The sequence below is a fragment of the Ectothiorhodospira shaposhnikovii genome (assembly GCF_047222355.1).
In the GTDB taxonomy this organism is placed as follows: domain Bacteria; phylum Pseudomonadota; class Gammaproteobacteria; order Ectothiorhodospirales; family Ectothiorhodospiraceae; genus Ectothiorhodospira.
Genome location: NZ_CP178333.1, coordinates 2,945,088 through 3,002,218 on the forward strand (window position 1 = coordinate 2,945,088; position 57,131 = coordinate 3,002,218).

Sequence of the window (57,131 nt, forward strand, 5' to 3'; positions counted from 1 at the left end):
ATCATCAAGGCCTCCGGCGGCGGCGGCGGCCGCGGCATGCGGGTGGTCCACTCCGACGGCGCCCTCATCAACGCCATCTCCCTGACCCGCAGCGAGGCGGCCTCCGCCTTCAACAACCCCACCGTCTACATGGAGAAGTATCTGGAGCGCCCCCGGCACGTGGAGATCCAGGTGATCGCCGACGAGCACGGCCATGCGGTCAGCCTGGGGGAGCGGGACTGCTCCATGCAACGCCGCCACCAGAAGGTGATCGAGGAGGCCCCGGCCCCCGGCATCACCGAAGAACAGCGCCACACCATCGGCGAACGCTGCGCCGACGCCTGTCGCCGGATCGGTTACCGGGGCGCGGGCACCTTCGAATTCCTTTACGAGGACGGGGAGTTCTACTTCATCGAGATGAACACCCGCGTGCAGGTGGAACATCCGGTGACCGAGATGGTGACCGGCATCGACATCGTGCGGGAACAGATCCGGGTGGCCGCCGGCGAACCGCTCAGCTTCACCCAGGAGCAGGTGAGACTGCAGGGCCACGCCATCGAATGCCGCATCAATGCGGAAGATCCGGCCACCTTCATGCCCTCCCCGGGGACCATCGGCCAGTACCACGCCCCCGGCGGGCCGGGCATCCGCGTGGATACCCACATCTATAACGGCTACAAGGTGCCACCCTACTACGACTCCATGATCGGCAAGCTCATCAGTTACGGGGCCACCCGGGAGATTGCCCTGGCACGCATGCGCGGGGCACTGTCGGAGATCGTGATCGAGGGGATCAAGACCAACATCCCCCTGCACCGGGATCTGATCAATGACGTGGCCTTCCAGAACGGCGGCACGGACATCCACTACCTGGAAAAGAAACTCAAGGCACAGAGCTGATGATCCAGATCACCATTCCGGCCACGGCCGAGCAGACCGAAACCGTGGAAGACGCCCTGCTGGACCTGGGGGCCATTTCGGTCATGCTGCGGGACGCCGGGGACTACCCCCTTCTGGAACCCCTGCCGGGGGAAACCCCCCTGTGGCCGGACACCCTGGTGACCGGACTGTTTGGCCCCGACGCGGACATCCCCGGCCTCACTGCCGCCCTGGCCCGGGCGCTGGGCCTGGAGCCGGCCCGCATCCATCACGAGATCCTGCCGGACCAGGACTGGGTGCGGGCCTGCATGGATGACTTCAAGCCCATCCGCTTCGGGGAGCGCCTGTGGATCGTTCCCACCTGGCACGAGGCGCCGGACCCGCGGGCGGTCAACATCCGCCTGGACCCGGGCCTGGCCTTCGGCACCGGCACGCACCCCACCACCGCCATGTGCCTGGGCTGGCTGGACCGTCACGCCCCCGTGGACCAGGAGGTGCTGGATTACGGCTGCGGCTCCGGCATCCTGGCCATCGGTGCCCTGGCCCTGGGTGCCCGTCATGCCTGGGGCGTGGACATCGACCCCCAGGCCATGACCGCCACCCGGGAAAATGCCGAGCGCAACGGCATCGCCCCGGAGCGACTGCACGCGGCGCTGCCCGACGCCCTGCCGGACGAGATCCGCTTCGACCTGACCATGGCCAACATCCTGGCCGGCCCCCTGATCGCCCTGGCCCCGGCCCTGGGCCGACGTACCCGGGCCGGGGGGCGCATCATCCTCGCCGGATTGCTGGACCGTCAGGCCGAGGAAGTCGCCTCCGCCCATGAGCCCTGGTTCGAGATGAGCGTGGCCGACCGGCAGGACGGCTGGACGCTGCTGCAGGGGGTGAGGCGCGTCAATGCGCCCTGAACACCCCCATGCTGAAGGTTTGCCCACACTGCCAGGCACGGTTCTACGTCAGCGATTCGCTGCGTAAATTTTCCGGCGGGCAGGTCAGGTGCGGTGAATGCGGCAAAACTTTTGATATTCAGGATCCATCATCCCCCTCGCCCTTGTCCTGGGTGGAGCCATCAATCCCCACCCTCAGGGAAGACACCCCCAAACCATCTTCCCATTCCCCCTTCGAGGCAGATTCCGGGACCATTGAGAACGCCACGCAAGACGAGGGCGAGATCGTCGACTTCGACCCGCAGGCGGAGCCGAAGAGCGCTACCACCACGCCGGACCTCCCCTTACCGGTACCGATAATACCCATACTGCCCCCCCCCCTTCCGTCATCCCCCATGGCAGGAGCATTCAGGCCAGCCCCGCTCCGGAAATCATTGCGCCCCAGGCATCCGTCCCCATCGCCAAGGCCGACACCGCCAATCCGGACCATCCCGCGATGATACCGGCGGCCCTTCTCCCGGACCTGACACAGCCTGCCCCCCGGTCTCCCCCCCTCGGCAGCACCTTGATCTGGGCCCTGGCCTGCCTGACCCTGATAGCCCTTCTGGCAGGCCAACTGGCGTACAACGAACGCGAACACCTGCTGAAACACCCCGGAGCCGAACCTTGGGTACGGCAAGCCTGCAACTGGCTGAACTGCGATCTGCCCCCGCCGGCAGACCTGAATGCAATCCACCTGATCAACCGTCAGGTACACACTCACCCCACCTATCCAGGCGCACTCATGGTCACCGGGCGCGTGGAAAACCGTGCGAATTTCCCGCAACACTGGCCGGTCATGGAAATGGTCTTCATGGACATCATGGGTCGCCCCATCGCCGCGAGACGGCTTGCATCCGACGCCTACCTTCTCCACCCCGCCAATGGCCTGATGCCCCCCGGAACACCCGCCGACATCAGACTGGACCTGAAAGATCCGGGCGCAGCGGCGGTATCCTACGAATTTCGTTTCCTTGCCCCCTGACCTCTTTCAGATTTCAGACCACCTATCCCCACACATCCGGGAAAGGGGCTTTATACCCTGCCCCCCACTGGGTATCATGCTCTGTCCGGCGCAAACCACGCATCACGCCCTTTAAAGCCCATGCACATCGGACCCCACACCGTCGACCCGCCACTGATCCTCGCGCCCATGGCGGGCATCACCGACCGACCCTTCCGTCAACTGTGCCGACAGCAGGGCGCCGGCCTGGCGGTGTCGGAAATGGTCCACTCGGACATGAGCCTGTGGGGGACCACCAAATCCCGCCTGCGCCTGGACCAGGACGGCGAGATCGGCCCCCGCAGCGTCCAGATCGCCGGCTATGATCCGGGGATGATGGCCGAGGCCGCCCGGGCCGCCGTCGACCTGGGTGCCCAGATCATCGACATCAACATGGGCTGCCCCGCCCGCAAGGTGGTCAACCGCAGCGCCGGCGCCGCCCTGCTGGCCGACCCACCCCGGGTGGCCCGTATCCTGGCGGCCGTTGTCGCCGCCGTGCCGGTCCCCGTCACCCTCAAGATCCGCCTGGGCGTCGACCGGGATCACATCAATGCCCCCGACATCGCCCGCCTGGCCCGGGATCACGGCATCCGGGCCCTCACCGTCCACGGCCGCACCCGCGCCTGCGGCTTCAAGGGGACCGTGGACTACCAGGCCATCGCCCGGGTCAGGCAGGCGGTGTACATCCCCATCATCGCCAACGGCGACATCCGCACCCCCGAGCAGGCCCGACGGGTACTGGAGATCACCGGCGCCGACGCCCTCATGATCGGCCGCGGCGCCCAGGGCCGTCCCTGGCTGTTCCGGCAAATCCAGCACTACCTGACCCACGGCGAGCACCTGCCCGATCCCACCCCGGCCCAGGTCCATGCCCTGCTGCAGGCCCACCTGGGCCATATGTACGATTTCTACGGAGAGAACCTGGGAGTGCGCACCGCCCGCAAGCACATCGGCTGGTATCTGGACGGCCGCCCCGGCGCCGCCGACTGGCGCCCCCGCATCCTGCGTGCCCCGGACCGCATCACCCAGCAACAGCTGATCACCCGCTACTTCCAGTCGCTCTGCCAAGGCGAGGAAATTGCCGCATGACTCACGAGATCAAGGGAGAGAGCGAAACCCTGGCCAAGGCCGTGTACCAGGCCCTGGATGACTACTTCGCCCACCTGGACGGCCACGAACCGGATAACGTCTATCGACTGGTGATGGAGGAGGTGGAGCGCCCCCTGCTGACCTCCGTGCTCAGGCACTGCGACGGCAATCAAAGCCGGGCGGCACAGTATCTGGGGTTGAACCGGGGGACGTTACGGAAGAAATTGCGGCAGTATGGGTTGGCGTAAGTGATCATCAGACCCGCCAGCAGGCCCATTACCTGCCATAATCACTCTATGTAGCCTCTGAGATTCAAGGAATGTGCCGTCCGTCTCAGCCCTGAACCCCTTGCGACGCTACCTTTGCGGAGGCCCCGGGACATGATCATCGCCAGCCGTTCTCCGGATGACCCAGATAAGGCCGCCGCACCCTCCGCTGTTGTTATGGATGCAGCAACGACGGCTCTTGGCGCACTGAATAAATGGTTCACCCTTCAGACATGTGAAATGGGCTGCAGCAACCCCAACCTCTCCGAAATATTTGCCCTGCGTTACCGCACTTACTGCGAGGAACGGGGATTCCTGCCCATATCGGAATATCCTGACGGCCTGGAAAGAGATCCCTTCGATCAACGCTCTGCCCACTTTACCGCCAGAAACACCCAGGGCAACATTGCAGGCACCGTCCGCCTGGTACTAAGCCCCGGGGGGGAACCCTTCCCATTCGAATATCACTGCCCACCCTTCGAGAATTTCCTCCCTCCACCCGCCTCCTTGAGCGCCGAGGTATCCCGACTGGCGGTCAGCAGGAGCTATCGTCGCCGCACCGGGGACACATGGTTCGGTGTCAATGAGTCCGACGGCATGCCAGCGCCGAAACATCTGCCAGGGCAGGAACGAAGAAGCAACTCCCCCCTCCTGGTACTTGGACTTTATCGCCAGATGTACCGCTACAGTTGCGAAAAGGGTATCCAGTACTGGTATGCCGCCATGGAAAAATCGCTGATCAGGATCCTTTCCCGGTTCGATTTCGTGTTCGAACCCATTGGGGAGGAACGCGACTATTATGGCCCGGTGACCCCCTACCTTGCCGACCTGAGGGAAATCGAACGTCGTCTGCAGCGAACCAGGCCCGAACTACTCAGATGGTTCCAGCACGCGCCCTGATCAGGCCCTCGCAAGCGGAGTACGGATGCACCGGGTAACAGACAATCTTCGGCGCACATGGAGACGCCTGCAAAGGCGCTTCCTGCTCCGGCAACTCTCCCGACAAAGACCGGAAACCCTGCGGGCCCTGTCACGTCGGCGCCTGGAGCAATGCTTTACCCGTGCGGCCACCGGTTCGCCGGCCTATGGAACCCTGCTGCGTGAAGCTGGCCTCAACACCCACCCGATGAAGGCCGAGGCCATCCTCCGTGACGCGCCCTTGCTGGACAAAGGGAACACCTTCGGCCGTTTCCCACTACAGGCACTGATGATTGAAGGCACGCCGCCGCAGACACTGGGCGGCATCCTGACCAGTTCCGGCCATGGAGGTGATCGTTTCGCCTTCGGCCTGACCACCCACCGACAAATGGCGACTGGTCCCGATGCCATCGACCTGGGTTTGCAGATGGCCTTTGGCGTGGATGACCACTCCACCCTGCTGGTGAACTGCCTGCCCATGGGGGTAGTGTTCAACTCGCGCACCGTCTGCGTGGCCAACGTCAGCGTCCGTGAAGACATGGCCCTGGCCATCATCCGCCAGGCCAGCCCCCTTTTTGATCAGGTGATCCTGTGTACCGACCCCCTGTTTCTCAAGCGCCTGCTGGACCATGCCGCGGAACAGGGGTTTGACTGGTCTCAGGTCCGGCTTCAGGCGATCCTTGGCGAAGAAACGTTCAGTGAGGATTTTCGCAGCTACGCGGGAGCCAGGCTCGGCATCGACCCGGACACGCCGGAAGGCCCGATGATCGGCAGTTCCATGGGCGTGGGGGAACTGGGATTGAATCTGTTCTTCGAGACCAGGGAAACCATCGCCGCACGTCGCGCCCTGCACCGCCGGCAACCGCTGCATCCCCCGCCCTTTTTCTTCTGCTACAACCCGTTGCGCACGCTGGTGGAAATCCACGCACCGGACGACAACGGCAACGGAGAACTGGTGGTAACGGTGCTGGACCCCCAAGCCACCATTCCGCTCATTCGTTACCGCACCGGCGACACGGCCCGGTGGCCCCGGGCGGAGGATTTCAGCGACCTTCCCTGCCCGGTGGCCGAAGCCCTCCAGCATGGCCCCTTGCCCATGATCGCCCTGCAGGGGCGCGCCAAGGACCGGATCGGCTCAGGGTGGCGGGTGGATCATTTCAAGTCACTGCTGTATCGGGATCCACGGGTGGCAGACTGTGTGTCCGGTGCTTTCCGCGTCGACCCTCAGGCTCAACAATGGGAGGTACAAGTGCGCTCGGGGCTGGCAACACCATCTCCGGCGGAGGTTGCCGACCGCCTTCAGGCACTGGTCCATGCAGAGGCTGTAGACCGTCAGCGCCCCCCTCCACGGGTTCGCTGTTACCCCCATGAGGACTTCCCCTACGGGATGGGGCTGGATTACGAGCGCAAGTTCACCTATCTGCCTCGCGCCTGATCACCATCCCACCCCGCGGGAGAACAGACATATCAGGTGCGGCGGCGACGGTTGGCGGCGAACCCCATACCCGCCAGTCCGATACCCAGCAGACCCAGCATGGCGGGCTCAGGCACGGGAATTTCCTGGGCAGTCCAGCGGGCCTGGACAAAGATCTGGGTTTGGGCCTGCTCGGCAGCCCACACCCGGAAGAACTCACCAGACTGGGGAGATGCGCCTGGATTGGTGCAGGGACCCTCTAACTCAAGCCCCGTACAGATGAGCACACCATTTCCGGGAGCCAGTTGAAAATCAATGGAGTAGAGGTAGTTATCCAGCTCAAAACTGAGGGAATCCAGCGCAATGTCCAACACGGTATAGACATCATCACAAGGAACCGTACTGCCGGTGGGATTACCTCCCGGGCAGTTCTGGGCCAGACCGGTGTTCAGGGTTTCCCAATAGCTCACCCGGGTCACGGCATCCAGGTCTTCCAGCAACATACTGTCAAGACTGAAGGTTGAATCAGAAAAAACCCGGAAATTGCCGAGAATATCGGCGATCCAGAGGGGGTTTGGCACATTGCTGTTCAGTGGAACGGTCAGAACCTGATTCACCTGGGTCAACTGATCAATAGTCCACCACTGCCCCTGGGTCCACCCCGCACCTTGAAAAGACGGGCTGTTGGCGGAGGTGAATGACCCGATGGTCAGTGAACTGGTCGCGCCACCATTCATGGAGGAACTCCAAGCCAGCTGCTCGAAGGTATTCGCGGAACCAGGAGGGGTACCGACCGGGTTATTGGCGCTCAGGGTCAGACCGGTATTTGACGGATTGAAAAATGTCTCGGTATTACCATCGTTCTGGGGGTCAAGCCAGCCGGCGGCCTGCACGAAATACAGCTGAGTCAGCGGTGCGGCGCTGGCGGTGCCGACCAGTGCCCCTGCCGCAAGCACCGATGCCAGAGCAGTGATTTTAAATGATGTTTTCATCTACGATCTCCTTCACGGAATAGGGGCACGAAGAATCGGCCTTACACACGCACCACCAGCAAAAAGCAGACCAAAAACAAAAATACAAATGTGATCAAAATCTTATAATCAGGAAAAAAAAAACCACACTCGCAACCTGCTCTAATTCGTAAAAAAGACCGACACGCAAAAAACCACACCACTCGGTCCCCCTGAATCAGCCACTCCGTGTTCCGAATCCTTCATCCTCATACTCTGAGTCATTCCCGCACAAGCGGGAATCCAGTGACAAACTGAAAATTCCTGACTCCCACGTGCGCGGGAGGTGGCGCTGGAAAACTCGGCCTTTGTTTCCTTTTGCGAATACACCAGATAAGCAACGCCATTGATGACGTTATGCTTTTTCCGGTAGCCATCAATGAACTACCTGGACGGCAAGCCTTACAAGGAGCGCAAAGGCTATACTGGTCAGGAACAATCCTCAGAACCACCACTTGAGCGTCGGGAACCTGCGGGGTAACACCATGATTCGAGGCCTGTATAGTGTTTGCCTCATGACCTGCCTGGCCCTAGCCATGGACGTAGCCATGGCCGGAGAAAAACCCGTCACCACCCGTACATTGGACGACCTTGGATTCCAACCGATACGCAGTGCCCCGGCAACCACAGTCAGCCTCAACGATACCCGCGTGAGTGCCGAAATCCATGGTGTGCTGCAGGAAGTGGTCGTGCGCGTGGGGGAAGTGGTGAGAGCTGACGCCCTGCTTGCAAGGCTTGATTGCGAGGAACACAGCCTGGACCTCCAGCAGGTCCGGGCCACAACACAGGCCGCACGGGCGGACGCAGAATTTGCCCAGTTTCAGTTGGGAAGGGCCCAGGAGCTGGCCCGCCGACAGGCCGTGTCCGCGGAGCTCCTGAACGAGCGTCAGGCCCAGGCCTCGCGCACTCGGGCCGAAGTGCTGCGGCTGGAGGCCGCCACCCGTTCCGCCCAGCGACGCGTCAACCTCTGTGAAATCCGTGCTCCCTTCGATGCCGTGATCATCGAGCGTCTGGGCAGTGTCGGCGAACTGGTGCAGGCCGGCACCCCCATCGCACGGATTTTGGACGCCGGGGACCTGGAAGTCAGCGGTAATATCCAGCAGCAGGACCTGCCTGCCCTTCAGGCCGCGGGAGAAATCCGTTTCGTGGCGGCGGGTGTGCATTACCCGGTGGAGTTACGTGCTGTTTCTCCCGTGGTGGATCAGCGACTTCGAAGCGTGGATGTACGGTTTGTGTTCACCCATGAAGCAGCTCTGCCCGGGCAGGTGGGACGTATCGAATGGGTTTCAGGGCTGCGTCACGCGCCCGCCGACCTGCTGGTAAGGCGAGAAAACGCCCTGGGAATCTTTGTGGAAGAGGATGGCAGAGCCAGGTTCATACTCGCTCCCGGCGTCAGGGAGGGGCAACCCCCTCCGATGGACTTGCCCGGAGATACCCGACTGATCGTCGATGGGCGCTTTGGCCTGCGTGACGGAGACTCCGTCCGGATCATCGAGCGCTGATGGGGGCCGGCATGTATCGCCGTTTTCTGGAAAACCACTTCCTGGCTAATGCGGTGTTTCTTGGCGTCCTGATCGTTGGCGTCATCACCTATTTTCAGTTACCCAGACAACAGGATCCGACCGTCAATCTGAACTGGGTCACGATCCAGACACTCATGCCCGGCGCATCGGCCACGGATATCGAACGTCAGGTGACTGACGTGCTGGAAGAAGCCGTGGAACGGGTGTCGGATATCCGGTTCACTTCCAGCATAAGCCAGCGTGATGTCTCGCTCATCATCATACGCCTGGAAGAAATGAGTGAGCGCAGAGTGGATGAACGGATCAATGATCTGCACAGGGAGATCCAGAACGTCGAAAGCGATCTGCCTGCGGAAGCTCGCCGACCCAGCATCACCACCATCAGCAGTGCCAACGCCTACCCTACCACCATGATCGCCGTGGTCGGACTGGACGACGACGACAACCTGCGTTTCCAGGCGCAGCGCATCCAGCAGGATCTGGAGCGGCTACCCGGCACCGACCGGGTGGAACCCATCGGCCTTCGGGACCCTGAACTTCAGGTACTGTTCCACCCGGACGAACTGGTGGGCCTGGGGTTGACACCTTCGATACTGGCACAGACCGTCAGCACCTACTTTAGGGATCTGGCAGCGGGTACGGTGGGCCTGGGAGACCAGGAATGGCTGGTGCGTCTGCAAGGCACGGAAAATGACCCGGAATATCTTGCCGACATTCCCCTGCTTTCAGCCCACGGTGAAATCCCCTTGCGCAGCGTTGCCCAGGTGGTCCGCGGGCGCGAAGACGCCGATCATCTGGCGCGCTACCTTGGCAACCCCTCGATCCTGCTACCGGTATTCAAGCAGGACGATGCCAACGAACTGGAATTCCTCGACCGAATCCGGAACTATCTGAACGACTATAACGATCGCGCCAGCCCCATCACCGGCGTCCAGATTGTCTTGCTGGATGACCAGACACTGGTCACTCGCCAGGCCATCGGCACCATGCAGAGCAATGCGGCCATCGGACTGCTTCTGGTACTGATTACCACCTGGCTACTCCTGGGTTCACGGATCGCCTTCGCCACCTGCTTCAGCCTGGTCTTCGTCATTGCCGGCACCTTCCTGTTTCTCGGACTGATCGGGCAGACACTCAATGTCATCGTCCTGCTTGGCCTCATGATTGTGCTGGGCATGCTGGTGGACGACACCGTCGTGGTCGCCGAGGCAATCCACCGTCGTTTACAACAGGGCATACCTCCCATGGATGCGGCCATCGATGCCCTCCGAGAGGTGGCGGCCCCCGTCACCGCCGCCGTCCTTACCACCATTGCAGCCTTCCTACCCCTGATGCTGGTGCCCGGTGTGCTGGGCGAATTCATGAAGGTGGCGCCCATCGTCGTCGCCGTGGCACTGATACTGAGTCTGGTGGAGGCCTTCTGGATCCTGCCCAGCCACATCGCCGCCTCCCGCCCAAAACCTGATCGATTTACCCGCTCGGGCCGTCTGCGGTCAAAAATGGTCAGAAAAGCAAGACTGCGCTATGGATTGATCCTGACCAAGGCCCTCAGACGCCCCAGGATGACACTGGGTCTTTTCACCGGACTGCTGATCCTGGCACTCACCTTCGTGGCCTTGGGACTGATCCGAACCGAGTTCTTTGCCACGGACTCGGCCCGGCTATTCTTCGTAAACGTGGAAATGCCGGCGGGCACCCCTCTGGAGAAGACCCTGACGACCACCATGGCGGTGGAATCGGCCATTGCGACTGAGTTCCGGGGGGATGAGCTACGCTCCAAGGCCAGCTATGCCGGCATCCAGTTCACCAATGCGGAGAGTCTGTTCGGCACCGCCAAGGGTCAGATCCAGGTGAGCCTACGACCACAAACCCGAACGGGACGGGATGTGGATGAGATCATCGAAGCCGTCCGACGGGTCGCTGCCCAGGTGCCTGGCCCGGAATCCATCTGGATGGAACGTCGCATCTCCGGGGCCCCGCCAATGGGGCGCCCGGTCAGCGTGAAGGTAAGAGGGAATGATCTAGAAGAGATCCGGAGGGCGGCAGACCATGTCACCGGCATCCTGCAGAACATTCCTGGTACCTATGATGTGGTTGACGATGCCTACGCCGGCGGCATGGAACTGTCGGTTCGCCTCAACCCGGATGCCATCCTGCGCGCGGGTCTGGATCCGAGCCATGTCATCAGGGATCTGCGACTCCTTACGGACGGGGAAGTGGTCGCGTCCATGCGGGATCGTGGCGAACGCATCGGTGTACGTGTGCGTGCTCGCGTAGAGGCGGTGAAAGACATCGACCGCTTCCTGGATACTCCGATCAGCGTGCCTGATGGGAGTCCCATCCTGCTGGGGCAACTGGTTGATTACGAGATCATCCGGGCAGAAGGCAGTATCCGACATTTCAACCTTCGGCGCACCATCACGGTGGAATCCGAACTGGATGAGTCCGTCATGGATGCCGCCACTGCGCACCGTCTTGTCCAACGGGAGTGGAATACCCGTTACGCAAGCCTGTATCCCAATATCGATCTGGACTTCACGGGTGACTTCGACGACATCGTAGAAAGCATCGAAGCCCTGGGGTGGCTGTTCCTGCTGGGTCTGATGCTGGTTTACCTCATCCTGGGCACCCAGTTCCGCAGTTACACCCAGCCTCTGATCGTACTGGCCGTGGTGCCCATGGCCCTCACCGGCGTTCTGATCGGCTTGCTGGTGAGCCAGCAACCGCTCAGCGTATATACCCTCTATGGTGTCGTGGCATTGGCCGGTATTGCCGTGAACGACGCCATCGTACTCATTTCCGCCGCCAACGACCGCCTGCGCCGCGGTATGCCGCTGATGCATGCGGTGCTCAACGCCGCCCGGCGCCGCTTCATCCCGATCATCATCACCTCGGTGACGACGGTTGCCGGATTGTTTTCGCTGGCGGTCGGGCTGGGAGGAAAATCGCTCATGTGGGGACCTCTGGCCAGTGCCATCGTATGGGGCCTGCTGGTATCAACCGTACTGACACTGTTTGTGATTCCCATCATGTACAGCCTGATTGTTCGACCTTCGGTCCGCCAGGAGGCCACCGCCTTACCCCTTCCGCGAGCGCTGGATGAGGAAAGCCCCTCTCCCATAAAGGGCTTGCTGAAGATGATTACCCAGGGCGCCCTCAGCGGCCGCCCAATCCAGAAGATGGATGACCACCTGGCTACCATCGTCAACTATCCCGTGCTGCGTAAACTTTACAATGAGGGTCAACGTGCACTCTCCCTGGCAAAATACGAATCAGCCATCCGTCTCTTTGAGGCCGGCGCCCGAGAAGCACCGCAAAGTCCGGTCTTCCACCTGTGTGCCGCTCAGGCCCTGGCCCTGTTCATGCAGCGATCCTACGGGGCGGACCTGGGCTACCTGGCAAGGATGCGGCGCTATCTAAGCGCTGCCCGTCGGCTGACGCCGGATGACCCTCGTCTCCCCGTGCTGGAACAGATGGCCAGCGAGCTGGAGGCGGTGGCGGAAGATCCCACGGCCCATTGAGCAACGACGATGCCCGTACCCATCAGGGCAAGGTCACAGACAAGCCGGAAAAGGAAAGGATGGCAGGAAGAATGACCGCAGAAGATGACCAGGTCTATCGTCAGATCCATCTGGACGTGGCCCGCAATGCCACCGACGACTTTAACCCCTTTCACGATGCTGATAAATGGCATCGTATCCATCAGAATCCCTTCGGCGGCCCCATCGTACTGGGCTTTCAGATGGAATGCCTGGCTGAATACCGGGTAACCCGTCACCGCCTGCTGGACAGCACGCCGGACGACCCTCCGCCTGCTTATCGCAACTATCAGTTCACCTTTGCGGGGGTACTACGGACCGATGAACCCTTCCGCATGGAAATCAAACCCACCAAGCGAACCTGCACACCGGACGGCCGTTGGATCCGCTCCAATCGTGTCGTTGTCAGAAAAACCAACGGCATGGTGTTGCTCGGACAAATCAGGGATTCCGATCACCCACTGACGCTGCCTGACCTGACACCCCCCTTCCAGCTGTCCGAGAATCTGCCTCCATTGCCCGACCGCAGCCTGCTGCCAGAGGGAGGCTGGTTCCATAAACGCAAGTTCATGACCAACAGCAACGCCAAGAATCTGCTGTCCGGTTCACTGGCCAGACAGGCGGATTATTTCGATGAACTGGAGGATCACATCAACTATCCCGATATGTTCCCCACCGCTCTCATCTCCTGCGCATTACTGGAACGCACCCATGCGGCAGGCCATGACTTCTACGCCAATCCCATGGTCTATACCACACATCAGTTCAGCGTGAACCAGACGCTGGCACGCCGCCTGCGAAGTGCCGATGCCCTGCATCTGCTGGTGAGTGATGCTCAACAGGTGGCTAGCAACGGTGGCGGCTTGGGACACACGCGCCTGCAGCAACAACGACACATCTGCCTGGGCCTACTGGAAAACGGGGGGATACTCTTTCGCGGTGAGGTAATGCTGGCATCCCTCAATTCCATTCTCGGCAAGAGTGCCTAGGCGCAGAAGCAAGGCGATAGGGTTCTCCCCCGTGCAAAAACAGCCGGGCCATATCAGGTGACGCCTGAATGGCTCGCTGTACGGCCGTATCCAGATGGGCCAGAAAGGGGTAACGGGTGCCGCGGTACTCGCACGGAACGCCAGCCAGGGAAAATTCAAAACCCAGGCGGCGAACCATCCTGGCCAGGGCCCGATTCACCAGAAAATACATGTAGGGGATATTCCGGTCCCGGCTGTATTCGATGGCGGCTCGAAGCATGACAGCAAACAACTCAGACCGCATGGGAAGCGTCAGAGAACATGAAAGCTCCTCCTTGGCCAAAACAGGACCAACCATGGCATTCATGCCCTGCCGATTGAGACACTCACCATCATCGGCTGGCGTTGTCCTGAACAACGGCCCTCGTTGCTGATTACGCCAAACAACCCCGGTACCATCTCCCCCCTGAATTCCCCAGCCCGGGGCATCCGAGGTCATCGAGCCGGTCCTTCGGCGGCGAACATAATCTTGCGTGATGCAGATCCGTGACAGCTCCACGGCACCCCCAGTCACTGGACTGGCATCCCCGGCACTTACGCGAGTGATCCGATGCACAGGCAATTCTCCCTGCACGGAATGCACCAGACGCATTGCACCCAACCATTGACCGGTTTCTCGTTCTCGCACGATGAAGGCGGTGGCATTAGAATCCCAGTGGTCGGATTCCTGACCATCGGAGAACGCACGGGAATCCTCAAACCCTTTTTCCAGGCAATAAACCAGATAGCGGATTTCGTGATGAATCTGCAAAGTACCGGGTGTATCGGCAACAATAACTTCATAGCGTGCACCGAACATGCGTTAGCCCCATGATTACACTGACCCGAGCGGGATTAAAGCATGTTGTCGGCGGCGGGTCGGGTATCGGATCACAAAACCGGCAAACTACCGCCCCTCGCTCCATTCATCAAGCTCTCGTGGACATAATTATGTAACCCGGGAATATCACCTTGCATCGAATGGATCACCTGCTCTACCCGGACATAATAGGCAGCGCGAGTTCCATGGTATTCCATCGGCTCTCCGATACGGACAAATGGAAAACCGGATGATTGCAGCATCCTGGCCAAACGCCTTTCCATCATGACGAAGGCATACTCCCGACCTGCCATTTGCATCAGTGAGGTTCCGGCACAGAACAGCGCCAACCCCAACAAGGGGAAGGTGCGCCGCTCTTCCTCGGACATTTCATCCCAGCCGGGGTAACCCGCTGGCGAATCCGACTCACCCCGGCGGCGCCGGAACTGGGTATGCACCGCCAGGCGGGATACCTCACCAATCCGATCACGGGTAAAGGCTTCCGGCTTCAATTCGGAATGCGTCAGGCTGTCCCGGCAGAAGGCCTCCATCGGGAGCAGGAAGCCCGGCTGCTCGGCAGGCGGAATCACTACCCTGATACAACCTGCGGGTACATCACATGCCCGATGCCGGATAATACAGTGCAGCGCAAAGGCATCGTATTCGTCACGCTCGCGCCCACCAGGACAGTCTTCCTCCTTTTCATAGGCAAACTCACGACAGTAAACGTCGTAACGCACTTTGTGCGCTTCATCCTTGAGTGCTTCGGTATCGGCAAGCAACACCTGAAAATAGCTTGCAAAATGCTCAACCAGAGAAGGTGTTTTCATGGCGCTTTATTCCATCCAGGGGGGGGGACATCCATCAAACCCAATCCATAGGGAAGCATAGCTCATGCACAGGCCAGGGGAGCAAAGTCCGGGGGACATTCGTTCCAAGCATCGTCGGGCACTATACTCATCTGACCCATGACAATGACACCAGCCATACTGCCACGGCACCAACCTTGGGACACCATAGATGAGCCTCTTTGACCATGAACTGGCCTTTTCCCGCAATCTGGGCTGGCTGACGCAGACCGAGCAGACACTGCTGAAATCCCGACGCGTCGCCATCGCCGGCATGGGCGGCGTCGGCGGCACCCACCTGCTAACCCTGGCCCGCCTGGGTATCGGCGGTTTCCACATCGCGGATCCGGATGTATTCGAACTGCAAAACTTCAACCGGCAATCCGGCGCGACCATGCAGACCCAGGGGCAGACCAAGGTTCAGGTCATGGCCGACATGGCCCGGGACATCAATCCCGAACTGGACATCCGCAGTTTCCCGGAAGGCATCCATGCAGGCAACCTGGATGAATTCCTTGAGGGGGTACACCTGTTCGTGGACGGCCTGGACTTCTTCGCCCCGGGAATACGCGCCCAAGTCTTTCGACGCTGCGCGGAATTACAGATCCCCGCCATCACGGCAGGCCCCATCGGCATGGGCACCGCCTACCTGCTGTTCATGCCTGGAGGCATGAGCTTTGATGAATATTTCCGCCTGGAGGGAGAAACCAATGAGAGGCAATATGTGAATTTCCTGGTGGGGCTGACCCCCTCATCCCTGCAACGAAGCTACCTGGTCGATCCCTTGCGCCTGAACCTGGCGGAACAACGAGGGCCCTCCACCATCATGGGTTGTCGCCTTGCCACCGGTGTCATGGGGACAGAGGCCCTGAAGATCCTGCTGCAACGCGGCCCCCTCTATCCGGCACCCTGGTTCCATACTTTTGATGCCTACAGGATGACATACCGGCGCGGCAAACTGCGCTGGGGCAATCGCGGCCCGTTGCAAACCCTGAAGCGACACCTGGGATACCGCCAGGTTGCACGACTGCTTGGAACACCGGCACCCGTACCGGAACCGACACCCCAGGGTCTGATGGAGGAACTGCTGGCACTGGCGCGCTGGGCACCAAGCGGCGACAACACCCAGCCATGGCGTTTTGAAATCCGTGATACCCGGCATCTGGTGATACACGGCTTCGACACACGGGATCATGTCATCTATGACCTGCAAGGTCATGCCAGCCAGCTTGCCCTGGGCGCCTTGCTGGAGACCCTGGAGATCGCGGCCCGCGCCCGCGGCCATGACTGTCAGATTCAGCGACGGCTGGACACACCGGAAACCACGCCCTGCTTCGACATCCGGCTGACCACCCGGGACAGCCCCGTCCCGGAACCGCTGGCCGCCCATATCAAAGCCAGATGCACCAACCGCTTCCCCCTGAGCCGGAAGCCGCTGCTGCCGCGGGATCGTGCGGCCCTGGAGGCATCGCTGGGGGCGGGCTACCGGGTCATCTGGCTGGAAGGACGGGACGGGCTCAGGCGCATGGCAAGGCTGCTGTACGACAATGCCTACATCCGTCTGACCACGCCGGAAGCCTACCCGGTCCATCGACAAATCATCCAGTGGAACAGCCAGTACAGTGAGGACCGACTACCGGATCAGGCACTGGGCATGGATCCCCTGGGCCTGAAACTCATGCGGTGGGCCCTGGGCAGCTGGCGGCGGGTGCACTTTCTCAATACTTACCTGGGCGGTACCCTGCTGCCGCGGCTGCAAATGGATGTCCGCCCGGCACTGGGGTGCGCCGCCCATTTCGTCATCATTGCCAACAAACCGGTCCGCCATCTGGACGATCACATCGCCGGCGGGCGGGCCGTGCAGAGATTCTGGCTGACCGCCACCGGCCAGGGGCTGCAGTTTCAGCCCGAACTCACCCCCCTGATCTTTGCTGGCTATGTTCGGGAACAGGTGGAATTCACCCGCCACCAGCCCTCCATCGAACGTGCCATGCGCCTCACCCGGGAACTGCAGGGACTCATCGGCACGGATGCCCTGGAATCAGCGGTCTTCATGGGCCGGATAGGCTATGGCCCCGCGCCCGCCGCCCGCTCGCTGCGGCTACCACTCGCGGCCCTGCGCTGCGACTAAACCCGTCGACAAAATTTACATGAACCACATTCACCCAGACGCCAATCCAACTAAAATCAAAAAAAATCAAATAGATAAAAAACAGGCATGATCCCTGCTTGGAACCAGTCAAGAAGAGAATCCCATGCCTTTCAGGGAATCTCGAAAGAGCCTGGCAAAGGCACTCAACACCGGAACTCTAGCGGGAGCAACAGAACATGAAGACACACAACAAAACCCTTCGGCGCAATCTGTTGGCCGTTGCCGTCACCGGCACGCTGGTTCTGGCGGGCGCCGGCCAGGCTCATGCCTATGTCATGGCTGGCGGCGTGCTGAACATGACCAACTTCATGATCAGCGGCAGCGGTGGACAGCTGGATGCAAGTGACTTTTCAGTCCTCACCTTCGTCGGCACGGCAGATGTCAATGGCTCCCTCACGGGTTCAGGTGGCGGGGCTTTCGCAATTGATGATTCAACGACCCAGACGGGAGTACCCATTGATATCGGCGCACAGTGCGTGGGCAATGGCTGCCTCGGTCTGGGGCTGACTGAAAACACCTTTCCGAAACTGACCGCCCCTCCGACCACGGGTAATTATGCCGCCGGAGACCAATTCGAATCCGGCTCGCCGATCACTGGCCTGCCGGGCTTCGGCAACGATCCGGCCAACATCGCCAATGCCTCCTACGTGGGCGTGGACATCGGATCGGCGGATGCCTCATCGAACTCCAACAACAATCTGAACACCAGTTTTATATTCAGTCTTGCCCAGGATGATGGACTGACCTTCAGTTTCGACCTTGACGCCTTCCTGCAGGTAGCTGTTTCCAGCAACGAGGTCTTCCCTGCCTTTGCCACAGCGGCCTACTCTCTCTCCTTTTCAATCACGGACCTGAGTAATGGCGGGGCTACCATTTGGAACTTCACGCCTGACGTATTCGGAGACGGCACCAACACACTCAGCCTGAACGCACCTTTGCCGATGAACATTGAGCTCATTCGTGACACCGGCGGCCCCATCAACTTCTCCAGCACCACCGCTCCGCTCCTTGCAGGCAATCTCTATCAGGCCTCTTTCCGCATGACCATTGAGACTGACGCAGGACGTGCCGTCGTACCCGAACCCGCCTCCCTGGCACTGTTCGGCCTGGGCCTGCTGGGGCTGGGTGCCACGATGACCGCAACCCGGCGCAGAAGTATATAATCATCAAGACCTGCCGGATCACCATCAGGCAAAGAAGGGGCACGGATGTCGTGCCCCTTCTTTTCTTTATTTCGTGATCATCTCCACAGAGGATCAAGGCCCATGCCCAGCCCCGCCGTCCTACTGGTTGCCCTCAGAGAAGTCATCACCCGGCAGCGTGCCCCACGGCGCACGGAACCCGATCTGATCATGGCGGATCCCGAACAGGTGGCGGCCTATACCCGTGCCGGACGGGAAGACGGGGTCATGGCCCCCGTGTATCACTTCCACGCTGCCCAGGTCTGCGATGTGATCCGCCCCGGGGATACCGTCCTGGATCTTGCCTGCGGACCCGCCACACAGCTGGCCCTGGTGGCTCGCCTTAATCCGGACGTCCGCTTCATCGGCGTGGATCTTTCGGAGGAAATGCTGGCACGGGCGCGGGAACACATTGCCGAGCAGCAACTGGACAATATCGAGTTCCGGCACGGAAGCATCGACGCACTGGACTTTCTGGAAGCGAAATCCGTCGACGCGGTCATGTCCACCATGGCGCTCCACCACCTGCCCGATGAAGAAACCCTGTCAAGCACCTTCAACGAGATATCAAGAGTGCTCAAACCCGACGGTGGGCTTTATCTGGTGGACTTTGGTCATCTGAAATCCCCCCGCTCCATCGAATACTTTGCCAATCAGTATGCAGACCGGCAACCGGACCTGTTCACCGAGGATTACCGGAACTCACTCTGGGCGGCGTTCCCCAAGGAGGCATTTCAGCGGGGGCATGCCCGCCATCTGGCAGAGCGGAGCAGACTCTACAGCACCTTCATCTTCCCCTTTATGGTGGCCATCAAGAGCCCCTCCAGGCGCGCCGATGAACAGGCCTTGAGAGAGACGTTCGCCCGCTTGCGCGAACAGCTCCCGCCACACCACCGCCGGGACCTGAAGGATCTGAAGACCTTTTTCGGCCTCGGCGGCCTGAGCAGCCCCCTGTTGTAGGTCAGGGGGCAGACCACCACCCCGGGGCAACCGCCCCTACCGGATTCGCTCCATGAGGGCCGCTGCTTCTTCCCGCTGAGGAAACTCCGGCACCCCGGACAGTAATGCCTCCAATTCCCGTCGTGCCTGGCTTCGCCTGCCCGCCTTTTCCAGGGCCACAGCATAGTGGTACCTCACATCCGGGCGCTCCGGCACCGCATGCCTGGCCTCTTCCAGCAGCGCCAGACCCCGTTCCGGATCATCCCGGTTGACCAGTATCCAACCCAGGGTATGGGTGATGGCGGGGTTTTCCGTCGCCAGGGCATGGGCCTGCTCCGCATATTCGACCGCCCTGTCGTTCCCCGTGCCGAAGTACAGGTAAGCCAGATTATTCAGCAGCAGAGGATTTTCGGGCTGCAAGCGGCGCAGCGTTTCATACTGGGCGATCGCTTCGTCCACAGCCCCCAACAGCAGATAGGTTTCGGCCAGATGGTTACGCACCGTGGCATCCTCGGGGACACGTTCAAGATGACGACGCAGCACTTCCACCCCCTCTGTGACACGCCCCGCCACCAGAAGGGCCTGGGACAGACTCATGGCATGGTTCGCTGCCGGATTCAGCCCATAGGCCCTGTCAAAGGCCGTCGCAGCCTCATCCCAGCGCTGTGCCATGGCATGTGCGCGCCCTTCCACTGCATGACCGGCGGCGGCAAGCCCATCCTGGCCCTGCATGACACGCGCAACACGCAACGCTTCATCCCCGCGACCACTTTTTAATTCCAGCAACGCCAGATTGGGCAGGGCTCCCACATGACCGGGGCTCAGTTCCAATGCCCGGCCATAGGCAACCCTGGCATCATCAACACCACCCGCAAGCTCGAACCGGTATCCCAGTCGATGCCATGCATCGGCATCGGCCAGCGGCTGCGCCGACAGCAGGCGCAGTGTCGTGATTGCCTGACCACCGGCGCCGGATTCAAGCTGAGCACTGGCAAGAAGCTCCAGCAGGCGCGTGTCGGTGGAGCCGCTATCCCGGGCCGGTTGCAGGACTTCCGCGGCACGCTGCGGCATCCCCTCCCGCAGATGGTACCCCCCCAGAACCAGCCGTGGCTCCAGAGCTTCCGGATGAGCCGCCACGGCGGCTTCCAGCACGGCGACCCCCTCGGCCACCTCGCCCCGGATCGCCTTGAGCCTCGACAGGCGCAGGCTGAGGGCCGTGTGCCCCGGGTTATGCTTGAGCCCCTCCCCATAGAGCCTGGCCGCCTCGTCGGTATTCCCCAGCCCCCACTCGATGGCAGCCAAGTTCGATGTCGTCACCGGCTCGCCGGGCAGCCTGTCCAGGGCCTCCCGCAGGGCCGACCTGGCCAGATCCATATCCCCCCTGCCCAATCCCACCATGGCTTCGAGATTGTAGGCCAACGGATTATCCGGCAAACTCGCCTTCAAGCTCCCGGCGGCCTCCAGCGCCTCGTCAAACCTTCCGGTCTGAATCAGGTTCAATGCGTAGACGGCCTCAAGACGGTATGCATCCGGCACCTGCTCAATAATGCTCCTGAGCTCGCGCAGGCCTTCCTCAGTCTGTCCCGAAAGCAGCAATCCTTCCGCCAGACGCGCCCGGGCCTGAAGATCATCGGGGCGAATCCGCGTCAGTTGCCGGAGGTAGTCCGTGCCTTCGGCAAACTGGCCCCGTGACATGAAGATATTACCCATCAGATTCAGTGCCAGAACATCATCCTGGCTGCGCCCAAGCACCGACCGAAGCAAGCCTTCCGCCCGGTCCAGATCCCCTTCCTGCAGGCGCACCATGGCCAGCAGACGGGCAGCCTCATCGGAATGGGGATAGGCGGACAGATAGCGTCGCAGATAGTGTTCCGACTGTTCCCGGTTGCCCAAGGCGAAATGGGTCGCGCCCAGGAAGAACACCGCGGGGTCAAACCCATCCCCTGCGCTCAGACTGCGTTCAAAAGCGGATTGCGCGGCACCATATTGGCCCTGCTCATAGAACATCAGTCCTTCGACATAACCGGTGGCCGGATGATTCGGAGAGAGTCTCTTCATGCTACGCAAATCGGCCTGCATACCAGCATGGTCTTCCTGGGCATGACGGGCTATCGCTCGCTTGACATGCAGAAGAAAGGGAAACCGGCTCAGTTCAATCGCCTTTCCATAAGCCGAAACGGCCTCATCCAACCGCCCGAGAGAGCGTTCAAGATCGCCCCAAAGCTCCCAGGCCTCGGCGGAATCAGGAGCGGTTTCCAGGGCCTGTTCGAGCCAATGACGAACACCCTCCTCACCCTCGCCCAGATTGAAGGCAACCAGCGCCAAGCCCAGTTGGGCATCCAGCACGTCGGGCTGAACCTTCAATGCGGCATTGAAGAGTTCACGGGCTCCGCCCAGGTTACCCATGCCGAACAGTGCGCCGCCCCGGATGGCAAGGACCTGGGCGCCAGGCACAGCCGGCAGGTCATCCACGTGACGGCTGTTGTCCAGCACCCATCCATACTGTCCCTGCACAAGTCCAGAACGTAACCATGGAACCAGCACCTGTTCCTCGGGCCAAGCCTGTCGCCTGGCCCGGTCCAGTTCCTGGCGTGCGCCGACCGCATCTCCCTGCTCCAACAGGGCCATGCCCAGCCTGAAACGCGCCTCCGCGGAGGCGGGCTCCTGCTGCAGGGCATTCTTGTATTCGATGACCGCGGCGGCAAGATCGCCCCGGGCCTCGAAGTCCATTCCCCGGGCCAGATACTCATCAACGGAATAGGATGTCCGGCCACACCCCGCCAGCATCACCGACAACAGGACCACACCCAGCCAAGTCAGGCACAACGACACGGGTTGTTTGAGGCCGGAAGGTTCGCGGACAAGGAAATACGGACGCATGCGCATCACTCCCAGAAAGTACTCCATCATCTAAACTCCGGGTCTCCGCATATCAAGATCAATATTCCGGCAGGACATGACCCGGCTTGCATGACTGAGACTGCCATTATGGTTGCAACACTGAAATCGGCGCAATGCCACATACTTTCATCAACACTCCCCATACCAGCCAAAAGTGTTGATTTCAGCATCATAAAGACATAAATTTTACGCGCTGTTTATATGCCTTCTCGTCAAAAAATCTGATCCAAAAAGCCATCTTTCCGGCTTTCAAACCGGACCAGGAATAATCTCAGCAAATCATTCCTGCTCAAATGCATCCGTGGTTGCCTATTCCTCCGTTTGCCGCCCCAGATCATGCTTCTTCAGCAAATCGTATAAGGTCGGCCGGCTCACCCCCAGCAGTTCCGCTGCCCTGGAGATATTACCCCCCACCATCTGCAGGGTACGGCGCACCGCCTTGCCTTCCGCCTCATCCCTCACCCGACGCAGATTGAGCATGAGCGGATCCTCGCCGTCGGCCGACAGTTCCAGGTCTTCCGCCGTCACCTGATTGCCTTCGGCCATGATCACCGCCCGCTTGATGCGGTTTTCCAGTTCCCGCACATTACCCGGCCAGTCATGGCGTTCGATGGCGCTTTGGGCATCCTGGGAGAAGCCGCGCATGGTCCGCCCTTGCTTGCCGGCAAATCGTTCCAGCAGCACCCGGGCCAGCAGGTGGGCGTCACCGGTACGATCCTTCAGCGCCGGGATATGGATGGTGATCTCGCTGATGCGGTAGAACAGGTCCTCGCGGAACCGGTCCTCGTCGATGAGGGTGGACAGGTCCTGGTGGGTGGCGCAGACCACCCGCACATCCACCGGGATCTCCCCTCGACCGCCGATGCGCTCGATGACCCGCTCCTGCAGGAACCGTAGCAACTTGGCCTGCAGGGGCATGGGCAGATCACCCACTTCGTCCAGGAACAGGGTACCGCCGTCGGCATATTCGATCTTGCCCCGGGTCTGCTTGACGGCGCCGGTAAAGGCGCCCTTTTCATAACCGAACAACTCGCTCTCCAGCAGGTTTTCCGGGATGGCGGCGCAGTTGATGGCCACGAACGGCCCCTGCTTGCGGCGGCTCAGGCCATGGAGGGCCTGGGCAACCACTTCCTTGCCGGTGCCGCTGTCGCCCAGCAGCAGGGTGGTGGCATCGGTGGGCGCCACCTTTTCCACGGTGCGACAGACCTTGAGCATCTCCGGGCTGGCGGCAACGAGGCCCGGCAGGGGTTCGGTGGTCTGACGGGCAGACAGGCGGCGGTTTTCCGCCTCCAGCTCGAACAGGCGATGGGCGCGCTTGACGATGAGATTGAGAATGTCCGCATCCACCGGCTTCTGGTAGAAATCGTAGGCACCCAGGGCCACGGCCCTGACGGCGTTGTCGCGGTCGTTGTTGCCGGTGACCACGATCACCTTGGTTTCCGGGGCCAGGGACAGGATCTGTTCAAGGGTGGCCAGACCTTCGGTCGCACCACCCGGATCCGGCGGCAGGCCCAGATCCAGGGTGACCACGGAAGGTTCGCCGCGACGCAACTGGGCAATGGCCTCGTCCCGGTTCTGGGCGGTCAGGATCTCGAAGTCGTCAAAACACCAGCGTAGCTGGCTGAGCAGGCCGGGATCGTCCTCCACCAGGAGTAATACGGGTTTTTGCTGAGTGCTGCCGGTCAACGTCTGGGTGCCTCACTGGCAGTGATCTGGTTACGTTTCTCCCGCAAGCGGGAGAGGAGCTTCTTCTTGCTGTTGGGCCAAAGGGATACTGATCCGGAATCGCGACCCCACTCCCGGTTCGCTCCATACTTCCAGATCCCCTCCCAGGGCGCGTACGAACTCACGGCTTTCATAGGCCCCGATGCCCATGCCGGTGAGCCCCTTGGTGGTATCAAAGGGCCGGAACAGGCGCTCGCGGATGAATTCGCTCGTCATCCCGGTGCCGGTATCACGGATCTCCAGATAGGCCTGGCGGCTGTCACGCCAGAGACCGAGCTGCACCTCACCCTCGGGCGGCGTGGCTTCCTGGGCATTCTGAATCAGATGATTCATCACGGACAGCAACCTCTCCGGGTCTGCAAGTACCAGGACCTGCTCTCCATTGTGAGCCAGTTCCGGCTTCGGTGCACGTCCCTGGGCCTGGTTCACCGCTCGGGCGGCCAAAGCACCCATATCCACCGGGGCAATGTCACGCCCCGGTTCTCCGGTACGCAACTGCAACATGAGTTTGTTCATGCGCTCCACGGCATTCTCCACCGTGCCGATGGCATCCTTGAGAAAAGCCGGATTGTCGCCATGGCGCCGGGCATTGCTGACCACCAGGGACAGTTGGGCGATCAGGTTCTTCAGATCATGCACCACATACGCGGACAGCCGGTTGAAGGCCTCGAACTGCCGGGCCTCGGACAGCGCCTGCAGGGCCTCCATCTGGGCCAGATGGCTGGCGGCCTGAAGCCCGGCGGTCTTGAGCAGATCCCTGTCTTCCCAGTTGATGTTGCGATGGGCCCTGGGGGCCAGCAACACCACGAAGCCCAGCAGTTCCGGACCCTGTTTCAAGGGAATCAGCAGCCAGATCCGCTCACTGTCCCGCATCCAGTCCGGTAGCCGCAGCCCGGCATGTCGCTCAGGCTCTGATATGCATTCCTCCACGTCCAGCACCCAGCCGGTATCCATCAGGTAGCGGGCCAGGCTGCCGTCCATCGGCTCGGCGTGGTCTCCGGCCTCGGCCATGTTGATCTGGGCCACCTGGACGAAATGCCGACCGCCGCCACGCATCCACAACTGCCCGCCGGGGCTGTCAAGGATGTCAGCCAGGGCGCGAATCACACGGGTGGGCAGGGCCTCATGCCGGGCTTCGTCGGCCAGGGTGGAGATGAAACGCAGCCACTCTTCCCGATAGTCATACTTGTAGTTGAAAAAATGTTTGCTGACAAAAACCCTGAACTGCGCCCGCAGACGCCCGGAAGCCGCCAGTGCCAGCAGGCTCAGCAGGGCGGCAAACAGGAATACCGCCTGAAAGACCGTGCCCCACTCACCGCCGAAGACCCGCAGATAGTAGCCCGCCGCCGCCATCAGCAGCAGATAGACACCGGCCCCCAGCAGGGTGGCGGTGTGAAACACCATGCCCCGGGAGACGTAGACATCCAGAGACCACTGGGGATTGCGGGCCGCGGACACGGCGATCAGGGGCACCACCAGGGTATTGATGAATCCCCTCGCCTCCCACAGACCCGCATCCACGTTGCGAAAAAGCAGGGACTCGGCATACATATAGAAATCAAACAGATAGATGCCACCCACGCCCAGGCACAGGTACTTGATGGCCCAGCGCCCCTCCCGGGAAGTGTTGCGGTAGATCTGTTCCACCAGCAACAGGGCGATGAGGGTGAGCAGGAGCTTGCCGCCGAGCAGCACATCCACGCGCATCCAGGCCTCCGGCAACCTGGGCTGGAACAGCAGATAGGTGGTCAGTCCCAGGATCAGTACACCCGCCGCCACGCCCAGCAGGGCCAGAGGGCGCCCGGGATCGGTGTTGCCGGCGGCTGCCGGCAATGTGCTGAACCGGGTGTCTGTCGGGGGTAACGGCGGACCAGGCCGGGCCGGGATACGGGATACGGGACGGCGCTGATGACTGCGGGCCTGCCAGAGCAAGCCCCAGAGAAAACCGATCCAGGCGGCATCCCGAAGCAGTTCGGCGGGGAAAACGAGCAGCAGGGAGATGCGTTCGGGCCAAAGAGCCTGGGCGGCCAGGGTCAGGGCCCAGAGGATGCCGGCGGCGGCGGCCAGGATCAGCAGTGCCCCCTGCAGGCGGCGTTGCCAGCCGATCAGGAGCACGATCAGCAGGGCGGCAAAGCCGATGGCGGCGATGGCGTATCCGGTCACGCCCAGGGACACGAGCAACCTCCATGGTCATACCCTCTCCCGGATGGGGAGAGGGTCGGGGCGGGGAATGATACCTGGGGGTAAAGCGTTGATATCCGCCGTTCTCAGCGGGAGCCTCGGCCCCAGAGAACGACTTCCACGGTCTGGACGATGGTCAGAAGATCCAAAGACATGCTCTGGTTCTTCACATAGTAAAGATCATACTTGAGCTTCTCGAAGGCATCCTTCTCGGAGGCCCCGTAGGGATAATGGATCTGTGCCCAGCCGGTGAGGCCCGGCTTGACCCAGTGCCGGTGATGATAATAGGGCAACTTGCCGCCGAGTTGTTCCACAAACTGGGGACGCTCGGGCCGTGGGCCGACGAAACTCATGTCGCCACGCAACACGTTGATGAGTTGGGGAAGCTCATCAAGCCGGGTCTTGCGCATGAAGGCCCCAAAGCGGGTGACCCGGGGATCGGATTTCTGGGCCCAGCGGGCCACGCCGTCCTTCTCGGCATCCATGATCATGCTGCGGAACTTGAACAGCGTGAAGGGCTTGCCATGCTGCCCGGTGCGTACCTGACAAAATATGACCGAACCCCGCCCCTTGCTCTCGATCATGATGGCCAGGGCGCAGATCAGCATGAAGGGCCAGACACAGGCCAGCATGGCCAGACTGGTGATCACGTCCAGGGCACGCTTGGCATATTGCTGATAGAGGCTCTGGCGAAAGCCTCGGCCGAAGATCATGCTGGAGGGACGCAAGATGTCCAGCTTGAGCAGACCGGCCTCCCGCTCGAAGAAATCGGCGATATCCAGTACGTGGAGGCCCTGCATCTTGCAATGCATCAGTTCCTCGGCGGGAAAGCCGCCACGGGGATCATCATAGGCAATGACAAGATCATCCACGTGATGACGGCGCACGAACTCGGGCAGCGGCACGTCCAGTCTCAGGGTGGAGTCATCGGATACCCGGGTGCATTCTCCAGGCCTGGGGACGAACCCCACCAGGACAAAACCGACCTGATCGGACTTACGGCGCAGACGGTTGAACAGCTGGGCGGAATCGCCGGCCCCCAGTACCAGTACCCGACGCTTGAAGGCATCATGGGCCAGCAGTCGGAAGATGCCGAAACGGGTGAACAATATGCCGGGAATGGCCAAGCCGATGGCGATGGCCATGATGCCGCGGCCGAAGTGCAGATCCGGGAAGACATAAAACAGCATGGACATCATGGTGACCGACAGCAGGGCGGCCCCCAGGATGCGCAACACCACTGCGTTGGCACCGCCGCGGAATCCTCGCCGGTAAAGACCCATGCTCAGCATGCCCACCATGCCCAGGGAAACAAAGGCCAGCATCTGCAGCGACCAGATGACATCCAGCACGGCCGGGAGGGCGGGTGCCAGTGGAAGCTGGATGAAGCAGGCGGCCAACAGTGCCAAACCAAAGACCAGGGCCTCGGCGGAGGCCAGAATGATGATGGGGGTGGAGATATCCCGTCCAAGGATGTTGATATGGCCGTGCCTGACCCTGACCGGCCGCCTCATCGCCGAGACCGCCTCACCCGCCCCGTTTGCGGCAGAGCGAACTCTCGGCTGAGATCGAACTTCGCTATATTCCGTACTGTCAACAACAGAGGCCAATACCCTGTCTTCTGCCGGATTGCCCATACCCAAACCTCTCTCTTGCTTGGGTGACACGCGGTGATCAACCTGATCCATGATTCAGGGACAGCCGGATTGCCGTCCAATATCCTTACACCATGTCACGGACTTATATGACTTGTATCACACATGCTATGTGACGCAGCTCACACTTTTCAAGTCTTCGCAGCTGAGTGTAGTCGATTTTTTTTGACAGGGTCGAAAAAAGTGGGGTCACGGACAGAACGACTTGAGTCTCTGAACGCCTGACAAGGGCGCCAGACCAGGGAACCAGGGCATGAAGCCAGCGAGCATGTTTTTGCTTCATGAGGCATCCGCGCAACGGCGGCATTCAGGTGGAAGGAAAAAATGGTGCCGGCACCAGGATTCGAACCCGGGACCTACTGATTACAAGTCAGTTGCTCTACCAACTGAGCTATACCGGCCATGCCCCACATCCAGGCAACGGGCCAACTCTACCATTACATATGGTGACTTGGGTATCCCCGGTCTGCCTTTCGGGCAGGGATCGAGGCCGCCGACGTCATGGACAATCCCGTTCCACCGGAAAAATACCCTCGGGCAGTTCCAGGGACAGCATCCCGATCATGGGCAGGGAGGCATTCACATCAACCCAATAGAAACTCACTTCTCGATAGCGTGTCTCGATGATGGGCTCCAACCCGATCCCACGCACCTGCTCCAGGCGTCTGAGGGCCCTTGCATGTTCCGAAAAGAGCCCCAGTGACAGGCCGTCCCGATGGGGACCTTCAGTGATGATGTAATGATCATTCATGCCCCGGGCCGTCAGCAGGGTGATGGCTGCCCGCGCCCCGGCGCGCCCATCAACGGGCTCAAGCACCACCCAATAGGATAGGGGCCTGGATTCGGTCATCGGCCGCACATGCGGCGCCAACCCCTCACGAAGCAAACGTGCCTGCAAGGGCGCCGCTGCCTGCGGGGTACCAAAAGGTCCCAGGCTGACACATGCAGCCTGCCCGACATCCGGGATGACATCCTCCGCCGCCACCCCACCTTCCCGCAGCAACCGTAGCATGGGAATGCCCTCGGGCTGCTGCCATACAGTCGGGTCCGGTGGGGTTTCCGGGGCATGCCGGGCCAGCCCATACAGCAGATAGGCCAGATTCAGCAGCAGCAACAGAAAAAACAACAACCGCATCAATTCCGATCCGCCACATGGGCCAGGCCGCGAAATACCAGGTGCGGCTCCACGCACCAGTCATCACCCAGCAGCGGGTGAAGATACAAGGCGTCTCCACCGGTGAGCAACCGCGCCGGCGCGCCTCCATCGGTACCGGCGATTTCGAACAATCGATGACTCAGATGCGCGATGGCCGCCGCCAGCCCCTGCAACGTACCGGAAGCGACGGCATCCGCCGTGCGCACGGCCACGATGCAGTCATCCCTGCCCTCGGTCATGCCGGCCACACCTGGTGCCAGCCCCAGGCTGCGTCGCATCAGCCCCAACCCCGGCAGGATCAATCCCCCCCGATGACGGCCTTCCGGCACCAGCAAATCCAGGGTCACTGCCGTCCCGCAATCCACGATGATGGCGGTTTCATGCCCCAATGCCCGGGCGCCGGCCATGGCCGCATAGCGATCCACCCCCAGTCGGCCGGGTTCCAGGTAATCGCTGCAAATGCCGTGCAGCCAGGAGTCCGGCACAAAGAATTGCGGCGCCGGCCAGCCACGTGCCTCGCACATGTCCCGGCAGACCCGACGAAAGTCGGGGCCGAGCACCTCCACCACCCAGATCGCCTCCGGTGACAGAGGCTCCAGGCAGGCGCCAAGGCGACCGGAAAGATCCGGCCGGGCCTCGCCCCCATGGACCAGGACACCCCCCTCCCCCGGCCGGCCATGCTCCCAGCAAAGCCACTTGATCCGGGTGTTGCCTCCATCCAGCAGCAGTTTCATGGGGCAAAACGCAGGCTGACCTCACCCGCCTCCACCGACACCATGCCCTCCGCCGTCAGTACCTGCAGGCGACCGCCCGCATCCACGCCGCACCCCGTCCCCTCCAGGGTTCGGGCGCCCCGGATCAACACCGGGCGCCCGGCACAGGCATCATGGGCCTGCCATGGTGTCCGGTAGGCGGCAAAACCGGGTTCCGGATAGGTGGCCAGCATGTCGGTGAGGGCCTCCAGCAGCCTGGCGGCCAGGACATTGCGGGACACGTCCAGGTCCAGGCCGGCGTCCCGCAGGTCACCATAGGGCTGGTCGATGGGAAGATCCCGGGGCAGGCGCAGATTCAGCCCCAACCCCAGGATCAGGTCGACCCCCGCTCCTGCCTGGGCGTGACCTTCCACCAGGATGCCGCCCAACTTGCGGCCATGGACCAGGATGTCATTGGGCCATTTCAGACTCAGCCCCCGGGCACCCAGCGCTTCCAGCACCCGGATGACCACCACCCCTGCCGCCAGGGTGATGGTGGGGTCCGGTGCCGGCCAGTGACGGATGCTCCAGAGGATGGACAGGGGCAATCCGGCGCCCGGCGGCATCAGCCACTGTCGTCCCCGACGCCCTCGCCCTGCCCACTGAATATCGGCCAGGCAAGCCATCGGCGGCGCCATGCCCTGACGGCGCATCTGCTCCAGCCGGGTATTGGTGGAATCCACCTGCTCCAGGACCTGCAGCGTCAGGTCGGTGTTGCCGCCGAAGGCCGCCCTGATGCGGGCTTCGTCCAGTAATTCCAACGGATCTTCCAGCCCCACCCGGTTATCCGGCCTGAGCAGGGCAAGGCCCAGGGAGCCCAGCACCTCCAGACCGGATTCCACTTCGGCCTCCGCAACCATCAGGTGCCGGGCCAGTTCCGCCCGGGACCAGCTGGATCGTCGGGCCAGGGCCCTGAGCAGACCATCCGGAAAACCCGGGTGATTATCGGTGAATGAATGACCAGACATGCATGAGGCCGATTTTTGGGTTATTCATTATGATCTGCGCAGAGAGGTTCAAACACAATGCATCGCTTCCTCAAACGAAGGGGCAGGCCGGCCGCACGGACACTGTCCGTGCTGATCCTCTGCCTGCCCCTGGGCCTGAGCGCGGAGATCTACATCTACAGGGATCGGGACGGTACCCCGATGTTCACCGACCGACGGGACATGGGTCCGGACTATACCTTTGTGGGGCGTTATGGCCGCCCCACCGCCTCCCATGCCTGCCGGGGAGTGACTCGCGCCGCCATGGATCGGCGCGCCCTGGATCATCTACTCACCATCCGCCACTACGCACGCCATCATGGCGTCGATGAGGAAATGATTCGGGCCATCATCATGGTGGAGTCCTGCTTCGACCGCCATGCCGTGTCACGGGTGGGGGCTCAAGGCCTGATGCAGCTGATGCCGGGCACCGCCCGGGAACTGGGGGTGAGCAACGCCTTCGACCCCACCGAAAACATACGCGGCGGCGTCACCTATTTCGCCAGGATGCTGGAACGGTTCGACCATGACGTGACCCTGGCCCTGGCTGCCTACAATGCCGGCCCGGGGGCAGTGGAACGCCACGGCGGGGTCCCGCCGTTTGCTGAAACCCGCCAGTACATCACCCGCGTCATGGAACAGTACCGCTACCTGCGACCGGAGACCGGCATGTCCCTCAGTCCGCCAGCCAGATGAGGGAGGCCATGCGCCCGGTGTCACCATCTCGGCGATAGGAATAGAAACGGCGGGCATCACTGAAGGTACACGCGGTTTCCGCCGTCATGTCGCGCACGCCGCGGGCCGACAGTCGTCGTCGCGCCAGCGCCCGCAGATCCGCCAGCCAGCGCCCGGCCGGGGACGGCACGAAGGCCTCCCGGTGCCCCGGGTCATGCCGCAGAAAGGCGGCCCGCACTTCGTCTCCCACCTCGAAGGCGTCGGGACCGATGCAGGGTCCCAGCCAGGCCATCAGTTCCCCGGGCGGGCAGTCCAGGGCCTCGACCGTGGCTTCCAGCACACCGGCGATCAGTCCGCGCCATCCGGCATGGGCCGCTCCCACCCGGGTGCCGGCGCGGTCACAAAACAATACCGGCAGACAATCCGCCGTCATCACCACGCAGGGCAATCCCGGCGCAAAGGCCACCACCGCATCCGCCTCCGGTCGGTCGCCGCAGCGACCGGCATCCACCACGCGTGCGCCATGCACTTGTTGAAGCCAGCAGGGTTCCCGGGGCAGGGCCAAATGCCGCCTGAGCAGACGACGGTTTTGCAGCGCGGCCTCGGGATCGTCCCCGTTATGCAGCCCCAGATTGAAGCTGTCAAAGGGAGGCCGACTGACACCCCCGAGGCGGGTCGTCGTCATCGAACGCACGGCGCTCGGCGCCGGCCAGACGGGTACAAGCCATCCGATGTCTTCATCGCGCATGGTTTCCACTCCGGCAAAGGTCTGTCGCGTCCATGCATCGGGATTGCGTTGTTGACGGGCATCAGAGGGGCGCAAGCACCACTTGGTTGCGACCGTTGTTCTTGGCCCTGTAGAGCGCTTCATCGGCCCGGCCCAGGGTGGCATCAGGCCCACTGTCTTCAGGGCCGAGCAAGGTGATGCCGATGCTCACGGTCACCGCAACAATGGCGCCCGGGGTCACGGCCGGCGTGGATTTCACCTTGCGGCGAAGGCGTTCCGCCAGAATCAGGGCCTCCTGCTCCGTGGTTCCCGGCAGCAGGACCGCGAACTCCTCGCCACCGGTGCGGGCGGGCAGATCCATCCTGCGCAGACAACTTCGCAGGGTATCGGCAAAATGCTGCAACACCAGATCACCGGCGGAGTGTCCGTAAGTGTCGTTGATGCTTTTAAAGTAATCCAGATCCACCATCAACAGGCTTGAGGGCGGATTCGGCCGACGCCGAATGCGGGCCAGTTCATCGGCCATGCGGGAAATGAAATGGCGGCGATTGTAAAGCCCGGTGAGAAAATCCGTGGTCGCCATGCGCCGCAGTTCGTATTCCAGCTTCTTGCGGGCGCCGATGTCCGACAGGGTGCCCACCACACGCAGGGGCTGGCCGTTCTCATCCCGGCGGGCAACACGGCCTCGCGCCAAAACCCATTTCCAGCCACCTTCCTTGCAGCGCATGCGAAACTCGCAGATATAGTGGGGAGAACTCCCCCGCAGGTGCTCCTGCATGGCACCGGAAAATCCTCTCAGATCATCCGGGTGCACCAGGCTCACCCACTGTTCGAAGCTCCTGTCCAGTTCCGCGTCCGAAAATCCGATGATCTGGCGAAAACGGGCACAATAAACCACGTCATTGGATTCCAGGTCCCAGTCCCAGACCCCGTCACCGGCACCGAACAGGGCAAAGCGCCAGCGCAGTGAACTCTCCGTCAGGCCATCCGCCCAGGGTGCGGGCAGACCGGTGGCCTCCTCCCGGGGATCATCGACCTCGGTCAGCGCACACAGGAAGTACCGATCCGAATCTGCATCCAGGCGGCTCAGGTGGACCGTGACCTCGAATCTGTGGCCGTTGATGTCCCGGCATTTTGTCCGCAGTTGCTGCGGGCGGGACCGATGACAGCAACTTTCCATCAGATCCACCAGTTCGGCGGCATCCAGGGAAAGCAGGAAATGGCTCAGATCAGGCCATTGACCGCGGTCTTCCGGCAGGGCCAGACGATCACGGGCCAGTGGGTTTGCCTCAAGGATGGTCCCGTCGATATCCACACTGAGCAATGGCAAGGGCATGTTCCGGAAAACGGCTTTCGCCCCGGTCGCAGCTTTTTCCATAAGCGGCCAATCCACAGCATTTCTCCCGTCGGGCCTTTGGGAATTCGTTCGGAGAGACTTAGCATAGCCTCTTTTCGCTGCTGCGCAGGCGAAAAAAAACCCCGACTGCATCGGCAGCCGGGGTTTTTGTATGGTGGCCAGGGACGGAATCGAACCGCCGACACGGGGATTTTCAATCCCCTGCTCTACCAACTGAGCTACCTGGCCTTGCTGTTTTTTGCTGCCGTAAACCGCGTTGCAGCGAAGTTGCGTATTAAATCGGTAACGGGAGCTTTCGTCAAGCCCCCGGGCACCATCCAGCGTGATTTTTTCCTACTTGGTGGGGTCCACGTAGCCTTCCGGCATGCTGGCGCCGCCACCGAAGAAGAATTTTTCCATTTCCTCTTCCAGGAACTTGCGGGCCTTGGGATCGATCGGGGTCAGCCGGTACTCGTTGATGAGCATGGTCTGATGCCGGACCCACTTCTGCCACGCCTCCTTGGAGACGTTGTCGTAGATTCTCTTGCCCAGGTCGCCGGGATAGGGCGCAAAATCCAGCCCTTCGGCCTCGTTACCCAGGTAGACGCAATTCACCATGCGAGCCATTGATCTCTCCGTCCTCGTGCACAATATGATCCAGAAGCCGGGCCACCGGCGCGGCAAGCCCCAGCTCCGAACGAGCTTCAGGTTTATACCAGACCCGACCGGGGGCTTCCATCACGGAGGCCGCGGGGTCTTTCACCCACAACCGCACCGGGGTGATGTGCAACCGAAAATGGGTGAAGACGTGTACGAAAGGCGCCAGCGCGTGCACTTCATGGGCTTCCGTGCCCAGATGACGCCGACACCACGGCTCCGCCTCCCCGGTGGACGGCACCTCGGGAAAGCCCCACAGCCCGCCCCACAGACCCGTCGGTGGACGCCGTTCCAGCAACACCCCGTCGGGGCCGCGGATGATGAGCATCACCGTGCTGCGCAGGGGTTGCTCCCGCCGGGGGCGGGGCGTGGGCAGGAGAGACTGACGATCAGTGGCATGGGCCACACAGTCCGACGCGACGGGGCAGACCCCGCAGGTGGGGCGGCCGCGGGTGCAGACGGTGGCCCCCAGATCCATGATGGCCTGGGTATAGTCCGCCACCCGCGCTGTCGGCGTCATGGCCTCCGCCAGCGCCCAGAGCCGTCGGGAGACCGCCGTCGTGCCGGGCCACCCCTCCACGCCGCGATGACGGGCCAGTACCCGCTTGACGTTGCCGTCGAGAATGGCATGGCGCTGACCGCAGGCAATGGAGAGGATGGCCGCCGCCGTTGAACGGCCGATACCGGGCAGGGCCTCCAGGTCCTCAAGGGTCTCGGGAAAGCGGCCCTGGTGCTGCTCCACCACCTGCCGGGCCGCCCGATGCAGATGACGGGCACGGGCGTAATAGCCCAGACCGGACCAGTGGTGCAGGACCTCGTCGATGGGTGCCCGTGCCAGCGAGGTCACGTCCGGGAACCGGGCCATGAAACGCTGGTAGTAGGGAATCACCGTCACCACCTGGGTCTGCTGCAGCATGATCTCCGAGACCCAGACCCGATAGACGCTGATCTCCTGCTGCCAGGGCAGGTCATGGCGCCCGTGCCGGTCAAACCAGTCCAGCAACCGGGCGCCGAAGTCCCCCGCGGCGCTCAACGGAGTCGATCCAGCAGACGGTCGCCCAACTGGTCGCGGATACGGTCCGCTTCCTGCTGCACCCGGTCACGCTGTTGATCGATGAGTGGCTGCACCTTTTCCTCCACCCGCTCCTGCACCTGCCGCTCCAGGCGCTCCCGTTCCTGATCCAGACGCCCACTGAGCACGGAGGCCAGGTCCAGGCCGAAGCGTGGCTCGCTGAAGGTGCCGCGGATGGTGATGGGCAGATTCACGTTGCGCAGGTCATCCAGCGGACGCCCCCCCTGCCCTTCCAGGGTGGCCACCAGACCGGTATCCAGGCGGTAGTCCAGACGCTCCCGGTTCAGGTCCACGGTGCCCCGTCCCCGGACCCGCAACAGCGGCGAGGCCGCCTGCAGGTCCTGGTTGTCCACCACGCCGTTGTTGATCCGGAAGCTGCCGGTCAGCTCGGTGAAATCGGTCTGCACCGGTGCGTCGGATGGCTCGACGGTACGCCCCCGCAGCCGTGCCTCCGCGTCGCGGATGATCTGGGCCACGTTGATCCCCTTCACCGCGCCGTCGGCGAAGCGCAGATCCCCGTTGCCGTTGAGCCCGGCGATCAGGGCCTTGACCGATTCGCCGCGGCTGTTCAGGTCAAGGCTCAGGTTGGCGGTGCCGGTGACCATGGGCGCCTCGCCGGTGAGGTCCTCAAGCAGGTTCCCCATGCGGACGCCCTGCAGGTCGCCGCGGGCCTGGAAACGGGGGGTATCCCGCCGGGCGTCCAACCCCAGTGCGCCTTCCACCCGGCCGCCGTACAGTGCGGCGCGGAAGGGACGCAGATCCACCTGACCGTCCCGGGCGCGCAGTTCCAGCACCACGTCGGACAGATCCAGGTTGGCGACCACCAGCCGACCGATATTCAGATCACCGCTGAGGTTCAGTGCCCGCAACAGTTCCAGCGGAAGTTCGATGGTCTCCTCCGGCCAGCCGTCCCGGGGAGCCGGAGCCTGACCGGCACCGGGCGCGGGCCCGTCCCCGGCGGGGGGCAGGTAATGGTCCAGATTGATGCGATCCACCTGCAGGGACAGGGTGATGGCCGGGGCGGCCAAGTCGCGCACGGCGATGTTCCCCATCAGGCTGCTCTCATCCAGGGTGACCACGAGCCGGCTCAGATCCAGACGATCCCCCTGCATCGCAAAGGCCAGATCCAGGGCGGCGTTCTTGAGCACATCGGGATTGGCGGTCTCGGGGACCTCCATGCCCAGGGCCTGCATCAGATTGCGGGGATGGATGCGTCCGCTGCGCAGCTCGCCATGCACACGGGGTTCCCCGGTCAACGACTCCACCTCCATCAACCCGGTGAGCTGGGTATCGAAGGCGGTCAGGGTCAATCGCTCCAGCTTGGCCATGTCGTTGCGCAGGTCCGCCCACAGATCCCCTTCCAGACGCGCCCGAATGGGGGCCGGCAGGGTCTCGCCCCGGGCATCCAGCACCGCCGTCAACCGCCTCAGGCCGTAGCGCTGATCGGCCATGTCCAGATACAGCAGGGCCGACAGGTCGGTGGCCGCCGTCAGGGCCGGTTCTCCCAGCCGGGTCTGGAAGGCCAGTTCCAGCGGGGTCTCATGACCCGGACGCAGACGCCCCAGGGTCAGATTGAAGGGATCCACCACCAGGTCGGTTCCGGCCTGGGCGTCGCGCCAGCGTATCCGGGCATCGCGGATTTCGACGCCGGCAATATCCAGATCACGCAGCATCGCGGGCATGGCGTCGGGATCCTCCGGCGGGGGGGACACCGGCGGTGTCTGCGCGGGCAGATCCCGGGCATCCCCGTCTCCCAACAGGTCATCCCAGTTGCCGCGCCCCTGGGCATCCCGTGCCAGATTCAGGTCCAGCCCCTCCAGACGCACCCGCTCCACCTGGAGTTCACGACGCAGCAGTGGCAACATGGCCACGGCCACGTCCACCTCGCGGATGCGGGCGAAATGCGCATCGGGGAAGCCTTCCCCGTTGGCCAGGGTGGTTTCCCCCAGGGTCAGGGCCAGACGGGGGAAGACGGACAGGCCGATGTCGCCGCTGATGGTGAGTTCCCGGCCGGTCTGCTCCTGGACGGCGGCGCTGATGCGGTCCTTGTAGGCATTGGGGTCAAAGGTGGCCAGCAGGAAGATCAGCAGGGCCACGAACAGCACCAGCACGACCGCCACGGCCATCAGGGCACGTTTGATCCATTTCATCGGGCGCTTACCTCGCTTGAGTCGGAATACGTGTTGGGTCTTGCCATGTTGCAGTGTAACGTGGTCGGCCTGGAGACGCAGGGCCCCCCTCTGCCCTTGCATGCCGTCGATCCGCGTCTTGAGTGCCGGCGTTGCAGCCCGGTTCGCCGCGACGGCAACGTCTAGAATCAGCGGGATGCCGTTGACGTGCCTTCCGAAAGAGCCAGCCCATGACCCACACGCCGAATCTGCGACGCAAGCCTCACATCCTGTTCCTGGGTCCGACCAACACCGCCCGGACCCTGATGGCGGAGGCCTACGCCCGGGCATTCCTCGCCGATCTGGCCGAGATCCGCTCCGTGGGCATGCGCGCCGGTGATCCGGACCATAGAACCCTGACGGTACTTCAGGAGGATGGCACGGATACCTCGGCACTGGCACCCAGGGACCTGGATGCGGCGGTGCTGGAGTGGGCCGACCTCATCGTCACCCTCACCCCGGATCCGGCCCGCCTGCCCTCGCCCCGGGGGGACAGCTTCATCAGCAAGAACTGGCCTCTGGATGCCCCGGAGACCTCGGCTGACGAGGCCCGAACCCTGGAGTCATACCGGCAATGCCGGGAGGAGATCAAGCGGCGGGTGCGCCAGCTGGCCAATTCCATCCGGCTGATGCAGCGCTGACCCGAAGCGCCCCGACGCACTACTCCCCCGGCCGGGCGGGGGCGTGATGCCAGTCCCCGGATCGGCCGCCGGACTTGTGCAACAGACGGATCCCTTCCATCACCATGCCCCGATCCACCGCCTTGCACATGTCGTACACCGTCAGCAGGGTCACCTGAACCGCCGTCAGGGCCTCCATTTCCACCCCGGTGGGTCCTTGGGTTTCCGCCGTCACCCGGCAATACACCGTGGGCGGCTGATCCGTGGTATCCAGTTCCACTTCCAGCCGGGTCAGGGCCAGGGGATGACACAGGGGGATCAGCTCGGCGGTCTTCTTGCCGGCCATGATCCCCGCCACCCGGGCAATGCCCAGGACATCCCCCTTGCGATGACCGCCGGTGCGCACCAGCGCCAGGGTGTCGGGGGCCATGACGATGCGCCCCTCGGCCACGGCCACGCGGTGGGTGCTGTCCTTGCCGCCCACATCCACCATGTGGGCATGGCCGGCCGGGTTGAAATGGGTCAATCTGGACATGATGGACTATCCTTATGGCGGGAATGACGCCCATGGTCTCAGGCCCATCCCCACAGGACAATATCCGACGCGTCGCAAACCGGAGCCTACACCCCCGTGACCATCACCGTGCTTTACTTTGCTTCCCTGCGGGAGTTTGCGGGACGCCCCCGGGAGGATATGGACGCCGAAGGCATCCGCTGTGCCCTGGATGTCTGGCGCCGCGCCCAGGAGGGGCGCCCCCTGCCCCCCGGGACGCTGATCGCCGTGAACCAGGAATATGCCGCCGCCGATCACCCGGTGCGGGAAGGTGACGAGGTGGCCTTCTTCCCGCCGGTGACGGGGGGCTGACGCCGTGGCCGTCCATCTCCTTGCCGAGGCCCTGGAACCCTGGGAGACGCTGATCCGCCATCAGCAAAGCCTGGCTGCCGGCTGCTTCGGCGCCACCGCCGTCTTCGTCGGGACCATGCGGGACTTCAACGAAGGCGACGACATTCAGGCCATGACCCTGGAGCACTACCCCGGCATGACCGAACGTCAGCTGGAGACCATCGGGCAGGAGGCCCGCCGGCAGTGGCCGCTGGAAGACGTGCTGATTGCCCATCGGGTGGGACGGATACATCCCGGCGACCCCATCGTCCTCGTTGCCGCCTGGTCGGCCCATCGTCAGGCGGCCTTCGAGGCCTGCCGGTTCATCATGGAAGCCCTCAAGTCCAGGGCGCCCTTCTGGAAACAGGAAAGGCTGCAAAGCGGACAGCAACGCTGGGTGAGCGGCAACACGCCCGGCATGTAGAAAAGGCCCGGGAACCTACTGCAACAGCAGGAAGAAGGCGCTGTTGTCACGGCGCAGATTCAGCAGCAGCCGTTGCCCGCCGGCGCCGGCGGCCTGCCTGACGTCCTCCAGGCTGGTAACCGGACGACGGTTCACCGACAGGATCAGGTCGCCGGGCCTGAGACCGGCGCGGGCGGCCGGCGAACCCGGTGCCACCCGGACCACCACCACCCCTTCCACCTCGCCGTGAAGGGGGGAGTCTTCCTGAATCTCGCCCAGGGCCGCACCTTCCAGGCGGGGACTGATACGCCCGCCCTCCAGCGTGGAGACCTGGATCTCGCCCACCTGGGTCCGGATCACCCGGGTCCGTTTGTCCCGCAGGATTTCCAGCTCCACGGTGGAACCCACCCGCAGCAGCCCGATGGCGTTGCGCAGTTCGGCGGCATTGCGAATGACCCGCCCGTTCACCCGGGTCACCACATCGCCTTCCCTGAGTCCCGCCCGTGCCCCGGGCGATCCCCGTTCCACCCGGGCGATGACCGCCCCTCGGGTCTGCTCGATGCCGAAGGCCCGGGCCAGGTCCGGGGTCAGGTCCTGGACCGACACCCCCAGGCGTCCGCGCCGTACCTCGCCGTATTCCACCAGATGATCCATCACTTGCAGGGCCATGTTCACCGGGATGGCAAAGCCGATGCCGATGTTGCCGCCGCCGCGGGTGAGGATGGCGGAGTTGATGCCCACCAGCTCACCCCGCAGATTCACCAGCGCGCCGCCGGAATTGCCGGGATTGATGGAGGCATCGGTCTGGATGAAGTCCTCGTAGGCCTCCACGCTCAACCCGGTCCGCCCCAGGGCGCTGACGATGCCCGAGGTCACGGTCTGTCCCAGGCCGAAGGGGTTGCCGATGGCCACCACGAAGTCCCCTACCTTGAGGGCATCGGAATCGGCAACCGGGAGCGCCTGAAGACCCTCGGCCGCCACTTTCAGTACCGCCAGGTCGGTGGCCTGATCGGTACCGATCACCTTGGCGTCCAGACGCCGGCCGTCGTGTAGGGTGACCACGATTTCATCGGCGTTCCGGATCACGTGGTCATTGGTGAGGATGAAGCCTTTCTCCGCGTCCAGGATCACGCCGGAACCCAGGCCCTGGGTCTGACGTTCCCGGGGGACCTGGGGCAGGTCGAAGAAGCGGCGAAAGAAGGGGTCATCAAACAACGGGCTGCCCCGTTCCTGCACCCGCCCCCGGGTGGCCAGGTTCACCACGCCGGGAATGGTCCGCTCCAGCATGGGGGCCAGGGACGGCAGTGGCTCGCCATCCACCTCCACCGGCAGGCGGGCGGCTGCCGGCAGGCTCAGGCCCAGCAGGAGTACCAGCAGGAGGGGCCACAGGAGAGGTTTGCACAACGGATGAAGGTGTTTCGTTCTCATGGCGAATTCTTGACGTCAAGACACTGAGTTGCTTGAAAGGAAGGCCCCGCGCTTCCCTGGAACGTTCCGATCCCGTCCCAGGAATATTCCCACCCCGTCATTCCCGCGAACGCGGGAATCCAGTCACGGGTTGAAAATCCTGGACTCCCGCCTGCGCGGGAGTGACGACAACGGGGCCCACGCAGGAATGACGACAACGGAGCCTACGCAGGAATGACGATAAAGAGACCTACGCAGCAGTGGCGACAAAGGGTCTGCCAAGGCCTCCATTGAGACTGTCGGTAAGTCCGCGGGTTCAATGCCGGCCATCGCCGCCCCATCACGGTGATCTTCCGCGGCGATTTCAGTCACGGAAATCATCAGGACCGCAGATGCGCCCTGGGATCGAAAGGCATCTCCCGACTCATGCGCTCGTACAGGGAGCGAGCGGATTTCTCGTCCGCGGGCGGGGTGTGGATCTGCAGCACCAGGTACTGGTCCCCCGGCGGGGTTCCCGGCAGACCACGCCCCTTGAGCCGTAAACGGCGGCCGGACTGGGAACCGGCGGGGATCTTCATGTCCACCCGCCCGTCCAGGGTGGGCACGTTCACCGTCGCCCCCAGAGCCGCCTCCCAGGGCGTGATCGGCAGGTCCAGGTGGACATCCCGACCTTCCAGGCGGAAATAGGGATGAGGCTTGATATGGACCTCCAGATACAGATCCCCCGCAGGGCCACCGCCGATGCCCGGGGTGCCCTGCCCCGTCAGGCGAATGCGCTGCCCCTCGGTCACACCGGGAGGGACCTTCACCTGCAGGGTCCGGTCGCCGACGCGGACGGAGACGGAGCCGCCCTTTACCGCGCGCTCCAGGTCCAGGCGGATGCGGGCGGTCCTGTCCTCGCCCTGGCCGGCAAAACCCCGGTGGGTACGGTGGCCGCGGGTGCGCTGAGCGCCCTGCCGACCGAACAGGGCCTCGAAGAATTCGGAAAAATCGCTCTGGGTGAAACCGTCCTGGAAACCACCGGAAAAACCCCCGGCACGTCCGCCGGGCGCCCCTCCGAACCAGGCGTCAAAGTCCGGCGGCGGACGAAAATCCTGTCCCGGGCGCCAGTGGCTGCCCAGTTGATCGTAGGTCTTGCGCTTTTCCGGGTCACCCAGGACCTCGTAGGCCTCGTTCACCGCCTTGAACCGCTCCTCGGCATCGGGTTCCTTGCTGACGTCCGGATGATACTTGCGGGCAAGACGGCGATAGACCTTCTTGAGTTCATCCTGGGTGGCGGTGCGCTCCACCCCGAGTACCTTGTAGTAATCTTTGTATTCCATGGCCCGTCAGGATACTCCGAAAGCAAGTGCGCCGCGTGGGAACGCGGCGCAAGGTGGGTGTCACGGGAAAAGACCGTCGCCGGACATCAGCCCTCCACGGAGATGCGCCGGGGCTGAACCTTCTCCTGCTTGGGAATGCGGACTTCCAGTACACCGTTCACGCTGCGGGCGGAGATACGCTCGGCATCCGCGGTGTCCGGCAGGCTGAAGCGACGGAAGAAGCTACCGCGGATGCGCTCCACCCGCTTGTAGTTCTCCCGCTCTTCCTTGGTCTCGGCCTTGCGCTCGCCGCTGATGGTGAGCACACCGTTTTCCATGTGCACTTCTATGTCCTTGGGGTCCACGCCGGGGACATCCGCATGCAGGACATAGGCGTCCTTCTCTTCCCGGATATCCACGGCCGGCACCCAGTCGGCGGCGGCGGCGGTTTCCTCGTTGCCGTAACCGCTGCCGTGCAGGCGATCGAGTTCACGGGACAACTGATTCAGAAGACTCCAGGGTTCATAACGGGTCAACATGATAACGTCCTCCTGTTCACTGCTCGTCGGGTTGGGCTGCTAGCCCCTGTCGTGAGCAGATATAGGTCCGTCCGGGAGGATTTCAAGGGGACGAAGCGCGTCAGAGGCGCTCCAGTGATAGAAGTTTGAACTGGTCGTCAACAGTGAGCCGAAAGTGCCCATGGACCCCGTCGTGCAGCACGAACGGGCGCAGCGCGGAGGCCGGAAAACGCACCGTCCGCCCCTCCCGGGACATGGCCACCACCGCCGAGGCCGCGCCGCTGTAGTAGCGCAGGTAGTCGTCGCGGGAGATGCTGAGGTTGAAGTGAAAATGCGGCACGGGGATGAAGGCTCGGCATCGGGTGGCGTGGGTGGGGACAGGATCTCATTCGATATTCTGGATCTGCTCCCGCATCTGTTCGATCAGCACTTTCAGCTCCACCGAGGACTGGGTGGTTTCCATGTCGTTGGCCTTGGAGCCCAGGGTATTGGCCTCCCGGTTGAACTCCTGCATGAGGAAGTCCAGGCGCCGCCCGACCGGCTCGTCCCGCCGCAGACAGGCCAGGACCTCCTTCACATGGCCGTCCAGACGGTCCAGCTCCTCGGCCACGTCCAGCTTCTGTGCCTGGAGGGCCAGCTCCTGCTCCAGACGTCCGGGTTCCAGATCCACACCCAGCTCGCCGATACGGGTGCGCAAGCGCTCCCTCAAGGCCGCCACCACCTCCGGCCGACGGGCACGCACCTGAGCCACCTGTTCGCCGATGGCCCGGCAGCGGCTTTCCAGCAGGCCATGGATATGGGCGCCTTCCCGGGCACGATGGTCGATCAGTGCCTCCAGCGCCTGGTCCAGAAGGCTCAGGGCGGCGGCATGCACCGGCTGCAGGTCGGGTTCGGACTGACGCACCACCCCGGGCCAGCGCAGGATCTCCATGGCACTCATGCGGGCGGCATTCATCATCCAGTGCTCCACCTTGACCACGGTGGTGATGAGTTCCTTGGCCAGATCGTCGTTGAGCTCCAGGGTGCTGTCGGCGCTGTCCGCCTTGCGAAAACGAAGGGTGCACTCCACCTTGCCCCGCCCCAGCCGGGCGGTGACCCGCTCACGCACCGGCCCCTCCAGGGAGCGCAGCTCCTCGGGCAGACGGGTGCTCACGTCCAGATAACGGTGATTGACGCTGCGCAGTTCCCAGGCCAGGGTGCCGACATCGCCGGAGGATTCACAACGGGCGAATCCGGTCATGCTGCGGATCATGGGGTGTCCTTGCGGTCTCGAATGTGGGGTTGATTGTAGCGCATTCATGCCGGCCCCCGGACCACACCCCATGTCAGTCTCCGGCAGTCGCGATTTCCTCGCCGGCGCGACGCCCCAGGTGCAGCGCCCACTGGATCGACGGGGCCGCCCCAAGTTCGCTGCAGGACCACAGGTGCTCGCCGTGGCGCAGCGGGACCTCGCCCGGCCAGGGAACCGGCGGCGCCTGGACCGGCAGGGCGCGGGGCAGTCGATAGCAGGCGAGGCGCTCCCATTGACTGACTTCAGCGCCGAACCAGTCCGTCAGCTGGCGACGAATATCCGCCTCCAGAACGTCCGGATCGTGTTCGGCGCCATGGACATTCACGGTCACCAGGGCACGTCCGACCGGGGCGTAATGGGAGGACAGCTCGGAGGGACACAGCACGCTGTTGACGATGCCATGCCCCTCCCCATTGAGCATCAGGTAGGCCCCCTCGAAAGGCGCCTGTCCGGCGCCAAAATGAACGCAGGTGGTCCCTCGGGTAGGCACCGGCTCCGATGCCTCCAGCCCCAGCAGACGGGCGGCCTCGGGGCCGTCGGTGGCCACGACGATGTGACGGGCCTGCAATGGCTCGCCGGCGACCGGAAAGACCCGGTTACCCTCGATCCGATCCACCCGGGTGTCGAGCCGGATCGTGCCCACAGGCAGGCGCTGGGCCAGTTGCCGTGGGATCTGCTCCATACCCAGGGCGGGCAAGGCGGTATCCCCCAGGGCAAAGGCCCGGAACACGAACTCGAAGGCCCGGGAAGACACTTCCAGTTCCGGCTCGAAGAACACGCCGCTGAAAAAGGGCTTGAAAAACCGTTCGATGATGCGTTCGGAAAACCCCATTTCCCGCAGATGGGTCAGGGCATGGCGCTCATGACGATGATACAGCTCACGCAGGTCGCCCCGCAGACAACGGCGGCGCAGGTGCAAAAGATGCAGCTTGTCCGGCAAATGACCCACCGGCGACCAGAGCATCTCCGGTAGTCTGGAAGGCTGCCGCCAGACATCGCTCACCCGGTGGGTGCGCCCATGGATCCTCACCAGGGCCCCGGTGTGGAAGGGCTTGAGTTCCAGGGCCTCGTAGTCCAGAAAGCGCCGCGCCTCCGGATACCAGGTCTGCAGCACCTGGAAGCCCCGATCCAGCAGATACCCCTCCTGGTAGTCGGTGCGGATGCGACCGCCGACCCCATCGGAGGCCTCAAGGATCAATGGCTCACGACCCTTTTCATGCAGGGTCAGCGCACAGGCCAGTCCGGAGAGTCCGGCGCCGATGATCACGACATCCGCAGTCATCTCATCCCGCTCCTGATCATGGAAAGCTCAGAAATCCACCCGGAGGCTGACATAGACCTCGGTGCTGCGACGATTCGGCTTGACCAGTGAACCTTGCGAACGGGTATCGTACCCCCGCGCCAGGACATCGGTCAGGGAAAGGGCCGCCTGTGCCCGGGATCCCAGGTCACGACGCACATGCAGGTCCAGGAAACCATCACCGGCATCGGTGGTGGGACCGGTCGGGTCATCGATCCAACGGACCGAGTCATAATGGTAATACTCGGCGGTCATGAGCCAGGGCTCGGACGGGGCAAACGACAGGGCCAGGTTGACAATGTGCGCCGGCACCGACTCGACTTGCAGGCGGGCCTCGCGGTCGCTGCCGCGACTGGACAGCAGGGACAGCCCTCCATGCAGCCACACCCGTGAACCGGGCCGGTATGTCACCTGGGTCTCGACGCCCTGCAGGATCATGCCGCCGGCATTGACGAATTCTCCCTCCGGCTCGATGCCGTACAGCACCTTGTAGGGGATCTGGATCAGATCCTCCAGCTTGTTCCGAAACAGCTTGATGTCGGTGACCAGACGGCCACCGGCCCAGTGGCCGTGATGGCCCATCTCCAGGGATCGGATCACCTCGGGCGCCAGGCCGCCGCCGGAGGCAATGGCCCCGTCGGCGGTGCGCACCTTCTCTTCAGCCAGGCTCGGGGTGCGGATTGCCCTGGAAACCACCAGCCGGAAACTGTGGGACTCGTCGGGCATGTAGACCAGGGCCGCCCGGGGCATCAGGTCATCGCCAGTGATGTCGTTGTGCTCGTACATGCCGCCCAGGTTCAGCAACCAGCGAGGGTCGGGCGACCACTCCAGATTGGCAAATACCCGGTAAAGCCGATTGTGCACCCAATCCAGGCCGTCGAAAAATAGGGGGATTCGGAGCTGTCCAGACGCGCACCCACCCCCCACACCATTCGGGTGGCGCGAGAGATCTTCAGATGGGACTCCGCCTCAAGGTCATGGCGCCGTGAACGGGAGTTGCGATTGGTGTCGAAAGGGTTGCCCTGCAAGTCCAGGGCGATGTATTCATCGGTCAGGTCGTTATGCTGATAGTAGTACTGCAACCGATAGGTGGCGTCGGGGTCACGGCTGTTGTGGAGCTCCAGGTGCACGTATTCCGTCTGCCGCTCGAAAGTGCGAGGGGGATTCATGCGGCTGGCGGCACCATCGGATCCCTTCTGCCCCTGGGTAGCCCCCAGATGGCTGGTCAGGGTGACGCCCGGCAAAAGCGTCCAGTCGAGGCGTGTATCCACGGCATCCAGCCGGCGCTGATCCTGCTTGCCGCGAAAGCCGTCATCTTCCTGGTGATGGTAGGTCAGCCGATAGGCGGCCCGGGGCGTGGTGCCCCCATGGCGTATCCACAGATCCCGGACACCCTGGGAACCCAGGCGGGTGACCAGTTGCCGCCCCTGGGTTTCGGCCGGGTGACGGGTCAGGATGTTGACGATGGCAAAAAAGGAGTTGGAACCGTAGGCCGCGGAATTGGGGCCGCGGATGATCTCGATGCGCTCGATATCATCGGGACTCAAGCCCAGGCTGCCCCATTGGGCACCACCGTTGGTGGGGGTATAGATGGACCGGCCATCCACCAGGACCTGCAACTGGCGCACGAACTGCTCACCCAGACCATGATAAGTGATGATCGGGCGGTTGCCGTTCTCACCGCCCACCAGGAACCCCGGTACCATCCTGAGCACCTCCGCCAGACTGCGTGCTTGGCTCCTTTCCAGCCACTGGCGGTCGATCACGGTGACCGACGCGGGCGCCTCGATCAGGGGCTGCTGCAGACGGGTGGCCGTGAGTGCCACCGGTAGATCCATGAAATAGTCCTGCTCCAGGGCGAACAGTTCATCGGCGGCGGCGGGCAGACAGGCCCCGGCCATCAGGACCCCCAGACCCACCAGCACGGCCATCCCTGAAATCGCGTCGGATCCCTTCAATGACCAAACCATGTCAGCTCTCATCCTGGCACATGTCGTCCGCAACCCTCCATGGGTATATCCGCCGGTTCTGCCGGACAAAACACTGGAGCCACCGAGTCAAGAAGCGGGGGAACAGAATCTTGAAGGAGGGATGGCGGCACGACTGATGGCCGGGAACAGGCCCCAGTGAGCCGGGACAACAGTAAAACATCCCCCTGGACATATTCTGAACAAACATTTTGTTAGGGAGTATAAATGATCTTTCAGGCCTTCCACAGCAAGAGGGCGCCACCCTTCATCCCGGCACAGGCGGGAAAGCCGGCCTACATCAGGGCAGTCTGGAACGCTATAATCCCCGGCCATTTGCCCGATTCAGGAGTTCCCCATGCGACCCAGCGGCCGTGCCCCGGACCAGCTTCGCCCCATCCGCTTCACCCGCGGCTTCACCCGGCATGCGGAGGGGTCCGTGCTGGTGGAGTACGGCGATACCCGAGTGATCTGTACCGCCACCGTGGATGAGCGAGTACCACCGTTCCTGAAGGGCAAGGGTCGGGGCTGGGTCACGGCCGAATACGGCATGCTGCCCCGGGCCACCCATGAGCGCATGGGCCGGGAGGCGGCTCGGGGCAAACAGGGTGGACGCACCCTGGAGATCCAACGCCTGATCGGCCGCAGCCTGCGGGCGGCGGTCAATCTGGAAGGTCTGGGCGAGCGTCAGATCACCGTGGACTGCGATGTCATCCAGGCCGACGGCGGCACCCGCACGGCCTCCATCAGCGGCGGTTACGTGGCCTTGTGCGACGCCATTGCCGGCCTCAAGGCCCGGGGGCAGATCAAGCGCGACCCGATGTTCGGCAGTGTGGCGGCGGTCTCCGTGGGGATTTACAAAGGCGTGCCGGTACTGGACCTGGATTACCTGGAGGATTCCGCCGCCGAAACGGACATGAATGTGGTCATGAACGAAGCCGGCGGCTTCATCGAGATCCAGGGCACGGCGGAAGGCCATGCCTTCCGGGGCGAGGAACTGGACGGCATGCTGGCCCTGGCCCGCAAGGGAATCGCCGAGATCATCCAGGCCCAGCAGGCGGCCCTGGGCAACTGAGTCCACCGGATGGGGGCCGGCAGGCCGGCTCCCACGGGCACGGGCCTCTGTGGGAGCCGGCCCTCGGCCGCGAAAGATGACCAGCCACTCCCACCGTATCGCGTTTCGGAGCCAAGAATGAAAATCGTGCTCGCCACCGGCAATGCCGGCAAAGTCAGGGAATTTGCGGATCTGCTGGCCGGCAGCGGCCATGAGATTCTGCCCCAGTCCGACTTCCAGGTCAGGGAAGCCGAGGAAACCGGGCTGAGTTTTGTGGAAAATGCCATCCTCAAGGCCCGCAATGCCGCCGAACAAACCGGCCTGCCAGCCATGGCCGATGACTCGGGGATCGAGGTGGACGCCCTGGACGGGGCGCCCGGGATCTACTCGGCCCGTTACGCCGGCCCCGGCGCCGATGCCGAGCAGAACAACACCAAGCTGCTGGAAGCCCTGAAGGGGGTTCCGGAGGATCGGCGCACCGCCCGCTTTCGCTGCGTCATCGCCTTCCTGCGCCATGCCCGGGATCCTTCGCCGATCCTCTGCGAAGGGACCTGGGAGGGGGCCGTGGCCCTGCGACCGGCGGGAGATGGCGGACACGGCTACGACCCGGTGTTCCTGGTGCCGGAGTTGGGACTGACGGCGGCACAGATCAGCGCCGAGGAAAAGAACCGGCGCAGTCATCGGGGTCAGGCGCTCACCTCGCTGCTGGCGCATCTGGGCGGGCCGCGGTAAGGGGCATCCATCGGCGGAGAACATGTCCGCACCGCCACTTTGCGGGGAAAGGCGGCATGGCTTGATCGGTGTTTCTCTCAGGCGGTCAGGTCACGATAGCCCAACAGCACGTCGGAAGCCTCCCCCCTGCTGCCGTCGGTCCGCTCGAACTGCCCCTGCTGGGCCACCACGTCATAGGCATTCAGCGCCCGGGCGGTCTGATCATAGCCCAGGTGAATGGCGGCCACGCCCGCCTCCTCCAGGGTCTTGAGCCGCTGGCTCCCGTCCGCCCCCATCTGGAACAGACGCAGACGTTCGAACACGCTGTCCTGGGCGTTGATCACGCCGTCACCGTTATCATCGAACTTGGCCAGCTCCTCGAAACCGTGGGCGGCACCGTGCTGATCCCCGAACAGTTCCCGACCATCATCGATGACGCCGTTGTCGTTGCGATCCAGGGCCAGGAACCAGCTGTTGCCGGTGACGAAGCTGACCTGCTCCCGCCGCCCGTCGCCCGTGATGTCGAAGCGCACACCGCCATCCACCCCGGTGGTGGTAATGCCCTCGCCACCCAGATCCAGCACCAGAGGATCGGCCTGCTGCGGCGCCCCGCCCAGACTGACCTGCAGACGTTCCATGCGCACGGACTCGAAGCGGATGCGCGCCGCCTCGCCGGTCTCCGCGCCCCGGATGCTCACGTCCAGGCGGGAGACGCCCAGTTGCTGCCACTGGAGTTCCACACCACGGTCGGGAGCCGCCCCGGACGCGGGTGACCCGGAGGGGGATACCGGCTCGGAGGAAGAAGATGAGGCCTTCGGGGAAGCACCGGCCCCGGCTTCGAGCTTCGGCTGATCCCGCAACAGAACCTGCCGAATGATGCGATAGTCCTGATGTTCGTTGAGCCGGGTTTCCTGGTCGGCCAGGACACCGGCGGCCTCTCCATCAGGCGCCGCCGGCACCGGCGCGGCAGATCGGGTGGTGGGCTGAAGGACGGGAGTGGAGACGGGCGGGATCATGGACCACCTGTGCCGGATACTATGGACCTGATGGGTTTATCGGCAGGCATGGGTGAGACTTTAGGGATGATCCAAGCCCGTCATTCCCGCGCCAGCGGGAATCCATTCGCAGACCGTAAACCATGGACTCCCGCCTTCGCGGGAGTGACGGTGGGAAATTTGCCGAGACGCCCGCCTTCGAGGGGGTGACGGCGAGGGGCCTGTTCAGCATTTCCCTGGAGGATTACAAAAGATAACCGGGTGCGGCACACTTGAGACCGGACCTTGCCACCGCAAGCTGGAATCCCATGCTCTCTTCGCAACCTCCACCGCCCCTGACCCTGTATGTGCACATCCCCTGGTGTGTGCGCAAGTGCCCCTACTGCGACTTCAATTCCCATGCCGCCGACAAGATTCCCGAACAGGCCTATGTGGAGGCCCTGATCGCGGACCTGGAGACGGAACTGCCCATGGTCTGGGGGCGATGCATCGACAGTGTCTTCATCGGCGGCGGCACCCCCAGCCTGCTGAGCCCCGAGGCCATCGAACATCTGCTGTCGGCGATCCGCGCCCGCCTCATCTGCCGCCCCTATGCGGAAATCACCCTGGAGGCCAACCCCGGCACCGTGGAACAGGCCCGTTTCGAGGGCTACCGGGCGGCGGGGGTGAACCGCCTGTCCATGGGGATCCAGAGCTTTGACGATACCCTGCTCGGGGCACTGGGCCGCATCCATACGGGACGGGAGGCCCGGAAGGCGGTGGCCACGGCCCGTGCGGCGGGATTCGAGAACCTGAACCTGGACCTGATGTTCGGCCTGCCCGGACAGACGGTGGCCCAGGCCATGGCTGACCTGGACACGGCCATGGATCTGGGGCCTGAGCACCTGAGCTGGTATGAACTGACCCTGGAGCCCAACACGGCCTTTGCCGCCGCCCCTCCCGCCCTGCCCGACGAGGACACCCAGTGGGCGATGATAACCGAGGGGCAGGCGCGACTGGCATCCCGGGGGTTTGCGCACTACGAGGTCTCAGCCTATGCCGGGAACGGGCGACAGTGCCGACACAATCTCAACTACTGGCAGTTCGGGGATTATCTGGGCATCGGCGCCGGAGCTCATGGCAAGCTCACGTTACCGGCGGAGGGACGCATCCTGCGCCGCTGGCGTCATCGTCAACCCAGGGCCTTCATGGAGGGCGTCCGCTCCGGCCGGGCACTGAACGGCGAACGGGTGCTTGGCCCGGAAGAAACGGCATTCGAGTTCATGCTCAACGCCCTGCGGTTGGTGGAGGGCGTGCCGTCAACCCTGTTCACCCGCCATACGGGGCTGGGACTGGAGGCCCTGGAACCGGCAAGGTCGGAGGCGATGGCCCGGGGACTGCTGGAAGATGATCCGGCGCGACTGGTGGCGACTGCGACGGGGCGACAGTTCCTGAATGATCTGGTGGGCCTGTTCCTGCCGGCGGACGGGCCGGGCGGGGGGGATTGAGGTGGAGGGGCGCGGGGAAAACAACGGCATCAGTCCGTCGGCTTCCTCGGCACCCACACCATCACCTTCTCCACCAGCCCCATGTCCAGCTCGGCCTCGGCGGTGAACTCGCCGGCGTAGGCGGCCTCCTCCTGATTCAGGTCGTAACAGTTCGCGCCGGTGATGTCCATGAGGACCGCCGGGATGCCGGCGGCACGGAAGGCATGGATGCGCTTCTGATAAAAATCCCGACAGCACATGCCCACATAAGCGGGCTCGCCGTCTGCCTGCATCTGCTCCAACACCCGGCACAGGTGCTCGTAACGGGTGATGGTCACCACCTTCATCCCCCGCTCCCGGGCCAGGCGATAGGCCTCCCCCACGTCACAACCACCGCATTCAGGGCAGGCATCCTCGTGGCGCCAGTCGCACCAGGCGGGCTTGGCGCAGTAGGGCACCAACATGACCGAGGCCCGGTTCAGGATGTCCTTGACCCCTTCCACACCGTCGGGCCGGTGGACCATGAGCCGGTTGGCCTGCCGGACATCCAGGCCCAGCCCCTGCTCCGCGCGGCGCCCCAGAGCCAGGCGCAGCAACCGACACAATTCGTCGGGACCGAATCCCGGAAGCTGAACGTCCTCCGCCCGCAGACGGCGGATCATGCGCACTTCGGCCGCATCCATGGGGGCACCGGCCAGGGTTTCGGCCAGGGACAGGAACAGATCCGGTGGCGCCACATGCACCGCGCCGGAGAAATGGGCCGCCCGGATCACCCGGCCGGTATCGTCCGGCAACAGACGCAACTGCAGGATGCCGCCGGGGGTGGGCAGGAACGCCTGCCAGCTACAGTCCGCGCTTGCCGACCAGTCTTCGTCCAGGGCAGGGTCCACGGGCATGTCCGGTGGTGGCCGTGCCCTGTCGTGCACCGGATCCGGCGCGGTCATCATGCCCTCCAGCGCCAACTCCCGAAGCAGAGAGTGGGTAACGGCCTCCTTCAGAGCCACCATGTCCAGATCCCTGATCGGCATCTCATCCAGAGTGATGAAACGATTGCGGGCACTGAGGATGCCCTGGGCGCTGAGTTTTTCCCGTGGCGCCCGAAGCACCTTGAGCAAAACTTCCGTATCCAGCGTTTCCAGGATCACCGCCTGGTAGAGCACGGCCTCGGCCTCGATGGCCAGAAAGCCCGCCCCCAGCTTGCGCCCGGACACTTCCAGGTCGTTGGGAAAGGCGGTATGGGCGGAAATGCCCAGGCCGGTCAGGGCCCGCACCAGGGCGCGGTTGAGCCGGGCCATCAGCGCCGTGAGGGTATCGCCCCCCCCCAGCCAGTGACGGGGCAGGGTCAGACTCAGGCAGCACTGCCCCGGCGCCAGATAGAGGGCCCCACCGCCGGTGAGCCGACGCACCACGGGAATGCCCGCCTCTTGGCAGTAGGTGCCGCGCACCCCGTGACAGACGGCTTCGTGACGGCCCAGGCTGGCGGTGGGCTCATAGCGATGGAATCGCAGCCTGGCCTCGTCGGCGGCCACGGAACCCGCCAGATGGCGAAGGTCCCGGGCCACCTGCTCGGCCCCCGGCGCGATGCCGTCGGTCCAGACCCGGCAGGGCCGGACCGTCATGCCGATACGCTCTCCCGCCAGTTCATGCCGGCGTCACCCTCCCAGTAGCCGTCGCAGAAGCGGGGGAACAGGGGCTTCATGGCATCCAGGGCCTGACGCGGGGTCAGGCTGCCGTCGATGCAGCCGCGGAAGGCCCTGACCACTGCCTCGGTGCCTTCCGGTTCCGGAGAAATGCGCACCACATCGATCCCCATGGCCTGCAGTTCGGGCATGGCCTCGATGAGGTTGTTGGGGTCGGCGGACTGGAGCTGGATGCCGTTGATGGTGAGGAAGCCGCTGCCGTCCTGGGTGGCCAGGGGCAGGCCCGCCGGATAGTCCAGGCAAGCCAACTCACAGCTGTCCTTGGGCAGGTTGCGGGCACGGGCGGTGAAGCAGCGGGCGGAGAAGGCCAGGGGCAGACGACCGAACACCAGCACCTCGGTTTCCAGTCCGTCGGGCCGAGCCTTGTGCATGCCTTCCAGGATATGCCGGGACAGCTCCACCGGCATCACCCAACGCACCGCGCCGATGTCCCGCAGTTCGCGCAGGGTACCGGCGTTGTAGGTGTTGATGTTGGGGCCCGCGACAAAGGGCTTGCCCAGGGACAGGCCCAGGGACGTGGCATCGTTGGCCTCGATCATGAAGCGACCGTTTTGCACCAGGCGTTCCAGGGCCAGGCGCTCGGATTCCGCTTCCATCAGGGCCAGGGTGGACATGACCACGGTCTTGCCGGCGGCGGCCAGACGATCGGCCACCTCCAGCCAGTCGGCGGCACGCAGCTCGCGACGCTTGGAGCAGACCGTCTCGCCCAGATAGACGATGTCCACCGGCCACTGTTCGACGGCGGCGTAGAATTCCATGACCCGCTCGCGGGGCCAGTAATACTGAATGGGTCCCAGGGAAAGTTTCATTGCCAGGCTCTGTGCAAGGCACCCAGGGTCTGGGTGCGTCCTTCGGACATGCCGGCGAGCTGGGAGGCCCATTCCGGCCGCGGGGTGTAGGCATCGGGGTTGGCGTGGCAGGCATCCAGGGCCTGGCGCATGACGCGCGTGGCCTGTCCCACATAGGCGGGGCTGCGCTGACGGCCTTCCAGCTTGATGGCCTTGACGCCGATCTTGAGCAGATCGGCCAGGATGTCCAGGGTGCTCAGGCTGGTGGGTTCCTCGATGGCGTAGATGGTGTCATCGCAACTGCCCACCTGATAGCGGCCCTTGCAGATGACCGGGTAGCCGGCGCTTTCGCCGGGCTTGAAGGTATCGATGAGTACGCCGTTCAGCCGCGCCTCGCGACCGCGACCGGTCTCGATCCAGCGCACGGCATGGGCGGGGGAGCAGGCCCCCTTGGTGTTGGGTGAGTCGCCGGTGGCATAGGAGGACAGCATGCAGCGGCCCTCCACCATCACGCACAGGCTACCGAAACCGAACACCTCGATGTCCAGCTTGGCCCGCTCGATCACCTGCGCCACCTGGGACATGGACAGCACCCGGGGCAGCACGGCGCGCACCACGCCGTAGCGCTCGTGGTAGAAGTTCAGGGCATCGGCGGTGGTGGCGGAACCCTGGACCGACAGATGCAGGGTGAGATCCTTGTGGGTATCGGCGGCATAGCGCAAAAGCCCCATGTCGGCGAGGATGACGGCGTTCACGCCCTCCTCGGCGGCCACATCCACCGCCTGGGTGGCGGCGGTCCAGATGTCCGGCTGGGGATAGGTATTGAGGGCCATATAGACCTTCACGCCCTTGCCCCGGGCGTAGGCAATGCCCTTCTGCAGGGCCTTGCGGTCAAAGTTCAGGCCCGGGAAGTTACGGGCATTGGTCTCGCCGCGCAGGCTCAGATAAACGGCATCGGCGCCGTTGTCCACGGCTGCCCGGAGCGCCGGGAAGCCGCCCGCCGGACAGACCAGCTCCATACGATCTGGGTTCATCAACAACTCTCCTGGGTTCCTGGAAGGTGACTGTCTGAATGCAGGGGACGCGCACCCTGCCGGGTCCCCCGCCGTGTCAGCTCCTGTTCGATGGCGTTGATCACCGTCCACTTGCTGCCGCACCAGTCCGGTGCCAGCAGCAGGGGCTTGCGCGCCGTGGCGGTCAGGCGATGGAACACCACCTCGGGCGGGGTCATCTCGATCATGTCCACCGCCGTGTTCACATATTCGTTAAGGGTCCAGGGCCGGTATTCGCCGGCGCGCCACTGGCGGGACAGGCGGGTGCCCCGGACCACATGCAGGGGGTGAAGCTTGAGGCCATCGGTGCCTTCATTCAAGACCCGGACCAGGGTTTCCCGCTGGTGCCAGGGGGTCTCGCCGGGCAGACCGATGATCAGGTGGGTGCAAACGGATAGCCCCCGGTCACGGGCACGCCGGACGGCGTCCTGGTATTCGGCAAAGCCGTGCCCCCGGTTGACCCGGACCAGGGTCTCGTCGAAGGCGGACTGCAGGCCCAGCTCCAGCCACAGGGTATGGCCCTGTTCCTGGTAGGAAACCAGCAGGTCCAGCACCTCGTCGGGCACGCAGTCGGGGCGGGTACCGATGGACAGCCCCACCACCCCCGGCTGTTCCAGGGCGGCATCATAGAGGGCCTTGAGGCGGGTGACCTCGGCGTAGGTATTGGTGTAGGCCTGAAAATAGGCCAGGTGCAGGCGGGCGCCGGTGCGCCGGGCCACCACTGCCCTGCCCTCGTCCAGCTGCCGGCGCACGGCGCCGCCGTCCTGCCCCTGGGGGGCAAAACTGGCGTTGTTGCAGAAGCTGCAACCGCCGCGGCCCTTGGTGCCGTCCATGTTGGGGCAGATGAATCCGGCGCTCACGGTGAGCTTGTGCACCCGCTGGCCGTACCGTGCCCGCAGGTGGCTGCCCAGGGTGTTGACGCGGTCGGTGAGGGTGGACATCGTCAGCCCACCAGGTCCAGGACCCGACGACGAAACCCCACCCCCAGTTCCCGGGCAATGGCTTCGCAGGCGGTGATGTCCACCCCCGGAAGGCCGTCGACGGCGGTGACGGTGACCTCGGGCACATGGACACGGGCGGCACGCACGAAGTCCAGCAGGGCCGGATAGGCACCGGGCAGTTTGGGCCGGCAGTGCCGTTCGTAGGTGAAGGCATCCTGGGCATTGAGGGAGACGGACAGGGCATCGATGCAGCCGGCCATCTCCGGGGTCACATCCCGGCCGTGGACCAGACTGGCCAGACCGTCGGTATTGATGCGAATGGCGGGGGCGCCCCGGGCCTTGAGTTGCCGGGCCACGCTCAGGACGGCGTCCAGGCGCAGGGTGGGTTCGCCCAGGCCGCAGAACACCACGGCTTCGTAATCCTTCGGATCGCCCACTGCGTCGAGCATCTGTTCCACCGTGGGCTCCTGATACAGCCGCAGGGGGTATCCCTGCACCTCCCAGGTCTTGTTGAACTTGGGGCAGAAGGCGCAGCGCAGGGTGCAACGGTTGGTGACGTTCAGATAACGGCGGTTGTGTAGGCTGTAGCCCACCACGGGGTCTGCGTGGTGGTCGGCCGTCTGTTGCTGCATCTTCAAGCTACCTCTTGGCTTGCGGCCCGGGGTCGGGGCCGCGACCCGACGCCCGAAACCGCGGCGGGGGCTCGCCGGGAAAACCGCCATTAAACATGAATTGGCGGTCGCTGTCATGTTCTGGAATCAGTCTTGGCCGGTGCCGCAGGCCAACCCCGCCATGCGCGGCCGGGGCCGCTCAGGTCTTGGGCAATGTCACGCCCCGTTGCCCCTGATACTTGCCGCCCCGATCCTTGTAGGAAGTCTCGCAGACCTCGTCGGACTCCAGGAACAACATCTGCGCCACTCCTTCATTGGCATAGATCCGCGCCGGCAGGGGGGTGGTATTGGAAAACTCCAGGGTCACATGCCCCTCCCACTCCGGCTCCAGGGGCGTAACGTTTACTATCAATCCGCATCTTGCATAGGTGCTTTTACCCAAACAGATGGTCAGGATTGAGCGCGGAATACGAAAATATTCAAGCGTATGCGCCAGGGCGAAGGAGTTGGGGGGGATGATGCAGACGTCCGATTTGACGTCCACGAAACTGCGTTCGTCGAAGGACTTGGGGTCCACGATGGTGGAGTTGATGTTGGTGAACACCTTGAATTCGTCGGCGCAGCGCACGTCATAGCCAT

Annotated in this window: 51 protein-coding genes, 2 tRNA genes and 1 pseudogene (2 of these 54 cut by a window edge); 21 read left to right on the forward strand and 33 right to left on the reverse strand. The window is 63.4% G+C overall.

Annotated elements, in window-relative coordinates:
- The 8 genes from accC to ACLF6L_RS13530 form a co-directional block, all read left to right on the forward strand.
- Positions 1-879: the 3' portion of an acetyl-CoA carboxylase biotin carboxylase subunit gene (gene accC, locus ACLF6L_RS13495; RefSeq protein ID WP_200173555.1), read on the forward strand. It extends 468 nt beyond the left edge of the window; the window shows 879 of its 1,347 coding nt (coding positions 469-1,347); its start codon lies beyond the left edge, outside the window; it ends in the stop codon at positions 877-879.
- Positions 879-1,766, forward strand: a complete 888-nt coding sequence (prmA, locus tag ACLF6L_RS13500; protein WP_200173556.1) for a 50S ribosomal protein L11 methyltransferase — start codon at positions 879-881, stop codon at positions 1,764-1,766. The genes accC and prmA overlap by 1 nt, the downstream gene beginning before the upstream one ends.
- An 8-nt stretch (positions 1,767-1,774) precedes the next feature.
- Positions 1,775-2,245, forward strand: coding sequence for an MJ0042-type zinc finger domain-containing protein (locus ACLF6L_RS13505; RefSeq protein WP_412851876.1), 471 nt, complete (start codon positions 1,775-1,777; stop codon positions 2,243-2,245).
- 65 nt (positions 2,246-2,310) lie between these two features.
- Positions 2,311-2,769, forward strand: coding sequence for a DUF3426 domain-containing protein (locus ACLF6L_RS13510; protein WP_412851877.1), 459 nt, complete (start codon positions 2,311-2,313; stop codon positions 2,767-2,769).
- 120 nt (positions 2,770-2,889) lie between these two features.
- Positions 2,890-3,876 carry a tRNA dihydrouridine synthase DusB gene (gene dusB / locus ACLF6L_RS13515; RefSeq protein WP_412851878.1) on the forward strand — a complete coding sequence of 329 codons (987 nt, stop codon included), beginning with the start codon at positions 2,890-2,892 and terminating at the stop codon, positions 3,874-3,876.
- Positions 3,873-4,124, forward strand: a complete 252-nt coding sequence (fis, locus tag ACLF6L_RS13520) for a DNA-binding transcriptional regulator Fis (RefSeq protein ID WP_200173562.1) — start codon at positions 3,873-3,875, stop codon at positions 4,122-4,124. The genes dusB and fis overlap by 4 nt, the downstream gene beginning before the upstream one ends.
- A 132-nt stretch (positions 4,125-4,256) precedes the next feature.
- On the forward strand, positions 4,257-5,042 hold the full coding sequence (locus ACLF6L_RS13525; protein ID WP_200173564.1) for a PEP-CTERM/exosortase system-associated acyltransferase: 786 nt from the start codon (positions 4,257-4,259) through the stop codon (positions 5,040-5,042).
- Positions 5,043-5,067: 25 nt separating this feature from the next.
- On the forward strand, positions 5,068-6,495 hold the full coding sequence (locus tag ACLF6L_RS13530; protein WP_412851879.1) for a hypothetical protein: 1,428 nt from the start codon (positions 5,068-5,070) through the stop codon (positions 6,493-6,495).
- A gap of 32 nt (positions 6,496-6,527) precedes the next feature.
- On the opposite strand, the gene ACLF6L_RS13535 is transcribed toward ACLF6L_RS13530, so the two are convergent.
- Positions 6,528-7,466 carry a THxN family PEP-CTERM protein gene (locus ACLF6L_RS13535; protein ID WP_200173567.1) on the reverse strand — a complete coding sequence of 313 codons (939 nt, stop codon included), beginning with the start codon at positions 7,464-7,466 and terminating at the stop codon, positions 6,528-6,530.
- Positions 7,467-7,999: 533 nt separating this feature from the next.
- Here ACLF6L_RS13535 and ACLF6L_RS13540 point away from each other — a divergent pair.
- The 3 genes from ACLF6L_RS13540 to ACLF6L_RS13550 all read left to right on the forward strand — a co-directional run bounded on the left by ACLF6L_RS13540 (position 8,000) and on the right by ACLF6L_RS13550 (position 13,535).
- A complete protein-coding gene (locus tag ACLF6L_RS13540; RefSeq protein ID WP_412851880.1) occupies positions 8,000-8,986 on the forward strand; it encodes an efflux RND transporter periplasmic adaptor subunit in 987 nt (328 codons plus the stop codon).
- Positions 8,987-8,997: 11 nt separating this feature from the next.
- The gene (locus ACLF6L_RS13545; RefSeq protein ID WP_412851881.1) at positions 8,998-12,528 is read left to right on the forward strand and encodes an efflux RND transporter permease subunit; all 3,531 of its coding nucleotides are present in this window, start codon (positions 8,998-9,000) and stop codon (positions 12,526-12,528) included.
- Between the two features lie 71 nt (positions 12,529-12,599).
- Positions 12,600-13,535 (forward strand): hypothetical protein, encoded by a 936-nt coding sequence (locus ACLF6L_RS13550; protein ID WP_200173574.1) that lies wholly within the window; start codon positions 12,600-12,602, stop codon positions 13,533-13,535.
- On the opposite strand, the gene ACLF6L_RS13555 is transcribed toward ACLF6L_RS13550, so the two are convergent.
- Together ACLF6L_RS13555 and ACLF6L_RS13560 are read right to left on the reverse strand one after the other, a co-directional pair.
- The gene (locus ACLF6L_RS13555; protein ID WP_200173576.1) at positions 13,507-14,373 is read right to left on the reverse strand and encodes a GNAT family N-acyltransferase; all 867 of its coding nucleotides are present in this window, start codon (positions 14,371-14,373) and stop codon (positions 13,507-13,509) included. The two genes, ACLF6L_RS13550 and ACLF6L_RS13555, sit on opposite strands and share 29 nt — an antisense overlap.
- Before the next feature lie 71 nt (positions 14,374-14,444).
- The gene (locus tag ACLF6L_RS13560; protein ID WP_200173578.1) at positions 14,445-15,203 is read right to left on the reverse strand and encodes a PEP-CTERM/exosortase system-associated acyltransferase; all 759 of its coding nucleotides are present in this window, start codon (positions 15,201-15,203) and stop codon (positions 14,445-14,447) included.
- A gap of 190 nt (positions 15,204-15,393) precedes the next feature.
- On the opposite strand from ACLF6L_RS13560, the pseudogene ACLF6L_RS13565 reads away from it, so the two are divergent.
- From ACLF6L_RS13565 to ACLF6L_RS13575, 3 genes and pseudogenes are all read left to right on the forward strand, one after another.
- A pseudogene (locus tag ACLF6L_RS13565) lies at positions 15,394-16,251 on the forward strand (ThiF family adenylyltransferase); the annotation flags it as partial.
- 1,298 nt (positions 16,252-17,549) lie between these two features.
- Positions 17,550-18,536 carry an EDSAP-1 family PEP-CTERM protein gene (locus ACLF6L_RS13570; protein ID WP_412851882.1) on the forward strand — a complete coding sequence of 329 codons (987 nt, stop codon included), beginning with the start codon at positions 17,550-17,552 and terminating at the stop codon, positions 18,534-18,536.
- A gap of 102 nt (positions 18,537-18,638) precedes the next feature.
- Positions 18,639-19,514, forward strand: a complete 876-nt coding sequence (locus tag ACLF6L_RS13575; protein ID WP_200173584.1) for a class I SAM-dependent methyltransferase — start codon at positions 18,639-18,641, stop codon at positions 19,512-19,514.
- A 36-nt stretch (positions 19,515-19,550) separates the two neighbouring features.
- Here the strand turns inward: ACLF6L_RS13575 and prsT are convergent, their stop codons facing one another.
- The 8 genes from prsT to ACLF6L_RS13615 form a co-directional block, all read right to left on the reverse strand.
- Complete coding sequence (prsT, locus tag ACLF6L_RS13580) at positions 19,551-22,403, reverse strand: XrtA/PEP-CTERM system TPR-repeat protein PrsT (RefSeq protein ID WP_412851883.1); 2,853 nt, start codon at positions 22,401-22,403, stop codon at positions 19,551-19,553.
- 300 nt (positions 22,404-22,703) lie between these two features.
- Complete coding sequence (gene prsR / locus ACLF6L_RS13585; RefSeq protein WP_200173588.1) at positions 22,704-24,080, reverse strand: PEP-CTERM-box response regulator transcription factor; 1,377 nt, start codon at positions 24,078-24,080, stop codon at positions 22,704-22,706.
- Positions 24,081-24,110: 30 nt separating this feature from the next.
- A complete protein-coding gene (gene prsK / locus ACLF6L_RS13590) occupies positions 24,111-26,294 on the reverse strand; it encodes an XrtA/PEP-CTERM system histidine kinase PrsK (protein WP_412851884.1) in 2,184 nt (727 codons plus the stop codon).
- Positions 26,295-26,386: 92 nt separating this feature from the next.
- Positions 26,387-27,814, reverse strand: a complete 1,428-nt coding sequence (locus tag ACLF6L_RS13595) for a TIGR03013 family XrtA/PEP-CTERM system glycosyltransferase (protein WP_412851885.1) — start codon at positions 27,812-27,814, stop codon at positions 26,387-26,389.
- Between the two features lie 466 nt (positions 27,815-28,280).
- Positions 28,281-28,356 (reverse strand) — tRNA-Thr (locus tag ACLF6L_RS13600).
- A gap of 98 nt (positions 28,357-28,454) precedes the next feature.
- Positions 28,455-29,090, reverse strand: coding sequence for an SPOR domain-containing protein (locus tag ACLF6L_RS13605; protein WP_412851886.1), 636 nt, complete (start codon positions 29,088-29,090; stop codon positions 28,455-28,457).
- Complete coding sequence (locus tag ACLF6L_RS13610) at positions 29,090-29,845, reverse strand: type III pantothenate kinase (RefSeq protein ID WP_412851887.1); 756 nt, start codon at positions 29,843-29,845, stop codon at positions 29,090-29,092. The genes ACLF6L_RS13605 and ACLF6L_RS13610 overlap by 1 nt, the downstream gene beginning before the upstream one ends.
- On the reverse strand, positions 29,842-30,831 hold the full coding sequence (locus ACLF6L_RS13615; RefSeq protein WP_238616286.1) for a biotin--[acetyl-CoA-carboxylase] ligase: 990 nt from the start codon (positions 30,829-30,831) through the stop codon (positions 29,842-29,844). Before ACLF6L_RS13615 ends, ACLF6L_RS13610 begins: the two co-directional genes overlap by 4 nt.
- A 108-nt stretch (positions 30,832-30,939) precedes the next feature.
- Between ACLF6L_RS13615 and ACLF6L_RS13620 the strand changes: the two genes are divergently transcribed.
- Complete coding sequence (locus ACLF6L_RS13620; protein WP_008932481.1) at positions 30,940-31,545, forward strand: lytic transglycosylase domain-containing protein; 606 nt, start codon at positions 30,940-30,942, stop codon at positions 31,543-31,545.
- Here ACLF6L_RS13620 and pgeF read toward each other — a convergent pair.
- The 6 genes from pgeF to ACLF6L_RS13650 all read right to left on the reverse strand — a co-directional run bounded on the left by pgeF (position 31,526) and on the right by ACLF6L_RS13650 (position 37,466).
- Positions 31,526-32,272, reverse strand: a complete 747-nt coding sequence (gene pgeF, locus ACLF6L_RS13625; protein WP_238616288.1) for a peptidoglycan editing factor PgeF — start codon at positions 32,270-32,272, stop codon at positions 31,526-31,528. The genes ACLF6L_RS13620 and pgeF overlap by 20 nt on opposite strands.
- A gap of 61 nt (positions 32,273-32,333) precedes the next feature.
- Positions 32,334-33,581: a diguanylate cyclase gene (locus ACLF6L_RS13630; RefSeq protein ID WP_412851888.1), complete on the reverse strand. Its 1,248-nt coding sequence runs from the start codon at positions 33,579-33,581 to the stop codon at positions 32,334-32,336.
- A 179-nt stretch (positions 33,582-33,760) separates the two neighbouring features.
- A tRNA-Phe gene (locus tag ACLF6L_RS13635) sits at positions 33,761-33,836 on the reverse strand.
- A gap of 105 nt (positions 33,837-33,941) precedes the next feature.
- On the reverse strand, positions 33,942-34,214 hold the full coding sequence (locus tag ACLF6L_RS13640) for an oxidative damage protection protein (RefSeq protein ID WP_040405663.1): 273 nt from the start codon (positions 34,212-34,214) through the stop codon (positions 33,942-33,944).
- Positions 34,180-35,277: an A/G-specific adenine glycosylase gene (mutY, locus tag ACLF6L_RS13645; RefSeq protein ID WP_238616290.1), complete on the reverse strand. Its 1,098-nt coding sequence runs from the start codon at positions 35,275-35,277 to the stop codon at positions 34,180-34,182. Before mutY ends, ACLF6L_RS13640 begins: the two co-directional genes overlap by 35 nt.
- Positions 35,274-37,466, reverse strand: coding sequence for an AsmA family protein (locus ACLF6L_RS13650; protein ID WP_412851889.1), 2,193 nt, complete (start codon positions 37,464-37,466; stop codon positions 35,274-35,276). The genes mutY and ACLF6L_RS13650 overlap by 4 nt, the downstream gene beginning before the upstream one ends.
- Before the next feature lie 209 nt (positions 37,467-37,675).
- Between ACLF6L_RS13650 and ACLF6L_RS13655 the strand changes: the two genes are divergently transcribed.
- Positions 37,676-38,125 carry a low molecular weight phosphatase family protein gene (locus ACLF6L_RS13655; protein WP_412851890.1) on the forward strand — a complete coding sequence of 150 codons (450 nt, stop codon included), beginning with the start codon at positions 37,676-37,678 and terminating at the stop codon, positions 38,123-38,125.
- A gap of 19 nt (positions 38,126-38,144) precedes the next feature.
- On the opposite strand, the gene moaC is transcribed toward ACLF6L_RS13655, so the two are convergent.
- Positions 38,145-38,639, reverse strand: coding sequence for a cyclic pyranopterin monophosphate synthase MoaC (gene moaC, locus ACLF6L_RS13660; RefSeq protein WP_238616292.1), 495 nt, complete (start codon positions 38,637-38,639; stop codon positions 38,145-38,147).
- A gap of 96 nt (positions 38,640-38,735) precedes the next feature.
- Between moaC and ACLF6L_RS13665 the strand changes: the two genes are divergently transcribed.
- Together ACLF6L_RS13665 and ACLF6L_RS13670 are read left to right on the forward strand one after the other, a co-directional pair.
- On the forward strand, positions 38,736-38,969 hold the full coding sequence (locus tag ACLF6L_RS13665; RefSeq protein ID WP_008932466.1) for a MoaD/ThiS family protein: 234 nt from the start codon (positions 38,736-38,738) through the stop codon (positions 38,967-38,969).
- A gap of 4 nt (positions 38,970-38,973) precedes the next feature.
- On the forward strand, positions 38,974-39,411 hold the full coding sequence (locus ACLF6L_RS13670; RefSeq protein WP_008932465.1) for a molybdenum cofactor biosynthesis protein MoaE: 438 nt from the start codon (positions 38,974-38,976) through the stop codon (positions 39,409-39,411).
- A 15-nt stretch (positions 39,412-39,426) separates the two neighbouring features.
- On the opposite strand, the gene ACLF6L_RS13675 is transcribed toward ACLF6L_RS13670, so the two are convergent.
- The 8 genes from ACLF6L_RS13675 to ACLF6L_RS13710 all read right to left on the reverse strand — a co-directional run bounded on the left by ACLF6L_RS13675 (position 39,427) and on the right by ACLF6L_RS13710 (position 47,177).
- A complete protein-coding gene (locus tag ACLF6L_RS13675) occupies positions 39,427-40,818 on the reverse strand; it encodes a DegQ family serine endoprotease (protein ID WP_238616293.1) in 1,392 nt (463 codons plus the stop codon).
- Between the two features lie 359 nt (positions 40,819-41,177).
- Entirely contained in the window at positions 41,178-42,119 is a 942-nt protein-coding gene (locus tag ACLF6L_RS13680; protein ID WP_238616294.1) for a DnaJ C-terminal domain-containing protein, read from the reverse strand.
- A gap of 86 nt (positions 42,120-42,205) precedes the next feature.
- On the reverse strand, positions 42,206-42,640 hold the full coding sequence (locus tag ACLF6L_RS13685) for an Hsp20/alpha crystallin family protein (protein WP_238616518.1): 435 nt from the start codon (positions 42,638-42,640) through the stop codon (positions 42,206-42,208).
- 97 nt (positions 42,641-42,737) lie between these two features.
- Positions 42,738-42,956 carry a DUF2835 domain-containing protein gene (locus tag ACLF6L_RS13690; RefSeq protein ID WP_008932461.1) on the reverse strand — a complete coding sequence of 73 codons (219 nt, stop codon included), beginning with the start codon at positions 42,954-42,956 and terminating at the stop codon, positions 42,738-42,740.
- A gap of 45 nt (positions 42,957-43,001) precedes the next feature.
- A complete protein-coding gene (locus ACLF6L_RS13695; RefSeq protein ID WP_412851891.1) occupies positions 43,002-43,868 on the reverse strand; it encodes a YicC/YloC family endoribonuclease in 867 nt (288 codons plus the stop codon).
- Positions 43,869-43,941: 73 nt separating this feature from the next.
- Positions 43,942-45,189 carry a protoporphyrinogen/coproporphyrinogen oxidase gene (locus ACLF6L_RS13700; RefSeq protein ID WP_412851892.1) on the reverse strand — a complete coding sequence of 416 codons (1,248 nt, stop codon included), beginning with the start codon at positions 45,187-45,189 and terminating at the stop codon, positions 43,942-43,944.
- Positions 45,190-45,216: 27 nt separating this feature from the next.
- Positions 45,217-46,071: a TonB-dependent receptor plug domain-containing protein gene (locus tag ACLF6L_RS13705; protein WP_412851893.1), complete on the reverse strand. Its 855-nt coding sequence runs from the start codon at positions 46,069-46,071 to the stop codon at positions 45,217-45,219.
- Positions 46,005-47,177: a TonB-dependent receptor plug domain-containing protein gene (locus ACLF6L_RS13710; protein ID WP_412851894.1), complete on the reverse strand. Its 1,173-nt coding sequence runs from the start codon at positions 47,175-47,177 to the stop codon at positions 46,005-46,007. The genes ACLF6L_RS13705 and ACLF6L_RS13710 overlap by 67 nt, the downstream gene beginning before the upstream one ends.
- A gap of 355 nt (positions 47,178-47,532) precedes the next feature.
- Here ACLF6L_RS13710 and rph point away from each other — a divergent pair, with 355 nt between their 5' ends.
- The gene (gene rph / locus ACLF6L_RS13715) at positions 47,533-48,249 is read left to right on the forward strand and encodes a ribonuclease PH (protein WP_412851895.1); all 717 of its coding nucleotides are present in this window, start codon (positions 47,533-47,535) and stop codon (positions 48,247-48,249) included.
- A 117-nt stretch (positions 48,250-48,366) separates the two neighbouring features.
- Complete coding sequence (gene rdgB / locus ACLF6L_RS13720; protein ID WP_238616300.1) at positions 48,367-48,960, forward strand: RdgB/HAM1 family non-canonical purine NTP pyrophosphatase; 594 nt, start codon at positions 48,367-48,369, stop codon at positions 48,958-48,960.
- A gap of 77 nt (positions 48,961-49,037) precedes the next feature.
- Here the strand turns inward: rdgB and ACLF6L_RS13725 are convergent, their stop codons facing one another.
- A complete protein-coding gene (locus ACLF6L_RS13725) occupies positions 49,038-49,955 on the reverse strand; it encodes a hypothetical protein (protein ID WP_238616301.1) in 918 nt (305 codons plus the stop codon).
- Between the two features lie 287 nt (positions 49,956-50,242).
- On the opposite strand from ACLF6L_RS13725, the gene hemW reads away from it, so the two are divergent.
- On the forward strand, positions 50,243-51,421 hold the full coding sequence (hemW, locus tag ACLF6L_RS13730; RefSeq protein ID WP_412851896.1) for a radical SAM family heme chaperone HemW: 1,179 nt from the start codon (positions 50,243-50,245) through the stop codon (positions 51,419-51,421).
- A gap of 29 nt (positions 51,422-51,450) precedes the next feature.
- Here hemW and ACLF6L_RS13735 read toward each other — a convergent pair whose 3' ends face one another.
- From ACLF6L_RS13735 to dcd, 6 genes are all read right to left on the reverse strand, one after another.
- On the reverse strand, positions 51,451-53,019 hold the full coding sequence (locus tag ACLF6L_RS13735) for a lipoyl protein ligase domain-containing protein (protein ID WP_412851897.1): 1,569 nt from the start codon (positions 53,017-53,019) through the stop codon (positions 51,451-51,453).
- The gene (gene ubiV / locus ACLF6L_RS13740; RefSeq protein ID WP_412851898.1) at positions 53,016-53,909 is read right to left on the reverse strand and encodes a ubiquinone anaerobic biosynthesis protein UbiV; all 894 of its coding nucleotides are present in this window, start codon (positions 53,907-53,909) and stop codon (positions 53,016-53,018) included. The genes ACLF6L_RS13735 and ubiV overlap by 4 nt, the downstream gene beginning before the upstream one ends.
- Positions 53,906-54,907 (reverse strand): ubiquinone anaerobic biosynthesis protein UbiU, encoded by a 1,002-nt coding sequence (gene ubiU / locus ACLF6L_RS13745; protein WP_210386910.1) that lies wholly within the window; start codon positions 54,905-54,907, stop codon positions 53,906-53,908. Before ubiU ends, ubiV begins: the two co-directional genes overlap by 4 nt.
- Before the next feature lie 14 nt (positions 54,908-54,921).
- Positions 54,922-55,881, reverse strand: coding sequence for a TIGR01212 family radical SAM protein (locus tag ACLF6L_RS13750; RefSeq protein ID WP_412851899.1), 960 nt, complete (start codon positions 55,879-55,881; stop codon positions 54,922-54,924).
- Positions 55,882-55,883: 2 nt separating this feature from the next.
- Positions 55,884-56,513, reverse strand: coding sequence for a TatD family nuclease-associated radical SAM protein (locus ACLF6L_RS13755; protein ID WP_200175680.1), 630 nt, complete (start codon positions 56,511-56,513; stop codon positions 55,884-55,886).
- Between the two features lie 178 nt (positions 56,514-56,691).
- Positions 56,692-57,131, reverse strand: partial view of a dCTP deaminase gene (dcd, locus tag ACLF6L_RS13760; RefSeq protein WP_412851900.1) — the 3' portion only. The gene runs 124 nt beyond the window's last position; the window shows 440 of its 564 coding nt (coding positions 125-564); the start codon falls outside the window, past its right edge — the gene reads right to left on this strand; the stop codon is at positions 56,692-56,694.

What these genes read in the sequence shown, in the direction of transcription:
- prmA (WP_200173556.1), top strand. Translation starts at nt 879, where the DNA reads ATGATCCAGATCACCATTCCGGCCACGGCCGAGCAGACCGAAACCGTG.
- ACLF6L_RS13505 (WP_412851876.1), top strand. Translation starts at nt 1,775, where the DNA reads ATGCTGAAGGTTTGCCCACACTGCCAGGCACGGTTCTACGTCAGCGAT.
- dusB (WP_412851878.1), top strand. Translation starts at nt 2,890, where the DNA reads ATGCACATCGGACCCCACACCGTCGACCCGCCACTGATCCTCGCGCCC.
- fis (WP_200173562.1), top strand. Translation starts at nt 3,873, where the DNA reads ATGACTCACGAGATCAAGGGAGAGAGCGAAACCCTGGCCAAGGCCGTG.
- ACLF6L_RS13525 (WP_200173564.1), top strand. Translation starts at nt 4,257, where the DNA reads ATGATCATCGCCAGCCGTTCTCCGGATGACCCAGATAAGGCCGCCGCA.
- ACLF6L_RS13530 (WP_412851879.1), top strand. Translation starts at nt 5,068, where the DNA reads ATGCACCGGGTAACAGACAATCTTCGGCGCACATGGAGACGCCTGCAA.
- ACLF6L_RS13535 (WP_200173567.1), bottom strand. Translation starts at nt 7,466, where the DNA reads ATGAAAACATCATTTAAAATCACTGCTCTGGCATCGGTGCTTGCGGCA.
- ACLF6L_RS13540 (WP_412851880.1), top strand. Translation starts at nt 8,000, where the DNA reads ATGACCTGCCTGGCCCTAGCCATGGACGTAGCCATGGCCGGAGAAAAA.
- ACLF6L_RS13545 (WP_412851881.1), top strand. Translation starts at nt 8,998, where the DNA reads ATGTATCGCCGTTTTCTGGAAAACCACTTCCTGGCTAATGCGGTGTTT.
- ACLF6L_RS13550 (WP_200173574.1), top strand. Translation starts at nt 12,600, where the DNA reads ATGACCGCAGAAGATGACCAGGTCTATCGTCAGATCCATCTGGACGTG.
- ACLF6L_RS13555 (WP_200173576.1), bottom strand. Translation starts at nt 14,373, where the DNA reads ATGTTCGGTGCACGCTATGAAGTTATTGTTGCCGATACACCCGGTACT.
- ACLF6L_RS13560 (WP_200173578.1), bottom strand. Translation starts at nt 15,203, where the DNA reads ATGAAAACACCTTCTCTGGTTGAGCATTTTGCAAGCTATTTTCAGGTG.
- ACLF6L_RS13570 (WP_412851882.1), top strand. Translation starts at nt 17,550, where the DNA reads ATGAAGACACACAACAAAACCCTTCGGCGCAATCTGTTGGCCGTTGCC.
- ACLF6L_RS13575 (WP_200173584.1), top strand. Translation starts at nt 18,639, where the DNA reads ATGCCCAGCCCCGCCGTCCTACTGGTTGCCCTCAGAGAAGTCATCACC.
- prsT (WP_412851883.1), bottom strand. Translation starts at nt 22,403, where the DNA reads ATGATGGAGTACTTTCTGGGAGTGATGCGCATGCGTCCGTATTTCCTT.
- ACLF6L_RS13595 (WP_412851885.1), bottom strand. Translation starts at nt 27,814, where the DNA reads ATGAGGCGGCCGGTCAGGGTCAGGCACGGCCATATCAACATCCTTGGA.
- ACLF6L_RS13605 (WP_412851886.1), bottom strand. Translation starts at nt 29,090, where the DNA reads ATGCGGTTGTTGTTTTTTCTGTTGCTGCTGCTGAATCTGGCCTATCTG.
- ACLF6L_RS13610 (WP_412851887.1), bottom strand. Translation starts at nt 29,845, where the DNA reads ATGAAACTGCTGCTGGATGGAGGCAACACCCGGATCAAGTGGCTTTGC.
- ACLF6L_RS13615 (WP_238616286.1), bottom strand. Translation starts at nt 30,831, where the DNA reads ATGTCTGGTCATTCATTCACCGATAATCACCCGGGTTTTCCGGATGGT.
- pgeF (WP_238616288.1), bottom strand. Translation starts at nt 32,272, where the DNA reads ATGCGCGATGAAGACATCGGATGGCTTGTACCCGTCTGGCCGGCGCCG.
- ACLF6L_RS13640 (WP_040405663.1), bottom strand. Translation starts at nt 34,214, where the DNA reads ATGGCTCGCATGGTGAATTGCGTCTACCTGGGTAACGAGGCCGAAGGG.
- ACLF6L_RS13650 (WP_412851889.1), bottom strand. Translation starts at nt 37,466, where the DNA reads ATGAAATGGATCAAACGTGCCCTGATGGCCGTGGCGGTCGTGCTGGTG.
- ACLF6L_RS13655 (WP_412851890.1), top strand. Translation starts at nt 37,676, where the DNA reads ATGACCCACACGCCGAATCTGCGACGCAAGCCTCACATCCTGTTCCTG.
- moaC (WP_238616292.1), bottom strand. Translation starts at nt 38,639, where the DNA reads ATGTCCAGATTGACCCATTTCAACCCGGCCGGCCATGCCCACATGGTG.
- ACLF6L_RS13675 (WP_238616293.1), bottom strand. Translation starts at nt 40,818, where the DNA reads ATGAGAACGAAACACCTTCATCCGTTGTGCAAACCTCTCCTGTGGCCC.
- ACLF6L_RS13680 (WP_238616294.1), bottom strand. Translation starts at nt 42,119, where the DNA reads ATGGAATACAAAGATTACTACAAGGTACTCGGGGTGGAGCGCACCGCC.
- ACLF6L_RS13695 (WP_412851891.1), bottom strand. Translation starts at nt 43,868, where the DNA reads ATGATCCGCAGCATGACCGGATTCGCCCGTTGTGAATCCTCCGGCGAT.
- ACLF6L_RS13700 (WP_412851892.1), bottom strand. Translation starts at nt 45,189, where the DNA reads ATGACTGCGGATGTCGTGATCATCGGCGCCGGACTCTCCGGACTGGCC.
- ACLF6L_RS13710 (WP_412851894.1), bottom strand. Translation starts at nt 47,177, where the DNA reads ATGGTTTGGTCATTGAAGGGATCCGACGCGATTTCAGGGATGGCCGTG.
- rph (WP_412851895.1), top strand. Translation starts at nt 47,533, where the DNA reads ATGCGACCCAGCGGCCGTGCCCCGGACCAGCTTCGCCCCATCCGCTTC.
- rdgB (WP_238616300.1), top strand. Translation starts at nt 48,367, where the DNA reads ATGAAAATCGTGCTCGCCACCGGCAATGCCGGCAAAGTCAGGGAATTT.
- ACLF6L_RS13725 (WP_238616301.1), bottom strand. Translation starts at nt 49,955, where the DNA reads ATGATCCCGCCCGTCTCCACTCCCGTCCTTCAGCCCACCACCCGATCT.
- hemW (WP_412851896.1), top strand. Translation starts at nt 50,243, where the DNA reads ATGCTCTCTTCGCAACCTCCACCGCCCCTGACCCTGTATGTGCACATC.
- ACLF6L_RS13735 (WP_412851897.1), bottom strand. Translation starts at nt 53,019, where the DNA reads ATGACGGTCCGGCCCTGCCGGGTCTGGACCGACGGCATCGCGCCGGGG.
- ubiV (WP_412851898.1), bottom strand. Translation starts at nt 53,909, where the DNA reads ATGAAACTTTCCCTGGGACCCATTCAGTATTACTGGCCCCGCGAGCGG.
- ubiU (WP_210386910.1), bottom strand. Translation starts at nt 54,907, where the DNA reads ATGGAGCTGGTCTGTCCGGCGGGCGGCTTCCCGGCGCTCCGGGCAGCC.
- ACLF6L_RS13750 (WP_412851899.1), bottom strand. Translation starts at nt 55,881, where the DNA reads ATGTCCACCCTCACCGACCGCGTCAACACCCTGGGCAGCCACCTGCGG.
- ACLF6L_RS13755 (WP_200175680.1), bottom strand. Translation starts at nt 56,513, where the DNA reads ATGCAGCAACAGACGGCCGACCACCACGCAGACCCCGTGGTGGGCTAC.